44 protein-coding genes and 14 pseudogenes (2 of these 58 running past the window's edge) are annotated in these 57,671 nt (G+C 60.7%); 43 read left to right on the plus strand and 15 right to left on the minus strand.

Annotated features, from left to right (window positions below; translation table 11 throughout):
* The 3 genes from EI171_RS10610 to EI171_RS10620 form a co-directional block, all read left to right on the plus strand.
* Positions 1–984: the 3' portion of a pentapeptide repeat-containing protein gene (locus EI171_RS10610; protein WP_161533294.1), read on the plus strand. It extends 498 nt beyond the left edge of the window; 984 of the gene's 1,482 nt are visible here — the last part of the coding sequence; its start codon lies off the left edge, out of view; it ends in the stop codon at positions 982–984.
* 204 nt (positions 985–1,188) lie between these two features.
* Positions 1,189–2,070, plus strand: a complete 882-nt coding sequence (locus EI171_RS10615; RefSeq protein WP_097669630.1) for a pantoate--beta-alanine ligase — start codon at positions 1,189–1,191, stop codon at positions 2,068–2,070.
* Positions 2,071–2,393: 323 nt separating this feature from the next.
* Positions 2,394–3,635: a cytochrome P450 gene (locus EI171_RS10620; protein WP_161533295.1), complete on the plus strand. Its 1,242-nt coding sequence runs from the start codon at positions 2,394–2,396 to the stop codon at positions 3,633–3,635.
* Between the two features lie 63 nt (positions 3,636–3,698).
* Here the strand turns inward: EI171_RS10620 and EI171_RS10625 are convergent, their stop codons facing one another.
* Both EI171_RS10625 and EI171_RS10630 read right to left on the minus strand, forming a co-directional pair.
* Positions 3,699–5,045 (minus strand): IS5 family transposase, encoded by a 1,347-nt coding sequence (locus EI171_RS10625; RefSeq protein ID WP_161532315.1) that lies wholly within the window; start codon positions 5,043–5,045, stop codon positions 3,699–3,701.
* Between the two features lie 1,632 nt (positions 5,046–6,677).
* Complete coding sequence (locus EI171_RS10630) at positions 6,678–8,381, minus strand: outer membrane beta-barrel protein (protein WP_161533296.1); 1,704 nt, start codon at positions 8,379–8,381, stop codon at positions 6,678–6,680.
* A gap of 395 nt (positions 8,382–8,776) precedes the next feature.
* Here EI171_RS10630 and EI171_RS10635 point away from each other — a divergent pair, with 395 nt between their 5' ends.
* Complete coding sequence (locus EI171_RS10635; protein WP_097669633.1) at positions 8,777–8,983, plus strand: hypothetical protein; 207 nt, start codon at positions 8,777–8,779, stop codon at positions 8,981–8,983.
* Positions 8,984–8,992: 9 nt separating this feature from the next.
* On the opposite strand, the gene EI171_RS10640 is transcribed toward EI171_RS10635, so the two are convergent.
* Positions 8,993–9,226, minus strand: a complete 234-nt coding sequence (locus EI171_RS10640) for a transposase domain-containing protein (RefSeq protein WP_161533297.1) — start codon at positions 9,224–9,226, stop codon at positions 8,993–8,995.
* Between the two features lie 472 nt (positions 9,227–9,698).
* Here EI171_RS10640 and EI171_RS10645 point away from each other — a divergent pair, with 472 nt between their 5' ends.
* From EI171_RS10645 to EI171_RS10675, 7 genes and pseudogenes are all read left to right on the plus strand, one after another.
* Entirely contained in the window at positions 9,699–10,031 is a 333-nt protein-coding gene (locus tag EI171_RS10645) for a hypothetical protein (RefSeq protein ID WP_161533298.1), read from the plus strand.
* On the plus strand, positions 10,028–10,258 hold the full coding sequence (locus tag EI171_RS10650) for a hypothetical protein (RefSeq protein ID WP_161533299.1): 231 nt from the start codon (positions 10,028–10,030) through the stop codon (positions 10,256–10,258). Before EI171_RS10645 ends, EI171_RS10650 begins: the two co-directional genes overlap by 4 nt.
* A complete protein-coding gene (locus EI171_RS10655) occupies positions 10,255–12,501 on the plus strand; it encodes a hypothetical protein (RefSeq protein WP_161533300.1) in 2,247 nt (748 codons plus the stop codon). Before EI171_RS10650 ends, EI171_RS10655 begins: the two co-directional genes overlap by 4 nt.
* A gap of 372 nt (positions 12,502–12,873) precedes the next feature.
* Positions 12,874–14,157 carry an ISL3 family transposase gene (locus EI171_RS10660; RefSeq protein ID WP_246740622.1) on the plus strand — a complete coding sequence of 428 codons (1,284 nt, stop codon included), beginning with the start codon at positions 12,874–12,876 and terminating at the stop codon, positions 14,155–14,157.
* 22 nt (positions 14,158–14,179) lie between these two features.
* A complete protein-coding gene (locus EI171_RS10665) occupies positions 14,180–14,581 on the plus strand; it encodes a transposase (RefSeq protein WP_161533302.1) in 402 nt (133 codons plus the stop codon).
* Positions 14,578–14,925, plus strand: a complete 348-nt coding sequence (gene tnpB, locus EI171_RS10670; protein ID WP_038937265.1) for an IS66 family insertion sequence element accessory protein TnpB — start codon at positions 14,578–14,580, stop codon at positions 14,923–14,925. The genes EI171_RS10665 and tnpB overlap by 4 nt, the downstream gene beginning before the upstream one ends.
* 45 nt (positions 14,926–14,970) lie before the next feature.
* A pseudogene (locus tag EI171_RS10675) lies at positions 14,971–15,819 on the plus strand (IS66 family transposase); the annotation flags it as partial.
* A 229-nt stretch (positions 15,820–16,048) separates the two neighbouring features.
* On the opposite strand, the gene EI171_RS10680 reads toward EI171_RS10675, so the two are convergent.
* Positions 16,049–17,053 carry an IS110 family transposase gene (locus tag EI171_RS10680; protein ID WP_161533303.1) on the minus strand — a complete coding sequence of 335 codons (1,005 nt, stop codon included), beginning with the start codon at positions 17,051–17,053 and terminating at the stop codon, positions 16,049–16,051.
* A 60-nt stretch (positions 17,054–17,113) separates the two neighbouring features.
* On the opposite strand from EI171_RS10680, the pseudogene EI171_RS10685 reads away from it, so the two are divergent.
* The 3 genes and pseudogenes from EI171_RS10685 to EI171_RS10695 form a co-directional block, all read left to right on the plus strand.
* Positions 17,114–17,923, plus strand: a pseudogene (locus EI171_RS10685) (IS66 family transposase); the annotation flags it as partial.
* Between the two features lie 117 nt (positions 17,924–18,040).
* Positions 18,041–18,289, plus strand: coding sequence for an ISL3 family transposase (locus EI171_RS10690; RefSeq protein ID WP_057847969.1), 249 nt, complete (start codon positions 18,041–18,043; stop codon positions 18,287–18,289).
* 196 nt (positions 18,290–18,485) lie between these two features.
* Positions 18,486–19,310 (plus strand): annotated as a pseudogene (locus tag EI171_RS10695) (ISNCY family transposase); the annotation flags it as partial.
* Between the two features lie 461 nt (positions 19,311–19,771).
* On the opposite strand, the gene EI171_RS10700 reads toward EI171_RS10695, so the two are convergent.
* From EI171_RS10700 to EI171_RS10710, 3 genes are all read right to left on the minus strand, one after another.
* On the minus strand, positions 19,772–20,356 hold the full coding sequence (locus EI171_RS10700; protein ID WP_097669454.1) for an aminodeoxychorismate/anthranilate synthase component II: 585 nt from the start codon (positions 20,354–20,356) through the stop codon (positions 19,772–19,774).
* Positions 20,353–21,747 carry an aminodeoxychorismate synthase component I gene (pabB, locus tag EI171_RS10705; RefSeq protein WP_161533304.1) on the minus strand — a complete coding sequence of 465 codons (1,395 nt, stop codon included), beginning with the start codon at positions 21,745–21,747 and terminating at the stop codon, positions 20,353–20,355. Before pabB ends, EI171_RS10700 begins: the two co-directional genes overlap by 4 nt.
* A gap of 113 nt (positions 21,748–21,860) precedes the next feature.
* On the minus strand, positions 21,861–22,220 hold the full coding sequence (locus EI171_RS10710) for a Dabb family protein (RefSeq protein ID WP_161533305.1): 360 nt from the start codon (positions 22,218–22,220) through the stop codon (positions 21,861–21,863).
* 845 nt (positions 22,221–23,065) lie between these two features.
* On the opposite strand from EI171_RS10710, the gene EI171_RS10715 reads away from it, so the two are divergent.
* Positions 23,066–23,701 carry a dethiobiotin synthase gene (locus EI171_RS10715; protein ID WP_097669451.1) on the plus strand — a complete coding sequence of 212 codons (636 nt, stop codon included), beginning with the start codon at positions 23,066–23,068 and terminating at the stop codon, positions 23,699–23,701.
* A gap of 129 nt (positions 23,702–23,830) precedes the next feature.
* Here the strand turns inward: EI171_RS10715 and EI171_RS45490 are convergent.
* Positions 23,831–24,044, minus strand: a pseudogene (locus tag EI171_RS45490) (integrase core domain-containing protein); the annotation flags it as partial.
* A gap of 962 nt (positions 24,045–25,006) precedes the next feature.
* Here EI171_RS45490 and EI171_RS10725 point away from each other — a divergent pair.
* The 3 genes from EI171_RS10725 to EI171_RS10735 all read left to right on the plus strand — a co-directional run bounded on the left by EI171_RS10725 (position 25,007) and on the right by EI171_RS10735 (position 26,104).
* A complete protein-coding gene (locus EI171_RS10725) occupies positions 25,007–25,210 on the plus strand; it encodes a hypothetical protein (RefSeq protein WP_161533307.1) in 204 nt (67 codons plus the stop codon).
* A gap of 238 nt (positions 25,211–25,448) precedes the next feature.
* Positions 25,449–25,793, plus strand: a complete 345-nt coding sequence (locus tag EI171_RS10730) for a hypothetical protein (protein ID WP_161533308.1) — start codon at positions 25,449–25,451, stop codon at positions 25,791–25,793.
* Positions 25,794–25,906: 113 nt separating this feature from the next.
* Complete coding sequence (locus EI171_RS10735; RefSeq protein WP_161533309.1) at positions 25,907–26,104, plus strand: hypothetical protein; 198 nt, start codon at positions 25,907–25,909, stop codon at positions 26,102–26,104.
* On the opposite strand, the gene EI171_RS10740 is transcribed toward EI171_RS10735, so the two are convergent.
* On the minus strand, positions 26,093–27,058 hold the full coding sequence (locus tag EI171_RS10740; protein WP_161533310.1) for an IS481 family transposase: 966 nt from the start codon (positions 27,056–27,058) through the stop codon (positions 26,093–26,095). The genes EI171_RS10735 and EI171_RS10740 overlap by 12 nt on opposite strands.
* 795 nt (positions 27,059–27,853) lie before the next feature.
* On the opposite strand from EI171_RS10740, the pseudogene EI171_RS10745 reads away from it, so the two are divergent.
* The 6 genes and pseudogenes from EI171_RS10745 to EI171_RS10765 all read left to right on the plus strand — a co-directional run.
* A pseudogene (locus EI171_RS10745) lies at positions 27,854–28,364 on the plus strand (transposase); the annotation flags it as partial.
* Between the two features lie 525 nt (positions 28,365–28,889).
* Positions 28,890–29,042 (plus strand): annotated as a pseudogene (locus EI171_RS45495) (transposase); the annotation flags it as partial.
* Positions 29,009–30,079: an IS3 family transposase gene (locus EI171_RS10750; RefSeq protein ID WP_246740377.1), complete on the plus strand. Its 1,071-nt coding sequence runs from the start codon at positions 29,009–29,011 to the stop codon at positions 30,077–30,079. The pseudogene EI171_RS45495 and the gene EI171_RS10750, both read left to right, overlap by 34 nt.
* Positions 30,080–30,210: 131 nt before the next feature.
* Positions 30,211–30,372 (plus strand): annotated as a pseudogene (locus tag EI171_RS10755) (IS5/IS1182 family transposase); the annotation flags it as partial.
* 95 nt (positions 30,373–30,467) lie between these two features.
* Entirely contained in the window at positions 30,468–31,736 is a 1,269-nt protein-coding gene (locus EI171_RS10760) for an IS256 family transposase (protein WP_038952271.1), read from the plus strand.
* Positions 31,737–31,771: 35 nt separating this feature from the next.
* A pseudogene (locus tag EI171_RS10765) lies at positions 31,772–32,428 on the plus strand (transposase); the annotation flags it as partial.
* A 1-nt stretch (position 32,429) separates the two neighbouring features.
* Here EI171_RS10765 and istB read toward each other — a convergent pair.
* Together istB and istA are read right to left on the minus strand one after the other, a co-directional pair.
* Entirely contained in the window at positions 32,430–33,293 is an 864-nt protein-coding gene (gene istB, locus EI171_RS10770; RefSeq protein WP_039183785.1) for an IS21-like element helper ATPase IstB, read from the minus strand.
* Positions 33,294–33,301: 8 nt separating this feature from the next.
* A pseudogene (gene istA / locus EI171_RS10775) lies at positions 33,302–34,792 on the minus strand (IS21 family transposase); the annotation flags it as partial.
* Positions 34,793–34,904: 112 nt separating this feature from the next.
* Between istA and EI171_RS10780 the strand changes: the two are divergent.
* Positions 34,905–35,450 (plus strand): annotated as a pseudogene (locus tag EI171_RS10780) (transposase); the annotation flags it as partial.
* On the opposite strand, the gene EI171_RS46690 reads toward EI171_RS10780, so the two are convergent.
* Positions 35,447–35,563 (minus strand): phospholipase effector Tle1 domain-containing protein, encoded by a 117-nt coding sequence (locus tag EI171_RS46690; RefSeq protein ID WP_161536964.1) that lies wholly within the window; start codon positions 35,561–35,563, stop codon positions 35,447–35,449. The pseudogene EI171_RS10780 and the gene EI171_RS46690 sit on opposite strands and share 4 nt — an antisense overlap.
* Positions 35,564–36,082: 519 nt before the next feature.
* Here EI171_RS46690 and EI171_RS10790 point away from each other — a divergent pair.
* The 15 genes and pseudogenes from EI171_RS10790 (at position 36,083) to EI171_RS10860 (ending at position 51,515) form a co-directional block, all read left to right on the plus strand.
* Positions 36,083–37,285, plus strand: coding sequence for a cytochrome P450 (locus tag EI171_RS10790; RefSeq protein WP_161533312.1), 1,203 nt, complete (start codon positions 36,083–36,085; stop codon positions 37,283–37,285).
* Between the two features lie 94 nt (positions 37,286–37,379).
* The gene (locus EI171_RS10795) at positions 37,380–38,669 is read left to right on the plus strand and encodes a cytochrome P450 (RefSeq protein ID WP_161533313.1); all 1,290 of its coding nucleotides are present in this window, start codon (positions 37,380–37,382) and stop codon (positions 38,667–38,669) included.
* Between the two features lies 1 nt (position 38,670).
* Complete coding sequence (locus tag EI171_RS10800) at positions 38,671–38,979, plus strand: ferredoxin (protein ID WP_097669443.1); 309 nt, start codon at positions 38,671–38,673, stop codon at positions 38,977–38,979.
* Positions 38,966–39,811 carry an SDR family oxidoreductase gene (locus EI171_RS10805; protein ID WP_097669442.1) on the plus strand — a complete coding sequence of 282 codons (846 nt, stop codon included), beginning with the start codon at positions 38,966–38,968 and terminating at the stop codon, positions 39,809–39,811. The genes EI171_RS10800 and EI171_RS10805 overlap by 14 nt, the downstream gene beginning before the upstream one ends.
* Positions 39,811–41,154: a cytochrome P450 gene (locus EI171_RS10810; protein ID WP_161533314.1), complete on the plus strand. Its 1,344-nt coding sequence runs from the start codon at positions 39,811–39,813 to the stop codon at positions 41,152–41,154. The genes EI171_RS10805 and EI171_RS10810 overlap by 1 nt, the downstream gene beginning before the upstream one ends.
* Positions 41,155–41,299: 145 nt before the next feature.
* Positions 41,300–42,307: a polyprenyl synthetase family protein gene (locus tag EI171_RS10815; RefSeq protein ID WP_202633125.1), complete on the plus strand. Its 1,008-nt coding sequence runs from the start codon at positions 41,300–41,302 to the stop codon at positions 42,305–42,307.
* A 309-nt stretch (positions 42,308–42,616) separates the two neighbouring features.
* Positions 42,617–44,167, plus strand: a complete 1,551-nt coding sequence (locus tag EI171_RS10820; protein WP_161533315.1) for a hypothetical protein — start codon at positions 42,617–42,619, stop codon at positions 44,165–44,167.
* Entirely contained in the window at positions 44,164–45,066 is a 903-nt protein-coding gene (locus EI171_RS10825; RefSeq protein WP_161533316.1) for a hypothetical protein, read from the plus strand. Before EI171_RS10820 ends, EI171_RS10825 begins: the two co-directional genes overlap by 4 nt.
* Before the next feature lie 83 nt (positions 45,067–45,149).
* A pseudogene (locus EI171_RS10830) lies at positions 45,150–45,636 on the plus strand (type 2 isopentenyl-diphosphate Delta-isomerase); the annotation flags it as partial.
* Between the two features lie 695 nt (positions 45,637–46,331).
* Positions 46,332–46,733 (plus strand): hypothetical protein, encoded by a 402-nt coding sequence (locus EI171_RS10835; RefSeq protein WP_161533317.1) that lies wholly within the window; start codon positions 46,332–46,334, stop codon positions 46,731–46,733.
* Between the two features lie 272 nt (positions 46,734–47,005).
* Positions 47,006–47,989, plus strand: coding sequence for a biotin synthase BioB (bioB, locus tag EI171_RS10840; protein WP_161533318.1), 984 nt, complete (start codon positions 47,006–47,008; stop codon positions 47,987–47,989).
* Between the two features lie 66 nt (positions 47,990–48,055).
* The gene (locus EI171_RS10845) at positions 48,056–48,403 is read left to right on the plus strand and encodes an aspartate 1-decarboxylase (protein WP_371740502.1); all 348 of its coding nucleotides are present in this window, start codon (positions 48,056–48,058) and stop codon (positions 48,401–48,403) included.
* A gap of 62 nt (positions 48,404–48,465) precedes the next feature.
* Positions 48,466–49,620, plus strand: a complete 1,155-nt coding sequence (locus EI171_RS10850) for an 8-amino-7-oxononanoate synthase (RefSeq protein ID WP_161533319.1) — start codon at positions 48,466–48,468, stop codon at positions 49,618–49,620.
* Complete coding sequence (gene bioD / locus EI171_RS10855; RefSeq protein ID WP_161533320.1) at positions 49,617–50,252, plus strand: dethiobiotin synthase; 636 nt, start codon at positions 49,617–49,619, stop codon at positions 50,250–50,252. The genes EI171_RS10850 and bioD overlap by 4 nt, the downstream gene beginning before the upstream one ends.
* A pseudogene (locus tag EI171_RS10860) lies at positions 50,252–51,515 on the plus strand (adenosylmethionine--8-amino-7-oxononanoate transaminase). Before bioD ends, EI171_RS10860 begins: the two are co-directional and overlap by 1 nt.
* A 969-nt stretch (positions 51,516–52,484) precedes the next feature.
* On the opposite strand, the gene EI171_RS10865 reads toward EI171_RS10860, so the two are convergent.
* Positions 52,485–52,673: a hypothetical protein gene (locus EI171_RS10865; RefSeq protein WP_161533321.1), complete on the minus strand. Its 189-nt coding sequence runs from the start codon at positions 52,671–52,673 to the stop codon at positions 52,485–52,487.
* Positions 52,674–52,731: 58 nt separating this feature from the next.
* Entirely contained in the window at positions 52,732–52,866 is a 135-nt protein-coding gene (locus EI171_RS46400; RefSeq protein WP_256380417.1) for a hypothetical protein, read from the minus strand.
* Positions 52,867–53,487: 621 nt separating this feature from the next.
* On the opposite strand from EI171_RS46400, the gene panB reads away from it, so the two are divergent.
* The 3 genes and pseudogenes from panB to EI171_RS10880 form a co-directional block, all read left to right on the plus strand.
* Positions 53,488–54,360, plus strand: a complete 873-nt coding sequence (panB, locus tag EI171_RS10870) for a 3-methyl-2-oxobutanoate hydroxymethyltransferase (protein ID WP_161533322.1) — start codon at positions 53,488–53,490, stop codon at positions 54,358–54,360.
* 13 nt (positions 54,361–54,373) lie between these two features.
* Positions 54,374–55,192, plus strand: coding sequence for a pantoate--beta-alanine ligase (gene panC, locus EI171_RS10875; protein ID WP_161533323.1), 819 nt, complete (start codon positions 54,374–54,376; stop codon positions 55,190–55,192).
* 1,598 nt (positions 55,193–56,790) lie between these two features.
* Positions 56,791–57,048, plus strand: a pseudogene (locus tag EI171_RS10880) (transposase); the annotation flags it as partial.
* A gap of 2 nt (positions 57,049–57,050) precedes the next feature.
* Here EI171_RS10880 and EI171_RS10885 read toward each other — a convergent pair.
* Positions 57,051–57,671, minus strand: a pseudogene (locus EI171_RS10885) (IS110 family transposase) (it continues 761 nt past the right edge of the window).

The following is a 57,671-nucleotide window of genomic DNA, read 5'->3' on the forward strand; positions in this document are numbered from 1 at the left end:
ATGCTCAGCGGGCTCCTCGTTTACCAGTGCGACGCGAGCGATGCTGTATTTGATGGCGCGGAATTACAGGGTTCGACCATCAATGAATGCTTCCTTCCATCCGCCTCCTTTCGCTTTGCCAAGCTGAGCCAAGTCACGATCACGAAGGCGCATCTGGCGGCTTGCTCGTTCTTCCAGTCAAAGGGGGACTGTTTATCGATCGTGCGTCCCACCTCGGTCGACGGTCTTGTCCTGGAAGGCGCTCATCTTCCGTATCTGAGGCTCTCAAAGGTGAGCGGCCGCGTTACGGCGAGAGCCCTCTGCGCTCCATTCGCTGACCTTCACTTGTCAAATCTTTCAAGTGCGGAGCTGGAGCAGGCGGACTTGACGGAGGCGCGGCTTCTGTCCGTAAGCTTGTCCGACGCGAACCTCGTCGGTGCTGTGTTGAACGGTGCATCCATTCATTCCTGTCAGCTCGATGGAGCGGACCTATCTCGGGCGTCAGGCGAAAACATTTCGATAACAGAGAGCACAATGCGAGCCGCCAAATTCACGGGCTTTCGTGGTCGCTGTGCCTTTGTGCGCGACTGCGATCTTGAGCATGCAGACCTATCCCAGGCTTACCTTTACAGGTCAATGATTACCGGTGATCCGCCGCAATCGATGGCATTGGATCACGCAAATCTCGAAGGATCCAATCTCGTTCAGGCATATCTCGCCGCCGGAATAGCCGACAGCAACCTGGAGGCAGCGCGCGTCGCATACGTTCGCATGAACCAATCGTCCTTGCGCGACGCGAACCTGAGTGGGATATCGCCATTCCAGGCCAGCTTCGTAAAGGTCGACTTTTCGGGCGCTAAGATAACGACATTCGAGCCACCGCTTTTTGCAGACCGATGTCCGGGACTGCAGGCCGCTTTGAATAGTGATCAGCCGCGCGAGCCATCAAGCTATCTGGACGAATTCTCATCGTTGATCAGACGTGGTCGAGAAGGGTCAACCTGACGGCTTAGGAAACCGCAAAATTGAAGGGGCTACAGTGTCCGCGAGCTTAGAATAGGTTGGTGCGGTAGTCCGAGCTGTGAGCGGGCGTTAAAGCTCCTTGGCGGCTCGCTGACGTGCGCGGTCAATACGACACGCGGGGCGGACCTTCTGCGATTCGACCGATCAGAGCACTCTTTCGGCTTTCGAAGAAACTGGAGTAAGAAAATGCATCTGGCATGTCTTTCCGCAGGCAAAGCTTTCATCCGGGAGGTGGCGAGAACAGGTCAGACTATTGGGACGGTACACACTCTAGGCGCCCTGCATCTTGGGCACGCAGAACTGATCAGGAGAGCGGCATCGGAGAATGACGTCGCGATTGTCACGGTCTACCCGAACAAGAGCCAGCTCAAACCAGGTGGGAGCTACGATTTCAATTTGGACGATGATATTGGGCTTGCCCTACGTGCGGGAGCAACTGCCGTGATTTCCTCGAACGATACCGAAATGTTCCCGCCTGGCTATCTAACGTTTGTATCGCAAGGCGATTATCATTTGCGTTTAGATGGGCCTGAGGAGTACTTGAAGGAAGCCGTTACCGGGGCAATCCGCTGGATCTGTTATGCGCGACCAACTCGCAGCTACTTCGGCCTCAAGGATATCGGTCAGGCGATCCTGGTGAAGCGCGCCGTCGCAGACCTCCTTCTCGATTGCGAGATACGGTTTGTGCCGACCGTGAGATACAAGAACGGCGTGCCAGTTTCGTCGCGCTTGAGGCAATTTAGCCGCTCCGAGCTTGATGAGCTGTCGTGTCTCTTCACGGCACTCAACCATTCGAGGAAAGAGATCGCCCAAGGAGCGTCGAGCGTCAAGGATCTAGTAGCGTCGGCTACATCTCAAATTGAGTTCCGACAGTTTAAACTCGATTTTGTTCGAATTGTTGGTGCTGAAAGCTTCGAAGACCTGGAGCAGGTCAAGCTTCCTTTTATAATTGTTGGAGCGGCAATGGCGCATGGTCTAAGGGTCTTCGATAGTATCTACGTTCCAGATCAGGATACACTCCTGAATGGTCCTCCGGATGTCTGGATAGATCTGCCTGAACAGTCCTAGCCAGACGATTATGCATAGCGTGATTTCGACAGCAGTCGCCACTCCGGCCGTGCCTGAACTTATGACTGTGCATTTCGGCTCGACGCTGCCTCCAGCGTAGAACCATCGTCCAACTGCGGTGATAGCTCTCACCGATCCGCTGAGTAGATCGACTTGGAAAGTCAATTCGATCCTTACTGCCCGACATAGTAGGGAGGAGCTAGCTGCACTTTGAGATAGTCTGGTCGAGCGGCCGGTCGCAGCCCCACGCCACGGCAGCTCGAAACGGTGAATCGCGATCCTGGATCCGTAAGCTCTCAAGAGCAAAATCTACAGAGACGATCATGAAAAGGCGATTGGAAGATTATAGAGCTGACGACGACTGTATTATCCCGCTGAGCAATCTGGATGTAAGCGAGGCCAAGCGCTTTCAAGACGACAGCATATGGGGTTGCTTCGAGCGGTTGCGAAGGGAAGATCCCGTTCACTACTGTCAAGACAGCCCTCATGGTCCATATTGGTCCCTGACGAAATACCGGGATATAGTAGCGGTAGACACAAACCACAAAGCATTCTCGTCAGAGCAAGGTGTCACTATTGTCGACGTGCCTGACAAGCACTGGATCCAGAGTTTCATCAAGATGGGGCCTCCCCAGCACGCCGAACAGCGCAATACCGTGAGTCCGATAGTCGAGCCGGAAAGCCTGACGAAGCTCGAAAGCTTGATCCGCTCTCGGGTCAGGGCGATTCTAGCCGGCCTGCCGCGCAATGATGCCTTCAATTGGGTGGACATGGTCTCCATAGAGTTGACGACGCAAATGCTCGCCACGCTGTTCGACTTCCCATTTGAGGATCGGCGACTCCTGACCTATTGGTCAGACGTAGCTGTTGCAGTTCCGAAAGCAGGCCATGCGATCGATACCTGGGACAAGCGAAGCAAAATCTTGTCAGAGTGCCTCGACTATTTCACCAGACTTTGGAACGAGCGCATCAATGCCGAGCCGCGCCTCGACCTGATTTCCTTGATGGCGCACTCGCCCGCCACACGCCATATGGAGCCGAGTGAGTTTCTCGGGAATCTGATTCTGCTGATCGTTGGGGGGAATGACACCACGCGCAACTCGATTACCGGCGGCCTCCTGTTCATGAGTCAGTACCCCTCCGAACTGCGAAAACTAACCGTCAATCCAAAGCTGGTCTCGAGCGCCGTGTCCGAGATTATTCGATACCAGACGCCGATCGCACATATGCGCCGCACCGCCGCTACCGATAGCATCGTAGGCGGGAAACAGATCAGTAAGGGCGACAAGGTCGTTATGTGGTACATCTCCGGCAACCGGGACGAAGAGATCATTAAGAGCGCCAACAGCTTCATCATCGACCGCAAGAATGTGCGGCAGCATCTCGCGTTCGGATTCGGCATCCATCGCTGTCTTGGTCGACATCTTGCGGAACTTCAGTTGAGAGTCCTCTGGGAAGAGATGCTGGATGCGGGACTGGAGGTCAAGGTTGTCGGCGAACCCGAGCGAATTGCGTCCAACTTCGTGCACGGCTATTCCGCTCTCCCCGTACGGATTGCAGCCTAGGCCCTTATCGCTCCGGTCTGGCAGCGGACACGCGGTGGGGTTTGGCTCGTAGTGAGTCGATCGTTAATAAGCCGAATTGGGCTGAACTGGACAGTTGAGCGTTGGCCAGAGTGAGAGCAGGAAGAGGGACAAAAGGTCTCTGAGCCAAGCCAGGACACGGCGGAGGTTGTGGCCAACGGCCGAGAGGAGAACGTTAGCGGCATCTCCGGCGCGGCCTTTGAGATAGCAGCGGCCAAGGTGACCTTCGTTCTTCATGTGTCCGATGATGGGCTCGATGGCGGAACGGCGGCGTAGCTCGCGCTTGATGACGCCGAAGACGCCGCGCTTCTGGCCCGAGATGAAGACGCGGCGGGGATTTTGTGTGTCGTGGCCGCGATATCCCTTGTCGACATAGGCCCGTTCGATCGGGCAGCCGGTGAGGCTCTCGGTGCGCTCGATGACGTCGCGAAGGGTGTGACCGTCGTAGGGGTTGTCCGGCAGCGCGCAGGCGTGGAGCACGAACAAGCCGCCGGGAGCTCTTTGGTTGTTGGTGACGATGGATGCCTTCACGCCGAACTCATAGGGCGCGGCGGCCTTGCCCTTGCCGATGCACTCGACCTCCGGAGCATGGAAGGAATACAGCTTGAAGCCGCGCTGGCGCTGCTGCTGCGAGCGGATCTGGGTGGCTCGGCTCAGCGGCAGGGCGAATGCCTCCTCCAGTGCGGGCTGGCCCTCGGTCTTGCGGCGAATGTCGCGGATGATCCGGCCCAGCCGGCTGCGCAGAAGGCGCAGCTGTCGCTGATGCCGGTTGAATTGTTTGGCATGAGCGTAGCGGCCCGCCATCATTGCCGCGCTTTTGGCCACGCGAATATAGGATTGCCGGAGCCTGACCCCGTGCTTCCTCGCCAGGCGGTTCAACCCGCGGATCGCTGCATGCAGCAGCTTGGCGTCGGTCGGAAAGCTGATGGCCTTCGGTTGGACGGTCGTGTCGACCGTGACCCGCTTGAGGTCCTGGCTGCGCAACGCACCGCTCGCGTGCGCCACCCGAAGGCTCTCGGCCAACAACCGCTCCAGCTTGTCGCCGAGCCGCTTGCGCCAGTGGCTCAGGTCTGAGCGCTCATGCGGGAAAACGTGCTGGAAAAACTCTTCGCCTGTGAAGAACTGGAAGTACGGATCGTGGACCCAGCGCTCGCACACCCCCTCATCGGACAGGCCGTAGATGTGCTTGAGCAGCAGCAATCCGATCATGAATCGGGTCGCGATACCCGGCCTGCCGTTGTCGCTGTAGAGCGGCGCGATCTCGCCGTCGATCCAGTTCCAATCGACCCTGCCGGCGAGCAGAACCAGCTCGTGTCGCATGTTGATGATCTGGTCCAGCCGGGACCGGAACAGATCGTTCGAGCCTGTCGTCCTGTGCTTCTTTGGTCGCATCGGTGCCTCCGATGCAGCACAGAATCACGGTTCGCAGCGGCAGGGAAATCCAAAATCGAAATTGCAGGGTTTTGGGCTGTGAAGCCTCAATCCCCTGCAATCTCAAATGCCGTCGCAACCGGAAAACAGACTCCCAATCAAGTGCTTGGAGGCTTGTTCACGGACAACTAGTGAACCATCTCCGCTTCTGCAAGCAGCGAAGATGGTTTGATCGACGCGAAACAATTGCTGCATCTCAGGATCTAGTCATCAACAGGGCGGATGTTTGAAGTGTCCGTGAGGAGCGATAGTGTAGCGCGCGGACAACTTGCAGCGGCATCAACCAACTTGAAGAATGCAATGTCTACGAAATCCAAAGTCGTGAAGCCCAGTCATGACGCCTTTGTCGTCACCGGTGAGGTGAGAGCGCCTCCTGGACTAAGATCGGCGCGGTCTGGTGATGGCAGCAAGGGCGTCAAGGTGGCTCCGATCGCCCTGCTTGTCAGCGGAAGGCTCGTTACCCGCGAGCGAAAAGAAACCAACGACTCTGAGTCCGATGCGGTGTCACGTGTGCTTGCGGGGACACTCGTCCCTTCCAAGGCTTTTGATTGTTCGGGGGCTGCAGGTCCATCCGGACCGGAAAGCATTCTTTGGTAGACAATGCTCCAGGCAACGTGATTGCCATGAAGCTGCGCTTCACAGATGGGCTATGCCATGAGCAGTTCCGCCTTCCTCTGGGACTCCAAGGTCGTCGCCGGCAGTAACCTTCAGCTTTTGGGTGTGTCTGTCGTTACCGTCTGAAGTTTGATTGTCACATCGAGTTTCCAACATCCAAACACAGAGCCGCGCCCAGCACCCGCGTAGTATTTGACCCTACGTTCAGTGAGCAGGGATCGTGGTCGGCTGAGAAAAACTAGACCAGATTATCTGCGAAAATGTCATCCAGCAACAGGACAAGACCACAAGCTGCCCCAGCGCTGCGAGAAGTGGTGATCGCGCACCAAACCACGAATGATCAGAGATAGCCTTTTCACGTGCAAGGCGTTTTTGGTTGAGTTTGGCAGATGCCAATCACCCGTCGCATTTGCACCTCCTGCCTGACACATGTCGGGAACTGCGGGCGACACGGCAACTACGAATTCGCGCTCTCGGCGCAACCGGGCGAGTCGCAGAGGCGGCCAGCTACTAACTCGAGCTCCTGCAGCTCGATCTCGACGGCCCGGGCGAGCGGCTCACGGGCTCCGTTCCGCAGAATTTCTGGCAGTGGATCGTCAACCGCAGACGGCTGACTTCTCGTTCATGCGTATCGCTCTCCTTGAGAGGTTAGGGCAGGCTCGACACCTGCCTTGAACGCCGCCTATCTCAACCCGTCATCACCCACGTCCCCGCATAGCTCTCATAGCCTTCAGCTTTGGATGTTGGACCAAGATCTCGTCACCGTTAGGCTCCGCATGCTGGGTTTTATCTCCCATGATGAATTGAGGGAAGCAAACCGCCGACGTCCGAACCTACGCAGCCCTGTGGCGCGAAACATTGATCGATGCTGCGATCTTCGTTAAGCGACCTCCGATTGGACTCTTAAGGCAATCACTTTGTCTTCGGATTTGTTCGGTCACTGCATTGCCCGAGGTTGGAGCTTGGCTGTGAGGCCCCTCAATTGAAGTTGTAGGAGGCCTGAAAGAACGTACCCCAGCGCTCCATGCTATACTTCGCAAGTACGGTCGGATCACCGACGCAGCCATAGCTGCTGCACAAAGAGTTGCTCCGCTTGTTGGTCCACATCGCCCAGTAGCGGCCACCGACGCCGACGCTGAAGTTCCTGGTGATGAAGTAGGACAAGACGCCTTCAACCTGGACGCCTCGGCCCCCATTGCCCCGTTGTTCATCAAACACGGTCTCGTTGCGCAAGAGATGATAATCACGCCCCTTGAAATCGGTCCACGGCAGGTAAGCGACGTCCGTGCTCAAGCGCCAACGCTCGGTGAGCATGGTTTCGGCGCTTAGGCCGATACGAGGTGCATTCCATTGAGTATCCTGGCTGCCAACGTTCGTGTTGTCGCCTGGCGCCAGGCACGGTAGGTTGACGATCTTGACGCATCCTATCGAGTCCGAGCTCTCGCCGTAATAGCTCCAACCCGTGAATCCGCCGACCTTGTAGGTGGCGCCGCGCAGGAAATCATAACCTAGGTCCGCCGTGTAATAAGTGAACCTTCCGTTTGCTTGGCCCGAGATCGTGTTAGTATACGACATTGATGTGGTCCCAGTATCGAGACCCCAATCTTCATCGTTCGAGTGTCCTTTGTTGAAGCGCCCGATCCCAATATTGCCCTTGAGGAATACTCCCCAGGGGCTGTCAACACGGAGAAATGATTCCCCGGAAAGTCCGTCCAATCCGTAATAAGTGAGCCTCGAGATGAGACGGCTGGGGTCGTCGAGGTGGCCATAGGGCACTGCGCTGTGGTCCCATTGAAATTGTCCGCGGCTGAGCCAGAGCCGCGATCCGCCTTCAAACGCCCAACCGGGCGAGTAAGCGACCGGCGGCGCACCGGCGAGTGCTTTCGCGTACAGCGGCGCGTCGCCCCATTGCGCCGTCCAAGGGTCGGCGCCAAAATGGTAATTCAACCCGATCTTTCCGACGTGATAACTGCTGGAGGGCCTCGTTGTGTTCGCTGGCAGAATCGCAAACGGTGGAAACTGCACCGTCGGAGGTGTGTCGATCCTCGGCCCGCCGAAATGTAGATAGTCATACTCAGCTTTGACCGACCATGCAGGCGTAAGCGCTTGCTCGACGCCCAGCCCGATGGTGCCACCGAGGCGACCATAATCGAAATGGGTCTTCTCCGGTGAGAATCCAAACTCGTAATTATTGAGGACGTCGCCCTGATTGTTCTGCCAAGCGACGCCTCCCTTGAGATAGGCCAGCGTGTGGCCCAGCGCGCCAAACGCGTAACCGATGCGGCCGGTCCCGGTGGCAAGAACGTTGGGACCTGCCTTGCAGTTTGCGCTCACGACAAAGCCGGAGGCAGCGAGGCAGGTATTTGTGCCGTCGGAGACAGCGCGGCTGACATCGAGTTCGACACCAAAGACCCAGCCCTTGTTCTGCCAATTGTAACCGATCTGGCCACCTGCGAGGAACACTGGGGTATCGACGACATCGCCATAGATTGACGGACCGTAGGGATTGCTGAAGGAGGTTCGGCCGTACCCGCCGCCGACGTGCCCGCCAATATAGCCTCCGGTCCAGTTCCACACCGCCGGCGGCAGTTTCACTTCTGGCTCAAGGTCTGCCGAATTGGCGGCACTGCTTGCGACGAGCGCAATTGTTGTGGCTCCCCAAAAAAGAAGTCCAGATCGCATCAAATACTCCGCTGCGCTTCTCCATCCACAACCGAGCGCCTTCGCGCTGGCATCGGTGATGGCGCCGCGAATGAAGCAAGCAGCGTGCCGCTTAAATGAGGCTCTTCACGCGCCAGGTACGCGTCAAATTTGCGACATCGGGGCTCAAACCCGACAATCGCGCTGTTAGCGTTCGACAGTAAATGTTGCGCAACGCGAAGCCGCCATTCTCGCTGTAGCTGCGACATCAGCTGTCGAGTCTCATGTGAAGCGTTTGAGTCCAGTGGACATTACCAATACGAGCCCTGCCGGCCTGGACGCCGGATCCGTCGATCTGCAGAGGGATGATACTTGGTATGCTACGCTATCGAAATCCGCTTCCTTGGGAAAACATCTGACGAGCGATCATTCAGGCAATGCGGCACGCGCAGGAGACGCTCGTCGTCAGCCTCTTCGTGTCCCTGGTGATGCTCGCCTTCGCCATGATGGCCGCGATCCGACTTCGCGCTCACCGCCATCGCCCAAAAAACAAAACGTCGCCCCCCGGCAACAGCCCAAACACCACCACGCCGCCGCTGATCTGTTGGTCAATCCAGGAATCGGCCATTGCCATCAGACCGTAAGCGTCGTCCTCAGGCCACGGCTTTAAGATCGTGACGGCAGTAAGCCCAAAGACGCAACTGATCGATTTCGCTGTTTGGATAGCCGTTGACGATGCTGGTGAGCGCGTCGGCCAGGTAAGCAAGCGCATTCATATCGGCGACCGCGAAAGCGACATCTTCGAATTGTATTGCCTGACGCAAGAGCTTGGCGCTCACTTGCTTGTCCGCGCCTGCGTCGATCGGCTGGCGGGCGATGACGGCCATTCGATTGCGACCGAGATGGAAGAGACCAGCGGTCAAGGACCTGCATTACCTTGGCGTGCGGGACGACAAGGGCGAGATGACGAAAGCTGTGCTGGAGATCAAGTTCAAGCGGATTGCGGTCTTGCCTCCGATCGGAAAGCAAAACTCTATCCTGCCTCGACCTGACGGTAATCCGCGCAAGCGAGCGCGGTGCGCCAAAGGGCCGGAAACCTATTGAATCGAAGCTAATCACGGACCTACCCGTCCGTAGACGCTCCGAGGCAATCGAGAAGATTAACTGGTGCGCCATGCGGTGGAAAATCGAGATGTTCCACAAGATCTTGAAATCGGGCTGCAGGGCGGGCGGAAGACTCAAAACTGCGGACGCGAACCGCCTCGCTAATCTGATGGCGGTCTTCTGCATTCTCAGTTGGCGCGTCCTCTGGCTCACCATGCTCAATCGCGCGGCCCGGACGCGTCACCGAAGATGGCCTTGACGGACAACGAGATCGCATTGCTCGATGAACTCATCAGCGACGTCGGCAATCGACGATGTCGCCCTGGAACCCTCGCATTCTACTTGACCAAACTTGAACGATTGGGTCGCTACCTGGCCAGGGCCGCCGATCCGCCACCGGGAAATGTCGTCATCTGGCGCGGACTTTCCAGACTGACCGTTATCGAATTCGGCGCCGAAATCGGAGCGGCTGGAAATGTGGTTTTGAAAGCTGGTGAGGACCTCACCAGACGCCGTACCCGGCATAGGGGCAGGACCCTTACGGATCGCCTCGCGGACGGTACTGTCGATCCAGAGCGCAGATCTTGACCGGGGCACGTCAGGCCGCGGTCACGTCTCAGCGGATTATGCCGCAACTGACGCAGCTATCCCGCATCGCTGTCTTCAGCAACACAGGAGCTGCGATGGAAATGGGACCCAAGGCGATATCGGCTTTCTTGCGCATCCGGAAGAACTCTCTTGGTCAGCTACTGGTCAGCCAGGCGGTCTATCCAGATAGGCTGAGCATTCTCGACTTTATCGGAGATAAAATATGACGGGCATTGGCCGAGCTGGCACATCGCGCGTTGGGGCTGCACGAGCCGACAGCACCGGGGAATTGAGCAGTTCGAGCGCGGAGCCCGGCCTGTTGCCTGGGGAACGCAGTCAATCCTTCGACGCCCTCGTGGAGCGGATGCGCTCCGGGCCTCAAGATAGAACCGCGGCGCTCGCGAACCAGCCACCAGCTTTGGATGTGGCGGCGCCAACGCGGGACGAGATCAAGGCAGCAGAGGAAAACTTGGACAGCCTGCTCGAGCAGCTTAAAACTTGTCGTCAAGCGGCCAGGCGCGCCCGGAACTTGCCCGAGGCGCAAGAGCTGATCGATCAAGTGGTTAAAGCAGGCTCAGCAGTTCTGGAGTACTACGCGAATCTGCCCCCAGCTCTGGCGCGCCGCATTCTGCCGGACGATCAGGCTCGCCAGCTCCGCTATGACACGCTGGACGCTGGCGACCAATGTAACGAGGTGGCCACAAAGATTATCTACGAGCTGGAGAAGGACAGAAGGAAAGCAGCACACCTGCTCGACAACATGAAAGACAGCGCTTCGCCCGCTCAGCTGAGCCGCGTGTTTGCAGGCGTGGCGGGCCACTACGTGGCCTGCATGGAGTGGTGGGGAAAGAAGGCATTGCGTTTGGAGCGGATGCAGTCAGTCTGCGCGGCTACTGCCAACTTGCCAACCAGCACGCCCGAGATGCGGAAGGCCGAAGAGGCCGCACTAAGGCTGCATACCGGCTGGGCGCTCAATACGAAGTGCATGTATCTGCAATCGCGGATAGCTCTCGCGGAGCTCTTGATTAACTCGCAAGCGAGCACGTTCGGACCAGATCTGCGCGGCGCCCTCATGGATGAGAGCGGGCGAGTGCGTCTGCTCGGGACCTTCATCGAGGATGTTTTTCCGGCATTCGTCTCGACGCACGGCGCCGTTCTGAACAGCAATGGAGCGACGCTCGACGCTGAGCACCGTGCCGTTCTGGAAGGAGTCATGGAGCGCCTTTCGGAGTTTGCGTCAGGAGTGAGCGGCATCGTTGGCAGCCTGAGGGAGGCCGGAACGGGAGCGGACCTCCCGTTGCAGTTACTGGACGAGATCGTGGAAGGTGCTTGGGTTACGGCGAACGAAGTCATGCGGCTGCTGGCATTGCAGCCGAAGACGATAGCCACGATTGAGCCGCCGGCTTGGGCAGCGCTGCCGGAAAATACTGCGGTCGTGGGCGAAGATAGTCCAGCGCGCAGAAAGGGAAAAGGAAGGCGCGCAGCGGCCGCAGGCGAGGGGAGTTCGATGGGCCGCCCGGCGGAGCCGCAACTCGCCAGGCCCAATGCCGCCACGGACCGGACGCGCAAGGTTATCGTACTCTCGGATCTCGGCACCAAGAAACTCGCGACCGCGGACGAGGCACGCGCGTCATCCTCCGCGACCGAGCACCTCCAGATGTGGCAGGCTCCGCCCTCCAGGAAAGCGCTGGGGGGATTACTTGAGCGATTGGACGAGCTGCTGCAGTTCGATCTGTCGGCTCAGCAAAGCGCCGTCTCGCAAGCGCGCCAGATGAAGCCCGAGGACGCCGAACACGTCTTGGATCGCGTCATTAAGCGCTTGCAGACGCAGGCCTCCGAGATTGAGGCCTGTGCAGCCGCGCTGGAGGAGCCTCGACGACGTGGCCTGCTCACGCCTGCGCAACTGCCCGAAGTGCACGATAAAATTGTACGGCTCAAGGCGATGTGGTCCGAGGTGCAGGGGCAGGCAAACTCATTAAACGCGCGAAAGGCGGCAATCACGAGCGATTGCATGAAGACCTATGCGTTTCCATCGCAAAAATACCTTGAACAGTTGCGGGCGGCGGGGGAGCTGGCGTCAGTGGATCCACCACGTCCCTTGAAGGGAGAGCCAGGGACGCTGTTCGAGATCAGGCTGCAGCCCAAGGTGCTGCGCAGTGGTGCGACGCCAAGCCCGATGTGGGTGCACATCCATACCAAGCAGCCGGTACATGCCTGGCAATTAGCAACACTGGGCGATCGCGAATTCGCCGCTTGCCACGTGAAGTCTAACGAACAGCGCGGCTACAATCAGCACTGGCAGAGCGCTCGAGCCGCCGAGGGGCACGAGAAAGTCGTGATCCACCGCGGCAAGCTCACCCCTGCGTTCTGTAGGTCCTTGTTGAGCGCCGCCGCTGGCCGCCATCCGTGGCCTCCCCTTCCCGATCCGGAGCACGTGTCGGCGCAGATCGCTCGACTGGGGATCTCGTGAGCTGGTTGTCTTCCGGCATAGTGCCGTTCGGTGGCAGCTTTCCTGCCTCCGGATCGGCTCGGAGGATTGCCTGCCCAGCACCGAGCCCTCCAGGCTCCATCTCCCAAAAGGATGGAGCCTGGAGAAGAGAACGCGCACCACGGGAGGCTTGTCAGCCTGTCGCGCGGCGATCAGGATGGAAGAGCGCGTCAATCAAGGGTTCTTCCGCATATTTGGTGCAAGGTGCGGGATTCACGGACGGTGCGAATAAGGGCATAAGGTTGGAATCGCAGTCGACGCTCGTGATTCGCCTTGCTTCATGCCTTCCGCTCGCTGATTTCTCCCGAGCTTTCGATTGTCCAGATCCTTCCCCAGACGGACAGGGTGGTGCTCGTGGCTCGGCCGAAGTCAGCGGTCTCGCTCTGTCCCTGTTGCGGCTGCCAGACGGGTCGCGTCCACAGCCATTACGTGCGACGCTTGGCCGATCTGCCGTGGCAAGGTCGGGTGGTCGAAACCCGGCTTCACGCGCGACGGTTTCGATGCGCGAATCCGCAATGCCCGCGTCAGATATTCACCGAGCGGCTACCGGCAACGGTGCGGCCGAAAGCAAGACGCACAACCCGTCTCGGCGAGAGCCAACTGGCGATCGGCTTTGCGGTCGGCGGAGAGCCCGGCTCGCGCCTGTCGCGCAAACTGGCCATGCCGGTCAGCGGCGACACCTTGCTCCGAATGGTTCACTCGGCTCCCTTGCCGGATTTCGTTGCCCCGACCGTCGTCGGCATCGACGATTGGGCTTGGCGTCGTGGCCAGCGATATGGAACGATCATCTGCGATCTGGAGCGCAATTGCGTGCTTGACCTGCTTCCCGATCGTAATGCCGACAGTGTTGCGCGCTGGCTGAAGCGCTGGCCGGGCATCAAGGTCGTAGCCCGCGACCGTGCGGGACTTTATGCTGATGGCGCACGCTGCGGCGCGCCCGACGCGGTGCAGGTCGCGGACCGTTGGCACCTGCTCAACAGTTTAGGTGAGGCCCTGCGCCACGCTGTCGGGCGCCATCGTCACAACGTAGCCGCCGCCGTGCAAATCATGGCGTCCGTGCAACGACCGAAGACTGGCAGTTCCACGCTGCCGCCCGGCCTTGCACAATTGCGGGCGGATCGAAAGTCTGCACGACGCGAACGCTGGGATGAAATCTGTCGCCTACGCGAGCAAGGTTGCCCGACATCCGGGATCGCCCAACTGCTTGGTATCGACAGGCGCACTGTTCAGCGCTGGCTGGCCGCTGGCGGCGAACCGGAGCATTCGCGTCCTCACATACCTTCACATCTTCTCGCGCCCTTTGAGGCATGGCTGGAAGCGCGGTGGGCCTCCGGCTGCCAGGTGGGCCAGCAGCTTTGGCGCGAGCTTCAGCAACAGGGTTATACTGGAAGTCGAGTGACCGTCGCGCGATGGGCCGCTGACAGGCGTGCACATGCAGACTCGGGAGGAGCAGCACAACCGCACCCGACCTGGAAAGCTCCCACGCGTCGTCGCTGTGCTTGGTATTTGAGTCGGGATCTGGATCAGATCGATGCTGACGCCAGGCTGTTCCTCGGTCACTTGTTTGCGCGAGCTCCGGAACGTACGCCTCCGTTGACGGCCGCCTTGTTTGACGGAGGCGAGCGCTGCAGGTCCTAGGGGTAATCCTAGGAGAAGCGCTATGACGGTTTCGCGGGCAGAGGTGATCACATCGGTCGAGCGGCGGCGGCGGTGGTCGCGAAATGAGAAGGAACGGCTAGTTGCAGCATCGCTCGAGCCCGGAGCCACTGTTTCCGAGGTGGCTCGCATGGCCGGCCTTCATGTGAGCCAGCTGTTCAGGTGGCGCAAAGAGTTTTGCAAGCACGGTGAGACGAGTATAGCTCCGTTCGTGCCGGTCGAGATTGGACCGTCTGTGCCGCCGCGGGACCTGACCGAAGTGCCGTTGACGACGGCGCCGGCGCGTCGACGGAGGAGCCAGGGCATCATCGAGATTGATCTCGGTATCGGACACCGCATCCGGGTCGATGGCGAGGTTGATGGAGACGCGCTGCGTCGCGTTCTCGATGCTCTGGTGCGCCGATGATCCCGGTTCCGACCGGCGCGCGAGTGTGGCTCGCGACAGGCTACACCGATATGCGCAGAGGCTTCCCGTCGTTGGCACTCCAGGTGCAGGAGGTGCTGCACAAAGACCCGCTTAACGGACATCTGTTCGTCTTCCGTGGTCGCCGCAGCGATCTTGTGAAGATGATCTGGCACGATGGCCAGGGAGCATGCCTGTTTACCAAAAGACTCGAGAGAGGAAGGTTCATCTGGCCATCGGTTGCCGGTGAATCAGTAACGATCTCGCCGGCGCAGTTGAGCTATCTGTTGTCCGGGATCGATTGGCGCAACCCACAAGAAACCCAACGTCCAACGCGGGTCGGATAGCGTTTTATGGTTTGAATCTGCGGCTTGATCTGATTCACTGGCTTCATGATGTCGAAGCCGGACGATCTTCCATCGGACCTTGCGAGTGCCCTGGCGGCGCTGCAGGCCGAGCGTGAGGCGCGGCTACACGCTGAGGCGGTGGCTGCCAGTGTGCGGGCGGAGCTGTCGGACAACGAGGCGCTGATCGCGCATCTTGAGCTGCGGATCGAGAAGCTCAAACGCGAACTGTACGGGCCGCGCTCCGAGCGCACGGCACGGCTGCTCGAGCAGTTGGAGCTGGAGCTCGAGGAACTCGTTACCACAGCGAGCGAGGATGAGCTTGCCGCGCAGGCTGCAGCAGCAAAGACGCAGAACGTCCGTTCCTTCACGCGCAAGCGGCCGGTGCGCAAGCCATGGCCGGATGACATCGAACGCGAGCGCGTCGTCATGGAGGCTCCAACGAGCTGCGCCTGCTGCGGTGGATCGCAGCTGGCGAAGATCGGCGAGGATGTGACCAGAACGCTGGAGGAGATCCCACGCCGCTTCAAGTTGATCGAGACGGTACGGGAGAAGTTCACCTGCCGCGATTGCGAGAAGATCAGCCAGCCGCCCGCGCCGTTCCATGCCACGCCGCGCGGCTTCATTGGCCCACATTTGCTGGCGACGATCCTGTTCGACAAGTTCGGCATGCATATCCCGCTCAACCGCCAGAGTGCGCGCTTCAAGGCCGAGGGGATTGACCTGTCGTTGTCGACCCTGGCCGACCAGGTCGGCCACGGCACCTTTGCCGTCATGCCGCTCTTCCATTTGATCGAACGCCATGTGCTCGCGGCCGAGCGCCTTCATGGCGATGACACCACCATCCGTATCCTGGCGAAGGGCAAATGTACCACCGGACGGATCTGGACTTATCTATGGACGGTCCCCGCTTTGCAAGGCCATTTGCTTTGTTCCGGCTAACGATCGTTTGCAGCTATCTATCCGGCTTTATGGCAATGCCACGAGCCCTGATGAGATCCGCGGATCGGCGCCCAATTATGTTGGCGAGCTCTGAAGCTCGATAGGTCCAACGGGCTTAGCCGACCCCGGTCCGACCGGTTGCCATCACTCTGCTTTTGCCCTCGCAAACGGAACCACGCTCGATTTATGCTTGCGCGCGGTACTCTTCACCATTGGCCATGATCGCCCAAGCGATCCGGGCAGTTTTGTGAGCAAGCGCCGCCGTCACGACATTGAAGGGACGCCTACCGAGCAACTCTGTTATCCAGGTATTGGTGACCTGATGGATACGGACGCGATGAACGGCCGCTCGGGCGCCATGTATCAGCAATTTGCGAATGTAGCCGTCGCCGCGCTTACTGATACCACCCAAACGCTCCTTACCCCCGGTCGAATGCTGCTTCGGTACTAATCCAAGCCAAGCAGCGAAATGCCTTGCCGAAGCGAACTGTTGTGGATGGTCGACAGACGCCGCCAGGGCGGTGGCGGCAAATGGGCCGACGCCCGCCACCTTCATGAGACGCCGACACACTTCATTGTCTTTGGCAGTTGCAAGGATCATCTTCTCGTAGCTTTCAACGTGTAGCTCAAGGTCTTCGATCTGATCGACAAGGATTGAAAGGGCGCTACGCGCGCTCTGTGGAATACGCTCGTCAACGTCCACGAGTGCCATGAGCTCTCTCGCGTTTGCTTTTCCCTTCCCGGTCACGATCCCCAACTCGCCGAAATGACCACGCAGAGCATTTATCGCGCCGGTGCGCTGTCGGATGAGCAAATCGCGCGTGCGATGTAGCATTAGAATTCCCTGCTGTTCGACGGTCTTTACAGGGACAAAGCGCATGCCAGGCCGTTGGACGGCTTCCCAGCACGCCTCGGCATCAGCAGCATCATGCTTATTTGTCTTCACGTAGGCTCGTACGTAGCGGGCCGGCATAAGACGCGCTTTGTGTCCAAGCTTTATTAGTTCACGAGCCCAATGATGAGCGCCGCCGCAAGCCTCAAGACCAACGAGACAACTTGGAAGCCGTGAAAAGAAATCCAGAACCTTCCCGCGGGCGAGCTTCTTGCGGATAATTTCTCCATCCGCCGTAATCCAGTGGATTTGAAACCAGCTCTTCGAGATATCAAGCCCGATTGTGGTCATAGCCATAGCTTGTCCTCCTTGGGGTGCTCTTTCGCAGCTTATCAGGGCGGGGACCGTCCATCTCATTATGTGCGGGATGACCGGCCCTTCGCCGGGCCCGCGCCGCCGGCGGCGGTCTATTACGCCTCGAGCGACCGACGAGGCGAGCATCCCCAGAAGCATCTGGTCGCCTTCGGTGGTATCCTGCAAGCCGATTGCTACAGCGGGTTCGACCCGCTGTTCGATCCGCAGAAGAAGGCACGGCCGATTACGCCAGCATTTTGCTTTGCCCATGCACGACGGGGCTTCTTCGAGCTGGCCGACATCGAGAAAAATGCTTGGGAAGGTAAGAAGGGCAAACCGGTCTCTCCGATCGCGCTGGAGGCGGTCAGACGCCTGGATGCATTGTTCGAGATCGAGCGCGCCATCAACGGCTGCGGCGCCGAGGAGCGGCGTGCCGTGCGCCAGGAACAGAGCAGGCCGCTTCTCGAGGACATGCACGCCTGGTTGCTGCGTGAGCGCGAAACCCTCTCGCGCTCCTCCGAGGTCCTAAAGCCTATGAATTACATGCTCAGGCGCTGGGACGACTTCGCCCGCTTCCTCGACGATGGCAGGATCTGCTTGACCAACAATTGTGCCGAGCGCGCATTGAGAGGCGTCGCCTTGGGACGGCGGAACTGGACCTTCGCCGGCAGCCAGCGCGGCGCCGACCGTGCCGCCATCATGCTGACGATGATCACGACCTGTCGCCTCAACGACGTCGATCCCAAGGCCTGGCTCGCCGACATCCTCGCCCGTATCGCCGATCTTCCCACATCGCGTCTGCACGAGCTGCTGCCCTGGGAATGGAAGGTCCTGGGCCAAGCCCGCAAGCCCGCCGGTCAGCAGGTCGCCTGACCTTCACGCAACGCCATCATAGAGCTCGCCGGGCCCGCGCGCACGCGTCAATCGGGCGGTCTTCATCGTATGCCTACTCCGGAACTCGCCACGACGGCGGAGCTAGCGAAGCGGTTTGTGTCCCTTCTCAGTGGTAGCGACATCGCCGAGCTCGATGAATGGATCACACAAGCAGCCAACAGCGAGCTCAAGAGCTTTGCCAACGGCATCGCGCGCGACATCGATGCGGTCCGAGCGGCAATAACTACCTCCTGGACAACCAGTCCGGTCGAAGGCCAGATCAGCAGGATCAAAGCCATCAAACGACAAATGTATGGTCGGGCGAGCTACCCGCTATTGCGTCGACGCGTCCTTCTGGCTGCCTGAGAACGACCGCCCAACCTATCCAACCCCAGCTGCTCAAGCTGCACCAAATATGCGGAAGAACCCAATCAAGGTGAGAGAGTTTCGCCGGGCTCGTGACGTAGGGAGGGCGTAGCCCGACCGGAGTTACGATCCCGGCGTCGGCGCGATCCGCGAGGGACCGCGCCGACTTCTGATCGCGGCCGGCAGGTTATGCAAGTGGGAGGCGACAGGCCGGATCTGCGGGAAGCGGCTGAAGGCATTACTGCCTGCGCCGATTGAGGCGATGGAACGGCACGGCCACCTCGACCTTGCCCCCCAGATCGGCGCCAAACTTTTGGCGATGAGCGCTGCGACGATCGACCGCACATTAGTGCGGATCCAAGAAGAATCAGGTCGCAAGCGCCGGCGGCACGCGACGCACTCGTTGCGTCGCAGTGTTCCAATACGGACGACCTTGTAGCACATAGCGGTCCATCTGCCCGGCAGCTTCATCCTGACCCTCGTGCTCACCGACAGTGCTACCGGCTGGACAGAGTGCGCTGCTCTGATCGTGGCGCGAACAGGCGCTATTGAAAATGGTGCTGACGGAATTGCGCAAACCATTGCCTTTTGCGCTGCTCGGCCTCGATGCTGACAATGATACCGTGTTCATGATTGAGACGCTGAATGCCCACTGCGAGGCGGCCAACATCGTTTTCATGCGTTGCCGGCCCTACCGAAAGAATGACCAGCCGTTCGTCGAGCAGAAGAACGGCGCCGTCGCGCGCAGAATGGTCGGCTATCGTCGGTTCGAGAGCCTGGAAGTGCTGCTGGCTGAACACTATCGATCGCGGAGGCTGTTCGTGCACGTCTTCCAATCCTCGTTCAATTGATAGCCGGGCAGCGCGACGATGCGCGTGTGCGCAAGACATACCGTGCGCCGGCGACACCACACCAGCGCTTAGCCGCCGACACGCCCCGCTCGGTTCGTGCCCATCTCCAAGAAATACATGCCGTTCTCGACCCGGTCCCGTTGTTGCGCGATATCCGCGGCGCGCAGGAAACGGCGTCCCGCAAGTGCAGATTGATCTTATGAGTCCTGCTTCATGAGAACGTTTGACCTGCCACCGAGAAGAACCGCCGATCTATAGGACCGGCGGCCAAGTCAAGGGAGGAAACGCCCGTCAGGGCAGCGGTAGCGAGACTACCGCAAGGCACCACCAACTTCTTGGCGGATCTCAAATAAACATTTTGCGATGGGCTAGACGATGATCCGCCTACTCATCGAATGGAGGTAATGCGAGGAAAGCTACGCATTGCTGGCTTCCAGTAATTCAATTGAGCCTGAATTTAAAGAAAAAGTTGCGTACAAAGCGTACAAATCGAGCTTTTTCGCGCTCTCTCGTCACACCTTCAACAGGTCAGAGCTGTTTCGCACGGAGTGCCGAGTTAGATCCGTCAAGTTTGCAGCTTGATGCCCCTTCTATGGACTAGGCTGCCACGTTTGGGACGAAGTCGCCGATCTCACGCTCGGAAGCTCTCTGCCAATCGCAGGAAATTCATGAGCAGCACGTGACCTTGTTGAGTAAGTACTGACTCCGGGTGGAATTGCAGTCCATAGGTCGGTTGATGCCGATGTGCCAAAGCCATGATCTCACCTTCATTTGAGCGGGCTGTCACCACGAGATGCTGCGCGTCTGACTCCTCTAGTTCAACCGCCAGAGAATGATAGCGTCCAACAGAAAGTGGAGACGGGAGTTGCTTGAACAACCCTCGGCCATCATGAGTTATGTGTGAGGCTCGACCGTGCATCGGACAACGCGCGCGTACCACGCGACCGCCGAAAACGCTCCCAATACACTGGTGCCCAAGACAGATGCCAAGAATTGGAACGCGACCCGATAGTTCGCGGACAACGGCAGTGGATATGCCGGCCTCCATTGGCGTGCAAGGTCCGGGAGAGATCACGATTGCACGCGCCTGGAGCGCGAGGAGATCGGTGAAGCTCATCGCGTCATTCCGGACGACTTGCGTCTCTTCACCGAGCGCGCGGAAATATCGCGCGATATTGAACACGAATGAGTCGTAATTGTCGATGATCAGAATCAAAATGCACCAGATAGATCGGCACCAAAGGCGGCGAAGAGTCGCTGTGCCTTGGCAAGCGTCTCCTCGTACTCGGCTTCAGGATCCGACATCGCCGTTATCCCAGCCCCTGCATGAAAGACAGCCAGGTCGTCGTCGATCATCACAGTGCGGATCGCAATGTTCGTGTCCATCTGTCCATTGAATCCAATGAAACCGATCGCGCCGCAATAGACCTCTCGCGCCACTCCCTCGATGTCCGCAATAATCTCCATTGCTCGCACCTTCGGAACGCCGGTAACGGAGCCGCCCGGAAAGCAGGCGCGAAGCAAACTGACGGCGTCCTTGTCTTCAGCAAGTGCGCCCCTGACAATCGAAACGAGATGGTGCACCGATGCATAGGATTCTAGGTTGCACAGTGCGGTAACATCGACCGAATTGTCGGTACAAACGCGTGACAGATCGTTGCGCAGCAGGTCGACAATCATAATGTTCTCGGCACGATCCTTCTCGGACGCAAGAAGGAGTTCGGCACGCCGCCCATCTTCCGCGGAATCGGCGGAACGCGCGAATGTGCCCTTGATCGGGCGCGTTTCGACTTGCCGTTCGTCAAGTTTTAGAAATCTCTCAGGAGAGCTTGATGCGATCGTCAGCTTATCGTAGCGCAAGAGAGCTGCAAACGGTGCCGGGTTCAGAGTCCGGAGCTGGCAATAAAAGGTGAGCGGATCGAACAGGGGCGAAACCCTGGCACTGAAGCGTTGCGCGATGTTGGCCTGGAATACATCTCCTGCCAGGATCAAGCCGACGACGCGCTGGACCGCTGCGATAAAGCGTTCACGGCTATAGTTAGAATGCCAAGCGCCCGCCGTGCTGGGGATTATGTTCCGCGGCGACTTTGGCCTGGCGAGCAGTGCTGCAAACTCGTCGGCGCGACGACGCGCGCGATCGGCTCGTCGGGTTGGGTCCTGTTCGGGCCATCCGGTCGAGACGATCCAGCACCTGTGGTGCCGGTGATCGAAGCTGACGACCACATCGTAAAAATGCAGGATTGATTGAGGCAACCGGAGGCCGTGAATTGACGGCGGCGGCAGCTGCTCCAGTGTTCGGTTCAGATCGTAAGCAAGGAAGCCGGCTGCGCCGCCCTGGAATGGGGGGAGATCGGGGCGATGCGCTTCTTTGTATCTCGCAAGAAGACCGCGGAGGACCTCCCATGGATCGCCTGTAAGAGCTACTCCATTCCAACTTGCCTGTCCATCTGCGACCAAATAGGTGCCGAACGGCTCGCAGGCCAGATATGAGTAACGCCCAAGCAGCTCATGCCCTGCCGCGCTATCGAGAAAGGTAAGCTGCGGCCACGGCGCAAGGCACCGCAGCGCCTTGACAGGTTCAATCCACTGCAACTCGCGGACGTGCATAGGCTATCTGTTACCGACGACCGGCAGGTTGTGAGGCCTGCGCCGCCGTGATGCCGCTCCGAAGGAGGGTTGTTTCCGCCCGAGCGTACAAGACCCTGCGGCTGATCATCAAGCTACTCACCGCCAGCTGATCCGCTACGCCGAGCGACTTGCGTTAGCCCTGCCGTTCCCGCGAAATGCACATCTGTTGACAGCTCATAGTCAGCGGCAAAGCGCAACTCCCGAAGTGGCCGTATGCATCTGATCGCTTCTCGATACAAATTGTGCGTTTTGTACGCTGCGAGATCCGTCTCGCTAGCAAACTCCCCGTACACTACGACGTCAATGTCATTGCCGAGCTGATCGCTCTTGCGGTTGCGCGCAATCTCGAGCCGGCGTGCATATGGGATTGAGGTGAGAACCGATAGACCTTTGACGATTTGGTCGATACAGGCCTCATCCCTGGCTGTGAAGAAGACGATGTGACGGATCATGGTGGCCGCAAAGGTGACGCCTCAACTTGGCCGCGTCCTTACCTCGGGGAGCGGCGCAACGCAATGCAATGCTGGAACGTCGTTGATGGCAAGGGGGCGCTCGTGTGACGCTCGGCCTTGCAGCAGAGGCTCGCAACAGCAGAGACTCGCAGAATTTCCAATTGAGCAAGACGTGTGAGTTGCTCGGTGTCCAAAATGATCTGAATGTGGCATATTCTGGCTCGGCGGCTCGATGAATCCGCGTGCAAAGCTCGAGAACCCGCAATACTTCGTTGCGGGTGATACCGTCGATCAGTGTTTCCCGACAAGACGATTCAGCACTATCTCAACAGCCCATATCGATTGAACTCAGGCACCTCTCGTAGAGCTGGGGTCCGAAACGTACGGTTCTGCATCTATTAGGATACATCGTGCCGCAGGTGAATGCCCTCGTCCGATCCGGACAGTATTTGTGCGCCGAAAACAATCTCAACCTGTCACAACGCATGAAACGCAACTTAGGGAAGCGCGATGGTCCGCGCGCGAAACTCTATAATTCAATCTATCAGTTGGCCAGGCGGAACAGGCCCTTTCAGGCCAGGGGCATCGGCAACGAAGGCCATCCGTGAGTCGCATAGATTGAGCGACCGCTACTTTGCTTTGAGAGAGTAAAAAATGGCCGTAATGGAGCTGAGCAGAGTTTTGCTCGACGCGCCTGGAAGGCCAGGTCGTACGCGGAACGTTGATTGCCGATCTTCCCAGGCGCGAGATGGGTACTCCCGACTGGCGTATATTTGTGAATTGATACTGAAATCGTGGAGGGTGAATTGCGTACAACTGCAGGAGGAGACAAGAGGCCAAACTCAATGAGCCAGAAGCAGATTGTGGTGACCGCTACTGGCGCCGGCATCGGAAAGACGGTGTTCTGCGCAGGACTCGTCAATCTCCTCGGTGCGAAGTTTTGGAAACCGATTCAGGCCGGCCTCGAAGGAGAAACCGATACCGAGCGGGTCGCTCGGCTTGGCAGTCTTCCGCCGGATCGCATCGTGCCTGAGCGTTACCGACTGCAAACGGCCGCTTGGCACCACAGTTCCTCGGGGATTGACGAGGTTCGCATCAAACCGGATTCGCTGGACGTACCGGACACCGGAGGGCAGCCGCTCGTGATCGAGGGTACCGGCGGACTAATGGAGCCGCTGAATTGCGGCTCGCTTTACATTGACCTCTTGGAGCGGTGGAGACTACCTGTCGTGCTCTGCGCGAGCACAACTCTGAGTACGATCAATTGTTCACTGCTGTCCATAGATGCGCTCCGAAGGCGCCAGATCGTCATTCTTGGGATCGCTTTCGTTGGCGAAAAGAATTCGGACGCTGTGGCAGCAATTTGCGAGATTGGACGGGTGCGGTGGTTAGGACGACTGCCCTGGATTGCGCCTTTGTCGGCAGACACGCTGCAAGCTGCGTTCAAGGCCTCCTTCTGTCACGATGATTTCAATTCATGATGCTAAAGATGAAGTCGTTGATTGGCATCCGCATGCAACACGCGCTTCAAGCGGAATGACAACCGCCGGGCGATGGTGCTTATCTTTAGCGTGGAATCTCAGGAGGTCGTCCATCGGTACGCCGTGGCCGCTGATGGGTGGTTTGGCTTGCAGACTACCGTGCGGGCGATGCCAGTTGTAGTGATGAAGCCAGATTGGCAGGTTTTGGGCGCGCTGATCCGAGGTGTCGTAGGCACGAGCGTAGCCCACTCGGGCAGCACTGTCTGAATGAAGCGTTCGGCCTTGCCGTTTGTTTGCGGTCGTCGGGCCTGGTGAAGACGTGCTGGAGGCCGAGCTTGCTGCATTTGCGGACCCCGGAGCTTCGACTATGCCAACGTATAGCTTTCGAAGGAACTTCTCCTCTGCCATCCTGAGGCGCCGACGCGATGATTGGGATAGGCGAGGCGCCGTTACGGCAGGCCCAACTTGGTCATGCTCGAACCTGCCAAATGCGCTTCGCCGTCCTGTTCGGGACTGTGCTTCGCATTCCCGAACAGGAACGCGGAGATCGCAGTCAAAGCATGGCAAGGCGCAGTTTGCCCATTTCTCCAGCGCCGCATGAAATCGAAGCTAAGAGGTTGGATTAAAGTTGACTCTCGCCCCTCCTCGCTGGACGAAACGAGAAGACGAACTGCTGCGCGAGCTTGTTGATGCAGGCACGCCTGTGAAATCCATTTGCGAAACGCTCAATAGGTCAGAGCCAGAGCTTCGCAGGCGCAGCTACTACATTGGCCTACCAAAAAAATGGTTTAAGCGAACAGTCGCCATCTCAGGCTGAGGCGGCGCTCGGCAATAGGCGGTTCCTTTGGCCTCTCAGTATTGTTGGCGGCAGGAAGACAAAAGCGCCTCGAACAAGACGTTTCGTGCCAACGTGCTCACTTCAATAATCAAGACTTCCGACAGCAATCTCCATGAATTTGCCCACACGCTGGAGGGGTGACGAAATCGCTTGGTGTTCCTGATAAAAAAGAGGACGCACTTCTTTTCCCTCGGCGATCATACCTGACCTCGTCGATCAGTTTCTCGGAACAAAGTATGCTAGTTGGGCATATGACCGAGAACGACGCATTGTGGTCGAACTGGCGAAGGCTGAGCGTGAAACAGCGAAATTGCCGACCATACGCCGAGTTAGCGCATGGATTGAGCGGGCTTTCAAAACGGCTCGCGTCAACAACCTCGACAGACTTGGCCGCTCAATATTTTGCCGCGAGGGATATCTCATTATAGTACATCCTGATCAATTCTCGCGATTAGAGAGCGAAGCTAATGAAACGCGCCAGAAAAGGGAACGTACCGAACTGTTATCGCGACCACATGGTGAGGGTCGCATATGACGAGTTCTATCTCGTCGAAGAACCGACCGAACCGGGCGAACCGGTTTGTGAAATACCCTATAGCCTGTCAGAGGTGTTCGATTGGTACGACATTGAACCGTGGCAGATCGAACGCCCGGTGATTAGCGGCATCTAAGACGCTGGGGGCCGCGTTGCGGCGTAAGGCGGCACGCGGTCATCTATCTTCGTTTCGACTAGCGGGCCCGTTGGCGACGTGGGTGAGCCGAGGACGCACCCGCCAATTGGCCAGCAGTCCTCATCCCCCTGACATATTCGCAAGAGTGCGTCTGAGGGCTGGCGAGCGTGATGTAAAGCGCTGATGCGGCGGTTCGGTTGCGAAGACACCCCATCACCTTCATCCGCCGATCGAATCGATGAGCTTAACCGCGATCGTACTGCAGCACATTTCCGCTGAGACCGTCGAAGATTCCAACATCGAACTCAAATCGATGACAGGCCATACCGTTCCCGAAATCGAGCGCATCGAAGTTGACTTAGATAGAATCGCGCAATTCAACACCGAGTCTGACTTTACCGGACTGGCAGTTTCGCTGATGGTCGAGACCGCCAGCTATTGCTGCATCGCTGCGGGTACGCTGGGGAGGACACAGGCGTGGGGTCGTAAGATGGCCGCAGTCGCTGGAAATATGGTCCGTCAATACAAGTTGCTCGACTCGTACCTCGATAAATTTGTAAACACTGGAAAGAAACCGGCATGATCCTCGCGAGGCTTGTATTGAGGCGACCGTCAATATCCGATTTCTGATAAAAAAACTTCTCGAAACCTCTGATCGACTCTTATGTCGCTCACTCGTTGAGACATGGGCAGCAGTTGCGCGATAAGATTCGCGCCAATATCGAAGCGCGGGGCGGGATAATCCTTCCAATCGAAGACCGGATGCTTCGGTCTATCGAACGCGCCGCAAAAAGCGCCGAAGTGGATCTCGACACAATCGACCCCAAAGACAAGCGTCCGTGGGGTGGGAAAAACGTCTTTCAAAAAACTAAGGAGGTGGGGCTAGGTGTTTAGTCCCGGCATTTGCTGGAGCGGATTAAGTTTGAATCGTTCTGGCTGGGAAGTCGAGCATTTGCAGATGTATTCGTAGGGCGTGAGGCCCTTCAGGGTCTTCAGCCGTCGAGCGTAGTTGTAGGCGTTAATGAAGTCGGCAAGGTGTGCTTCGAGCTGATCGTGTCGATCGTAATGGTAGCGTTGGACGGTCGCTTCCTTGATCGTGCGGTTCATGCGCTCGACCTGGCCATTGGTCCAGGGATGCTTGATCTTGGTCAGCCGATGTTCGATGCCGTTCTCTTGGCAGCGGATATCGAACATATGTGTCGTATATCTTGCCGTCGGGCCGTCCGCGTAGCGCGGCGGGAAAGTGAACTGGATCCCATTGTCGGTGAGAACCGTGTGGATCTTGTAGGGGACAGCCGCGATCAGGGCTTCGAGGAAGGCCGAGGCGGAGGTCCTTCCCGTCTTCCTGACCAGTTGCACGAAGGCGAACTTGCTGGTGCGATCGATGGCGACGTAGAGGTAGAGCTTGCCTTCAGCGGTCTGCAGCTCGGCGATGTCGATGTGGAAGTAGCCGATCGGGTAGGCCTTGAACTTTTTCTTCGCAGGCTTGCTGCCTTCGACCTCTGGCAATCGGCTGATGCCGTGGCGCTGGAGACAGCGATGCAGGGATGATCGCGTCAGATGCGGGATGGTCGGTTGGAGCGCATAGAGGCAATCGTCGAGCGGCAATAGCGTATGCCGCCGGAAAGCGACGATGATCGCCTCCTCCTCGATGGAAAGCACTGTCGACTTGGCGTCCCTGGGGCCTGTCGGGATATCGGCGACAGTCTCGCGCTCCTTCCACTTCGCGACAGTCTTCTGGTTGATCCCGTAGCGCTTGGCGAGCGCCCTCAGGCTCTCTTGACTATTTTGTATTGCTCGACGGACTGCCTCCGTCGTGGTGGCGCAGCCGTGTAAAACTTGTCCCATAGCGCATCCTTCGAATCGTGCGATAAGAATGCACCATCAAAGCCTGGGACTAAACAGGGTCGGTTATTCCTTGACGTTTGCCAGTGGTGGCATCGGCCGACTTGAAACCCTTTGGAAGCGGTGGACTGAACCAGAGGTTGAGGGGCAACGGTTGCCTCCCTGAAGGCGAGCCACCTCTCCTGGTAGGCGCCCACGAGCGCTCTTGGCGATACATTCCCACCCGTGTAGCTTGACGACACTCTCGGGAAGGCGAGGTGGTTAGCGGTGTTAGAGCAAGGTAGGCTGGCCACCGAAGTTAGTGGCGCGTGTTAGGGACAGCGCTTTCGGGACCGACGAAGCGCCGAGTCACGTGGCTGCTAACTTCCGGGCAGCGCGGGCGCGGCAGGGACAGCGTTAATTCTCTTGAGTGAAGGCTCCGAGTCGCGCTCGCGTTGCCACGGACATCAAAGGGGATAGCTCCGGTAGCTGGCTATGAAGTGGAGTTACGAAACATGCTATGGGCTAGCGGAGATCATTATTGTGCCGGGAGGATGCGCTCTCCTGTTTGATGGCCAGGTTTTAGGCCAATACACCTCGCCAGTCATAGCAGCAGAAGAATTAGCGAACGGGAGATGCCGTTGGCCTTGGGCTGGAGATCCGGCGAAGATGGGGATCCCGAGAAACTTGTCCCAGTGGCAAAGCGTCCCCTTGGCGCGTCGGCTATGAGCACAGTAGTGAACCGCCATGAAGCCTTTCACTCAGATTAGCTCGCCACGCGGTCCCACGCGATGCGTTCGGATGAAGGAGCGATATGCCGTGTCAAAAGCTAACATCCTCAAGCTGATTGCAAACGTCGCCGATCAACTCATAGAAGTGTTGCGTAGCGGGGCACGTGCTCGTCTCGCCCAGGCGGTCGAGGCCGAGGCTGAGGCTGAGGCTGAGGACTTTCTCGGCAAGCATGCCGATTTGAAGACCGCGGACGGTCATCAGCGCGTCGTCCGCCACGGTCTCCTGCCGAAACGCGAGGTGATGACCGGTATCGGTCCGGTCGCTGTCCGTCGCCACGTGTGCTCGATCGCGGGGCGGACGCCACGGATCGCGACTGCCTCCGGTTCTCTCCGTAGATCCTGCCACCCTACATGCGCCGTTCGAAGTCGATCGAGACGCTGCTGCCGAACCTTTAGGGTATCTCGACTGGCGACTTCTCGGAGACGCTAGCTGCGCTGCCCGGCAAGGATGTTGCCGGGCGGCATCCGCCATCGGCCGGCTGAAGGATGGCTGGCTCGACGAGCACACCGTGTGGCAGAAGCGCGATCTGTCATCGAAGCTAATGTCGACGCGGCACTCGTTTCTGTCCGTCGCGGACGATTGAGACGTTATTGATTGGTTGCTCGCGGACGCGGATTTTTGCCATTGGCCCCGACCCGGACGGTCGTATTCCAGAGCGAGGTGCGTTCGCGTGTGCAGTGATACGTGATCAGCTTTCAATTGCTCGCTCGAGCCCATACGAGCGGCTGAAGGCGAGGATAGCGGAACTATAGGCACTCCGCTTTTAGTAATGCTGCCCGCCCCGCTTCGCGGCGAAGCGCTGAGCACCGCCGGATGAAGGACTAGCTCTGCACTTGACGTAACCCTTCGGCCCACTTGCCTCCGCTTGCTGTCGGGAAAGTTCTCGGCCCATGCGCCATCCAACCTAGAGCGAAATGTCGGGGAGGCGGCCTTCGTTTTCGTTGTCCGTGAACAAGCCTCCAAGCACTTGATTGGGAGTCTGTTTTCCGGTTGCGACGGTGACCTTGCCCCTCGGGCTTAATCCAGTTTGAAGTTCGTTCTGGCCCAAGACGAGGACCAGAGCATGAAGCGCAAGCGGTTTACGGAAGAACAGATCATCGGGATTTTGAAGGAGCACGAAGCCGGGGTTCCGGTCGCCGATCTCTGCCGCAAGCATGGTGTCAGCGACGCCAGCATCTACAAATGGAAGGCCAGGTTCGGCGGGATGGACGTCTCGGAGGCCAAGCGACTGCGGTCGCTGGAGGACGAGAACACGAAGCTGAAGCGGCTTCTGGCAGACGCCATGTTGGACAATGCGGCGCTGAAGGATCTCCTGGGAAAGAAGTGGTGACGCCCGCGGGGAAGCGGAAAGCTGTCGCTCATCTGGTGGATGCCCATGGGATGAGTGAACGGCGGGCGTGTAAAGCCATCGGCTGCTGCCGCATGACCATGAGATACCGGACGACCCAGGCTGACGATGCCAGCCTTCGCCAGCGCATGAGGGCGATCGCCCAGGAGCGCCGCCGCTTCGGCTATCGGCGGCTGCATGTTCTGCTCAGGCGGGAGGGCTATCTGATCAACCACAAAAAGCTCTTCCGGCTCTATCGGGAAGAGAAGCTGACGGTGCGTCGCCGTGGTGGCCGCAAGCGGGCGATCGGGACCAGGGCGCCAATGCTGGTTCCGATGACGCCGAACGACCGGTGGTCGCTCGACTTTGTGTCGGATCAGCTGACCGACGGCCGCCGCTTCCGCATCCTGACTGTCGTCGATGATTGTACCCGTGAGTGCCTGGCGCTGGTGGCCGACACCTCGCTCTCCGGCGTCCGCGTGGCGCGGGAACTGGACCGGCTGATGATCGAGCGCGGCAAGCCCAGGACGGTGGTCAGCGACAACGGCAGCGAACTCACCAGCAACGCCATCCTGGTGTGGGCCGACCAAAGCCGTGTCGAATGGCACTACATCGCGCCGGGCAAACCCATGCAGAACGCCTTCATCGAGAGCTTCAACGGCCGGCTGCGGGATGAGCTGTTGAACGAGACGTTGTTCACGTCACTGGCACAAGCCCGCGTCACACTTGGATGTTGGCGGGCCGATTACAACGACACACGACCACACTCGCAGCTCGGATGGAGAACCCCGTCCGAGTTCGCGATGACATGCCACCCGCGCCGGGATCTGGCGCTGCGCTATGCCGAAGGCTCCGCGCCAGCCCCCGTCGCTGCCACCGCCCAACCGGGCAAATCCAACGGCACGGGCGAACTCAGGACTGGATAAAACTTGGGGGCAAGGTCAACGGCATTTGAGATTGCAGGGGATTGAGGCTTCACAGCCCAAAACCCTGCAATTTCGATTTTGGATTTCCCTGCCGCTGCGAACCGTGATTCTGTGCTGCATCGGAGGCACCGATGCGACCAAAGAAGCACAGGACGACAGGCTCGAACGATCTGTTCCGGTCCCGGCTGGACCAGATCATCAACATGCGACACGAGCTGGTTCTGCTCGCCGGCAGGGTCGATTGGAACTGGATCGACGGCGAGATCGCGCCGCTCTACAGCGACAACGGCAGAGCTATGGCGGAATCTGGGTGATGACGGTGTGAGGAAGGCGGCGTATCGAGGCGGGTGACGAGCCTGCCAGAACCTCTCGAGGAGAGCGATACGCCATGACCGAGACTACCAATGTTCTTGCTTTCCGTCAGCCGTCCGCGGTTGATGATCCACTGACCGATATCGTTCGTGCCGGCGCGCGGGACCTGCTTGCCAGGGCGATCGAGATCGAGGTTGGCGCGTTTCTGGCCAGCACGGCCAATCTGACGCTGCCCGACGGTCGAGCGCGCCTGGTCCGACATGGGCACGGTCCGGTGCGCGAGATTGCGACCGGCATCGGTCCGGTGGAGGTCGCTCGTCCCAAGGTCCGCGACCGCGGAGCGAGCGGGCCAGGCGACCGCCTCCGCTTCAGTTCGGCAATCCTGCCGCTATGGGCGCGGCGGACGAAGAGCCTGGATGCCTTGATCCCGGTCCTCTATTTGCGCGGCATCTCGACCGGCGACTTCCAGGAGGCGCTCTCGGCGCTGCTCGGCAAGGATGCGCCGAACCTGTCGCCTTCGGTGATCGCCGGCCTGAAGGCCGATTGGCAGGTCGAGTACGAACGCTGGCAGAGACGCGATCTGTCGGCGCGTCGCTATGTCTACATCTGGGCCGATGGCGTGTACCTGCAGGCCCGCATGGAAGATCACAGCGAATGCATGCTGGTGCTGATTGGCACCACGCCGGAAGGCAAGAAGGAGCTGATCGGCTTCCAGGTCGGCGTGCGCGAGAGCGCGCAGAGCTGGCGCGAACTCCTGATCGACCTGCGGCAACGCGGGTTACGGATTGCCCCGCAACTCGCCATCGGCGACGGCGCCCTCGGCTTCTGGAAGGCACTGGACGAGGCCTTTCCCGGCACGCGGCACCAACGATGCTGGTGCCATAAAGTGAGCAACGTACTCGACAAGGTCGCCAAATCCGTGCAGGGCCCCATGAAGAACGACCTGCGGAACATCTATCTGGCCCCACACCGGGCCGAAGCTGAAACCGCGATCGACGTCTTCGTCGAGAAATACCACGTCAAATACGGACGTGCGGTGGAGTGCCTGATCAAGGATCGCCATGCGCTGCTCGCCTTCTTCGACTTCCCTGCTGAGCACTGGATCCACCTACGCAGCTCGAACCCGATCGAGAGCGTCTTCGCCACGGTGCGCCACCGAACGGTGCGGACCAAGGGATCGCTGTCGCAACAAACTGCGAAGCTGATGGTGTTCAAGCTCATCGACGCCGCATCGAAGACCTGGCGGCGATTGAAGAGCACGAACCAGTTGCCGAAAGTCATCGCCGGTGTAAAGTTCATCGACGGAATCGAAGTCATTCCGAACACTGAAAGCCACGCCGCCTGATCAGGCCGCGTCACCCAAAATCAGCCATAGCTCACAACGGCAGGCCGGGTATCGCGACCCGATTCATGATCGGATTGCTGCTGCTCAAGCACATCTACGGCCTGTCCGATGAGGGGGTGTGCGAGCGCTGGGTCCACGATCCGTACTTCCAGTTCTTCACAGGCGAAGAGTTTTTCCAGCACGTTTTCCCGCATGAGCGCTCAGACCTGAGCCACTGGCGCAAGCGGCTCGGCGACAAGCTGGAGCGGTTGTTGGCCGAGAGCCTTCGGGTGGCGCACGCGAGCGGTGCGTTGCGCAGCCAGGACCTCAAGCGGGTCACGGTCGACACGACCGTCCAACCGAAGGCCATCAGCTTTCCGACCGACGCCAAGCTGCTGCATGCAGCGATCCGCGGGTTGAACCGCCTGGCGAGGAAGCACGGGGTCAGGCTCCGGCAATCCTATATTCGCGTGGCCAAAAGCGCGGCAATGATGGCGGGCCGCTACGCTCATGCCAAACAATTCAACCGGCATCAGCGACAGCTGCGCCTTCTGCGCAGCCGGCTGGGCCGGATCATCCGCGACATTCGCCGCAAGACCGAGGGCCAGCCCGCACTGGAGGAGGCATTCGCCCTGCCGCTGAGCCGAGCCACCCAGATCCGCTCGCAGCAGCAGCGCCAGCGCGGCTTCAAGCTGTATTCCTTCCATGCTCCTGTCAATCGGCCTGTAAATTTGACCCCTCATCGGCGTCCAATTTTGACCCCTTCGTGCGCCGCGGTTTGACGGTAGCGCTCGGCTCGTTGGAGCTGGCCGGGATAGCGGAGACGAGACGAGCGCGGGTGGCGTGATCGTCGTCGCGGCTTTTGAAGCGCCAGCTGTCATTGCCGGTCTCGACGATGTCACAGTGATGGGTCAACCGATCGAGCAGCGCGGTGGTCATTTTGGCGTCGCCGAACACGCTCGGCCATTCGCCGAAGGCGAGATTGGTGGTCACGATGACGGAGGCGCGCTCATAGAGCCGGCTGACGAGGTGGAAGAGAAGCTGGCCACCGGACTGGGCGAAGGGCAAATAGCCGAGTTCATCCAGCACAATGAAGTCCATCCGGGTCAGATGCTCGGCGAGCCGTCCTTGCCGTCCGTTGCGGGTCTCGGTCTCGAGGCGATTGACGAGGTCGACTACGTTGAAGAAGCGGCCGCGGGCACCGGATCGGATGCAGCTTCTGGCGATGGCAATGGCCAGGTGGGTTTTGCCTGTGCCGGTGCCGCCAACCAGCACGACGTTGCGTTGTTGGGCGATGAAGCCGCCGCCAGCAAGATCATTGACGAGTGTCTGATTGATCGGCGTGCCGTCGAACTGGAAGTCGGCGATGTCCTTGGCAAGCGGAAGCTTGGCAATGGTGAGCTGGTATTTGATCGACCTGGCTTGCTTCTCGTTGATCTCGGCGTTGAGCAGGTCGCCGACAATGCGCTGAGGTTCGTGCTGGCGCTTGACGGCAGTTGCCATGATCTCGTCGAAGGCAGCCTTCATGCCGTAGAGCTTGAGTTCGCCCATGAGGTCGAAGATTTGGGTTCGTTCCATCAGATGGTCCTCCGGAGGTTGTCGTAGCGGGCACAATCGGCGATCGGTGCATGACGGAGCGTCAGTGCGGCCGGCGTCATGATGTTGGCCGGTGGGGCGGGTTCACGTTGACGGGCCAGGATATTGAGAACGACATCGGCCGAATGGACGCTGTGACTGAGCGCTTCGGCACAGGCCGCTTCCACCGCGGGCAGACCGTCAGTCAGCACCGCGTTGAGGATGTCGACCATCTGTCGATTGCCGTCGTCGGTGCTGGCAAGCTTGCGCCGGATCCGCTCGATCGCGGCTGGCAGCACCCAGTCTTTGAAGGGAGCACCGTTGCGCAAGGCGCCGGGTTTGCGGGCGAGCACCGGCACATAATGCCAGGGGTCGTAGACGGTATCGCCGCGGCCAAAGGATCGCGGGTGCTCGGCAACGATGCGTCCATCCTGACGGATCACGATGCGATCGGCATAGGCTTGAACCTCGACCGGTCGCCCGACTGCGCTGGCTGCGACCGAGTACTTGTTGTTGTCGAAGCGCACCAGGCAGGTCTTCGAGACCGATGCCGTCACCGCATGGAAGCCGTCGAAGCGGCCGGCATAGGGAACGAGTTTGGGGCGTTCGGCTTCGAACACTTCCCAGATCGTCTGATCGACCAGCTCCGGATGGCGATGAACCTTGGCGTAGGCGATGCATTTGTCGAGCAGCCAGGCGTTTAACTCGTCGAGGTTTTTGAACCGCAGCCGCGGCGTGAAGAAGCGTTCCCTGACCAGCCCGACCTGGTTCTCGACCTGCCCCTTCTCCCAGCCCGACGCTGGCGTGCAGGCGACCGGATCGACCAGATAGTGGCTGCACATCTGCAGGAAGCGGCGATTGTAGAGACGCCCTTTACCGACGAAGATCGTCTCTACGGCGGTCTTCATGTTGTCGTAGATGCCGCGGGTGCAGGTGCCTTTGAACAGGGCGAACGCCCGGTCGTGGGCGTCGAACACCATCTCCTGCGTCTCCCGCGGATAGGCCCGCACGAACAGCATGCGGCTGTGACAGAGCCGGACATGGGCGGCCTTCACCATCACCGTGGTGCCGCTCAGCAAGACCACCTCGTGGCTCCAGTCGAACTGGTAGGCTTCGCCTGGGGCAAAGCTTAGCGGGACATAAGCAGCCGCGGTCGATTGCCCGCGTTCCTTGCTCCACCGCCTGGCGTAACGCCGCACCGCATCGTAGCCGCCGTCATAGCCACGGCTGCGCAGCTCTTCGAAGATCCGGATTAACGTCAGCTGTTCACGAGCCGGTTTGGCCGCGTTCGCCGCCAGCAGTCCGTCGAGCTCTACTGCCCATCGTCCCAGCTTTGGCCGCGGCTGCACTTGCCGCTCGTACTCGAAGGAGGTCTCTCCTGACCTCAGCACCTTCCGGACCGTGTTCCGCGACACCTTCAGGTCACGGGCAATCTCCTTGATCGTCTTGCCCTTGATGAAGTGCTCGCGCCGAATCCGCGCAATCGTCTCCACGATCAGCATCCTCGACCACCTGCTTCATTCCAAAGCAGGCAGCGCAACAGACCAACCTATAGGGGGTCAATTTTGGACGCCGATCCCCCGGCTTAGGGGGTCAATATTGCAGGCCGAATGACATGCTCCGGAGGTCGAGTGCATCGGCAAGGGCAAGGCCGCCGCGCCCTATGAGTTCGGCGTGAAGGCATCCATCGTCACCAACAACCAAAGAGCTCCCGGCGGCTTGTTCGTGCTCCACGCCTGCGCGCTGCCGGACAACCCCTACGACGGTCACACCCTTCGCGACGTCATCGAGCGCACCGAGAGCCTCACCGGCTGCCCGATCGAACGGGCCTATGTCGACAAGGGATATCGCGGCCACGACACACAAAATCCCCGCCGCGTCTTCATCTCGGGCCAGAAGCGCGGCGTCTTCGGCGTCATCAAGCGCGAGCTACGCCGCCGTTCAGCCATCGAGCCCATCATCGGACACATGAAGAACGAAGGTCACCTTGGCCGCTGCTATCTCAAAGGCCGCGCCGGAGATGCCGCTAACGTTCTCCTCTCGGCCGTTGGCCACAACCTCCGCCGTGTCCTGGCTTGGCTCAGAGACCTTTTGTCCCTCTTCCTGCTCTCACTCTGGCCAACGCTCAACTGTCCAGTTCAGCCCAATTCGGCTTATTAACGATCGACGTTTTCCAGATAGCTACCGCCGACATCGGAGTGGTTTCCGGCGAACCACACCTGCTGCAGCCAATCCGGATGCTTCAAATATCGCGCAAGGGCTGCCCCGCCCATTCTGCGCGAGAGTAGGCCTTTGTCGGGCACCTGCTGCGCCGGATGTCGGCATTGAGACTTAATGCCAGAAACCTGCCACTACGCGCCGCTACGAAGTGCCTGCTGAGCCTGTGAATCCACTTCGGCACACGATTTGCTCTGTTCACCGCATCATCACCAATCGCAGTGCGACGGTTTTCGGGACGGGCACTATATTAGCGGACACTTCAGTGGCGGGTACGGTCGAACTTCTTTCACCCATCCCTGCGGTCAGTCGATCTATGGCGATGCCGACAGGTTCGATGTCACCCGGCGGCATAACCCGCACCTGTCGTTCGGCCAGGGGCCGCATGTCTGCCTGGGCGGTTCACCGGCGCGCCTGGATTGCGATGCGCCTTCCCCGCTGTTCGTGCGGCTGGAGATCTGGCGCTGACCATCGCCGCGGAGGACGTCGTCTACATGAGTCTTACGTCATTCGCTGCCCGCAGCGGCTGCCGATCACCTTTCGCCCTTCCATCGCCTAGAGAGTGAAGTGTCACCATGTCCGAACAACCCTTGCCGACGCTGCCGAAGTGGCGCGTCGATCACATCGAGCCCTCGCCCGAGATGTTGGCGCTACGCGCCAACGGTCCGATCCACCGCGTGCGTTTCCCGTCCGGGCACGACGGCTGGTGGGTGACGGGCTACGACGAGGCCAAGGCGGTGCTGTCCGACGCGGCGTTCCGGCCCGCGGGAATGCCGCCGGCGGCCTTCACCCCGGATTCGGTGATTCTGGGTTCGCCGGGTTGGCTGGTCTCGCATGAGGGGGGCGAGCATGCTCGGTTACGCGCGATCGTGGCGCCGGCCTTCAGCGATCACAGGGTGAGGCTGCTCGCGCAGCAGGTCGAGGCGATCGCCGCGCACTTGTTCGAGGCGCTGGCGGCCCAGCCCCAGCCTGCCGACCTGCGGCGCCATCTCTCTTTTCCACTTCCGGCCATGGTCATCAGCGCGCTGATGGGCGTGCACTACGAGGATCACGCCTTTTTCGCAGGGCTGTCCGACGAGGTGATGACGCACCAGCATGAAAGCGGCCCGCGTCGCGCGTCGCGCCTGGCCTGGCAAGAACTGCGTGTCTACATTCGCGGCAAGATGCGGGACAAGCGCCAGGATCCGGGCGACAACGTGCTTACGGATCTGCTCGCGGCGGTCGACCAGGGCAAGGCGAGCGAGGAAGAGGCTATCGGCCTGGCGGCGGGCATGCTGGTGGCTGGGCACGAGAGCACCGTCGCGCAGATCGAATTTGGCCTGCTGGCCATGTTCCGCCATCCGCAACAGCGCGAACGCCTGGTCGGCGATCCATCCCTGGTGGACAAGGCGGTGGAGGAAATCCTGCGCATGTACCCGCCAGGTGCGGGCTGGGACGGCATCATGCGCTATCCGAGGACCGACGTGACCATCGCGGGCGTGCATATTCCCGCGGAGAGCAAGGTGCTGGTCGGCCTGCCGGCGACGTCGTTCGATCCGCGCCATTTCGACGACCCGGAAATCTTCGACATCGGACGTGACGGTAAGCCGCACCTGGCGTTCTCCTACGGGCCGCACCACTGCATCGGCGTGGCGCTCGCCAGGCTGGAACTCAAGGTGGTGTTCGGTTCGATCTTCCAGCGCTTTCCCGCGCTGCGCCTGGCCGTGGCGCCGGAAGAACTGAAGTTGCGCAAGGAGATCATCACTGGCGGGTTCGAGGAGTTCCCGGTGCTCTGGTGATGCGCAGACGCCGCCAGGGATCGCGATCTTCTCCGCAATTTGCCGGCGCGCCTGGCGCGCGCCGGGCAGATCAGTCAGCCAACAGGTAACCTAGATGGACGTGCAAGAAACCACGGCAGCATGCCGGGACGCCTTCGCCGAACTGGCGTCGCCAGCGTGCCTCCACGACCCGTATCCGTTCATGCGGTGGTTGCGCGAGCACGATCCGGTGCATCGCGCGGCATCGGGCCTCTTTCTGTTGAGCCGCCACGCCGACATCTACTGGGCGCTCAAGGCCACGGGCGATGCGCTTCGGGCACCGGCGCCGGGCGAACTGGCGCGCTATTTCCCGCGTGCGGCGACCAGCCTGTCGCTCAATCTGCTGGCGTCCACGCTAGCGATGAAGGATCCACCGACGCATACGCGTCTGCGCCGGCTGATCTCGCGCGATTTCACCATAGGCCAGATCGACAACCTGCGGCTGAGCATCGCGCGCATCGTCGCAGCGCGCCTGGACGGCATGGCGCCCGCGCTGGAGCGCGGGGAGGTGGTGGACCTGCATCGGGAATTCGCGCTGGCCTTGCCCATGTTGGTCTCCGCCGAATTGTTCGGCATGCCCCCGGACGACATGTTCGGGCTCGCCGCCGGCATCGGCGCCATTCTGGAAGGCCTGCGCCCGCACGCCAGCGATCCCCAGCTCGCCGCGGCGGACGCGGCCAGCGCCAGGGTGCTAGCCTACTTCGGCGACCTCATACCGCGCAAGCGCTCCGATCCCCGCCACGACATCGTGTCGATGCTGGTCGGCGCGCATGACGACGATGCCGACAGGCTGTCGGATGCGGAGTTGATCGGCATGCTGTGGGGCATGCTGCTGGGCGGCTTCACCACCACTGCTGCGGCCATCGACCATGCGGTCCTGGCGATGCTGGCGTATCCCGAACAGCGGCACTGGCTGCAGGGAGACGGCGTGGGGGTAAAGGCATTCGTAGAAGAAGTCCTGCGCTGCGACGCGCCCGTTATGTTCAGCTCCATTCCACGTATCGCCCAGCGCGACATCGAACTGGGCGGCGCGGTGATCCCGAAGAACGCGGACGTGCGCGTGCTGGTCGCGGCCGGCAATCGCGACCCGGACGCCTTCGCCGATCCCGACCGCTTCGATCCCGCGCGGTTCTGCGGCACCAGTCCTGGCATGTCGACCGACGGGAAGATCATGCTGAGCTTCGGTCACGGCATTCACTTCTGCCTCGGTGCGCAACTGGCCCGGGTGCAGTTGGCCGAGAGCCTGCCGCGGATCCAGGCTCGCTTCCCCACGCTGGCGTTGGCCGAGCAGCCGACCCGGGAGCCGTCCGCGTTCCTTAGGACGTTCCGCGCGCTATCGGTGCGGCTGCATGCGCAGGGGGGCTGAGATGCGCGTCGTGGTCGACCAGGATCTGTGCGGAACCACCGGGCAATGCGTGCTGACGCTGCCGGGCACCTTTCGGCAGCGCGAACCGGACAGCGTGGCCGAAGTGTGCGTCGCGAAGGTCCCGCAGGCGCTTCACGCGGCCGTGCGGCTCGCGGCCAGCCAGTGCCCGGTCGCCGCCATTCGGGTCATCGAAAGCGACGCTGGCGATGACGAGCGCGCCAGCGCCGACCCTGCGCCTTCTCCGGCGGAGGCCGAGCGGCATGCCGCGAAAGACCAACGCAATCCAGGAGGACACGATGGGACGGTTTGAAGGCAAGGTGGCCGTGGTGACCGGCGCCGGCGCCGGCATCGGCAAGGCATGCGCCCGCGCCATTGCGCGCGAGGGCGGCAGAGTGGTGGTGGCCGACATTGATGGCTCGGCGGCCAGGGCCTGCGCCGCGCAGATCGCGGCCGAAGCGGGCGACGCGCTGGCCCTGCCCATCGACATCGCCAATGCGCAGGCGGTGGCAGCGCTGTTCGAGACGGCGGAGCGGCAATTCGGTGGGGTCGACCTGCTGGTGAACAACGCGAGCGCCATGCATCTGACCCCGCGCGACCGCGCGATCCTCGACCTGGACCTGACGGTCTGGGATCAGACCATGGCGACCAATCTGCGTGGCACGCTGCTCTGCTGCCGGCAGGCCATCTCAAGGATGATCGCCCGCGGCGGTGGCGCGATCGTCAACATGTCGTCGTGCCAGGGGCTTAGCGGTGACACCGCGCACACGTCCTACGCCGCGTCGAAGGCGGCGATGAATATGCTGTCGGTCTCGCTCGCCACCCAGTACGGTCATGCGCAGATCCGCTGCAACGCGGTTGCGCCGGGTCTCATCATGACCGAGCGTCTCGTCGCCAAGCTGGACGAGTGCATGCAACGGCATCTGCGCCGGCACCAGCTCCTGCCGCGCGTCGGCCGCCCCGAGGACGTGGCCGCGCTGGTGGCGTTCCTGCTCTCCGACGATGCTGCGTTCATCACCGGCCAGGTCGTGTGCATCGACGGCGGCATGCTGGCGCATGTGCCGACGTACGCCGACGGTGGCAACAGCCGCGCCGCGCGGCCTGCCGGCGACACCGCCGAAGCGGCCGCGGCGCCGCGCGGCTGATGGACATGCTGCTCAACCCACTGGACCGCCGGCACCGGCTTCGGTGCGATATCCCGGTCGTGCCCGGCGCTTTCCCCCTTGTCGGGCATCTTCCCGCCATCGTCTGCGACCTGCCGCGCCTGCTGCGGCGCGCGGAACGGACGCTGGGCAGCTACTTCTGGCTGGATTTCGGCCCTGTCGGACACCAGATGACGTGCATGGATCCGGATGCGTTCGCATTGCTCCGGCACAAGGACGTGTCCTCGGCGCTGATCGAAGAGATCGCGCCCGAGTTGCTTGGTGGAACGTTGGTCGCCCAGGACGGCCGCGCGCACCGGCAGGCGCGCGATGCGATCAAGGCGGCGTTCCTCCCCAAGGGGCTGACCGAGGCCGGCATCGGCGATCTGTTCGCGCCTGTCATCCGGGCCCGGGTGCAGGCGTGGCGCGACCGCGGCGACGTAACCATCCTGCGCGAAACCGGCGACCTGACGCTCAAGCTCATCTTCAGCCTCATGGGAATCCCCGCGCAAGACCTGCCGGGATGGCATCGCAAGTACCGGCAACTGCTGCAGTTGATCGTCGCGCCCCGGATCGACCTGCCCGGACTGCCCTTGCGGCGCGGCCGCGCCGCCCGCGACTGGATCGACGCGCAGTTGCGCCAATTCGTCCGCGAAGCGCGCGCGCAGGCCGCGCGCACCGGGTTGATCAACGACATGGTGAGCGCCTTCGATCGCAGCGACGATACGCTCTCCGATAACGTCCTAGTCGCCAATATCCGCTTGCTGCTGCTTGGCGGTCACGAAACCACCGCCTCGACGATGGCCTGGATGGTGATCGAGCTTGCGCGGCAGCCTGGGCTATGGGACGCCCTGGTCGAGGAGGCGCAACGCGTGGGCACGGTGCCGGCACGCCCCGCGGACCTGGCGCAGTGTCCGGTCGCCGAGGCGCTGTTCCGCGAGACGCTGCGCGTGCACCCGCCGACCACGCTCCTGCTGCGGCGCGCGCTGCACGAATTGCAACTCGGCCAACGGCGCATTCCCGCGGGCACCCATCTGTGCATCCCGCTGCTGCATTTCTCGACCTCGGCGCTGCTGCACGAGGCGCCTGATCAGTTCCGCCTGGCGCGGTGGCTGCAACGCGCGGAGCCGATCCGGCCGGTGGACATGCTGCAGTTCGGTACCGGCCCACACGTCTGTATCGGCTACCACCTGGCATGGCTGGAACTGGTGCAGTTCGGGATCGCCTTGGCGCTGACCATGCACAAGGCCGGGGTGCGGCCGCGGTTGCTGAGCAGCGTCGAAAAAGGCCGGCGCTATTACCCGACCGCACATCCGTCCATGACAACCCGCATCAGATTCTCATGAGCTGGCATCGCATGCTCCGTGTGGCGAGGCAGCCGCGTCGGCGACGCGCGGCGTTTCTGCACTCGGCGCGCGCGCTCGGTGCGACGCCGGCAACACCGCGGCGGCTCGCCGCTCGCCGTGGCCGTCTCCTGTCAGATACAAGGACATGAACAACATGCAGCCCGGTTGCACGCTACACGACCGAACTGGCGTTTCCGCGCTCGGCGTTTTGGGCGCGCAGGCGCCCGGCGCATCCGGCCCGCTGCTGCCGGAGATCTGGATGCAGGACGGCGCAAAGCGGGTCGAACAGGCGCTGGCGCGCCTTCTCTGCGCCGAGGACGACGGTGAGACCGAGCTGATGGCGGCGATGCGCTACGCCACCTTGCATGGCGGGAAGCGTACCCGCGCCTTGCTCTGTCTGGCTGCCGGCGCATTGGCCGACACGCCGGCGCACATGCTCGATGACGTCGGCGCCGCCATCGAGATGATGCACGCCTGTACCCTGGTCCACGACGACCTGCCCGCGATGGACGACGACGTGCTTCGCCGCGGCCTTCCGACCGTGCACGTCAAGTTCGGCGAAGCCACAGCGATCCTGGTCGGCGATGCGCTGCAGGCGCACGCCTTCCTGACCCTGGCGAGCCTGGATGCGCCGGGCGATACCCGTATCGCGCTCGTGCGCGAACTGGCGCAGGCGGTGTCCGCCGAGGGTGGTGCCGCAAGCGGGCAGGCCATGGATTTGTCGCTGGTTGGAAAGCACGTCGAGCTGGACAGGATCGTAGCGATGCACCGGATGAAGAGCGGAGCGCTAGTGCGCGCATCCGTTCGCATGGGCGCGCTATGCGCCATCGCGGAGGATGCCGCGCACGCTGCGCTGTACTCTGCGCTCGATCGCTACAGCGCCTGTTTCGGCCTGGCGTTGCAGGTGGTCGACGACATTCTCGACGCGACGGCGGATACCGCGACCCTGGGCAAGACCCCCGGCAAGGACGCGGCGGCGCAGAAGCCGACCTGCGTGTCGATCATGGGGCTGCAGGCAGCGCACCAGTTCGTGTTGGATCTGTTGCGCGACGCCGGGGAGGCCATCGCCCCGCTGGGGTCGCGTGCGGAACGGTTGGCGCAGATCCTGCAGCGGGCCAACGCATATCTGTTCAAGCACGCGCCATGCGCATGAGTGCGCCCATCCGCATGCGGCTCGCCCCTGTGCCGCTGCGATCGGCCGGCGGCAGCGGTGCATGATGCATTGTGTCCGAGTCCGCGGCACCGATCGCAGCGGTTGCCCAGCACGGCCGCGGCGCACGCGGCGCGCTGCGCGCAAGCCTATGCGGCGGACCGGCGCTAGCATCGGGGCGCGTCGCCGCGCCGGAGCAGGGCGGCCGTCCGGCCTTTCCCATGCGCCGGGCCGCGACGGGGCCTGCGGCGACGTGCGCGGCGTCTGCCCGATCCTGGTTCGCGTCAACCGTCTGCAGAAGGAACATCCCGCGTGAACGCGCTGTCCGAACAGATCCTTTCCGAATTGCGCCACCTGCTGAGCCAGATGAGCGATGGCGGCAGCGTCGGTCCGTCCGTCTACGACACGGCGCGGGCTCTTCAATTCCACGGCAACGTCACCGGTCGACAGGACGCATATGCGTGGCTCATCGCGCAGCAACAGGCCGATGGCGGATGGGGAAGCGCGGACTTCCCGCTGTTCCGTCATGCGCCCACGTGGGCGGCGTTGCTGGCATTGCAGCGTGCCGATCCTCTTCCCGGCGCTGCCGACGCAGTCCAGGCTGCAACCCGATTCCTCCAGCGCCAGTCCGATCCCTACGCGCATGCGGTGCCGGAAGACGCGCCGATCGGCGCGGAGCTGATCCTGCCGAAGTTTTGCGGCGAGGCCGCATCCTTGGTGGGCGGCGTGGCGTTTCCGCGCCACCCGGCGCTGTTGCCGTTGTGGCAAGCGTGCCTGGTCAAGCTGGGGGCGGTGCCGACGTTGCCGAGCGGCCATCCGTTGCTGCACTCCTGGGAAGCCTGGGGGACGTCCTCGACCACCGCATGCCCGGATAACCACGGCAGCATCGGCATCAGTCCGGCGGCCACCGCCGCGTGGCGTGCGCACGCCGTGACACAGGGGAGCACGCCGCAGGTCGCGCGCGCCGATGCGTATCTGCAGGCGGCATCGCGGGCGACGCGCAGCGGCATCGAAGGTGTCGTTCCCAACGTCTGGCCGATCAATGTGTTCGAGCCATGTTGGTCGCTGTACACGTTGCATCTGGCCGGGCTGTTCGCGCATCCCGCGCTCGCCGAGGCGGTGCGCGTGATCGTCGCGCAGCTCGACGCCCGCCTGGGAGCGCGCGGTCTGGGCCCGGCCTTGCACTTTGCGGCCGATGCGGACGACACCGCCGTTGCGTTGTGCGTCCTGCACCTTGCAGGCCGCGACCCGGCGGTCGATGCGTTGCGCCATTTCGAAATCGGCGAGCTGTTCGTCACCTTCCCCGGCGAGCGCAATGCCTCGGTGTCGACCAACATCCATGCCCTGCATGCATTGCGACTGTTGGGAAAGCCCGCCGCCGGCACCAGCGCCTACGTCGAGGGCAATCGCAACCCGCACGGTCTATGGGACAACGAAAAATGGCACGTTTCGTGGCTGTATCCCACCGCGCATGCGGTCGCTGCGCTGGCGCAAGGCAAGCCCCAGTGGCGCGACGAGCGCGCGCTGGCGGCGCTGCTGCAGGCGCAGCGCGACGACGGCGGCTGGGGCGCCGGTCGCGCGTCCACATTCGAGGAAACCGCCTATGCGCTGTTCGCGTTGCACGTGATGGACGGGAGCGAAGAGCCGACAGGGCGCCGGCGCATCGCGCAGGCGGTGGCGCGTGCGCTGGAGTGGATGCTCGCCCGCCATGCGGCGCATGCATTGCCGCAGACGCCGCTGTGGATCGGCAAGGAACTGTATTGCCCCACCCGGGTCGTGCGCGTGGCCGAACTCGCCGGGTTGTGGCTAGCGCTTCGTTGGGGGCGGCGCGTCCTGGCCGAGGGAGCAGGAGCGGCGCCATGATCCAGACCGAACGCGCGCTGCAGCAGGTGCTGGAGTGGGGGCGTTCCCTGACCGGGTTCGCCGACGAGCATGCCGTGGAAGCGGTCAGAGGCGGCCAGTACATCCTGCAGCGCATCCACCCGAGCCTGCGCGACACCAGCGCCCGCACCGGCCGCGATCCGCAGGACGAAACGCTGATCGTGGCGTTCTATCGCGAACTGGCGCTGCTGTTCTGGCTCGACGATTGCAACGACCTTGGCCTGATCGCGCCGGAGCAGCTCGCCGCGGTGGAGCAGGCGCTGGGGCAGGGCGTGCCGTGCGCGCTCCCCGGATTCGAGGGCTGCGCTGTGCTGCGCGCTTCGCTGGCCGCGCTCGCCTACGATCGTCGCGACTATGCTCAGCTTCTCGACGATACCCGGTGCTACTGCGCGGCGCTGCGCGCCGGACACGCGCAGGCGGCAGGGGCGGAACGCTGGTCCTACGCCGAGTACCTGCACAACGGCATCGATTCGATCGCCTACACGAACGTATTCTGTTGCCTGTCGTTGCTGTGGGGGCTGGACATGGCGACCTTGCGCGCGCGTCCGGCGTTTCGCCAGGTCCTGCGGCTCATCTCCGCGATAGGGCGCCTGCAGAACGATCTGCATGGACGCGACAAGGACAGGTCGGCCGGTGAGGCCGACAACGCGGCGATCCTGCTGCTGCAGCGCTATCCGGCTATGCCTGTGGTGGAGTTCCTCAACGACGAGCTGGCCGGCCATACGCGCATGCTGCACCGGGTGATGGCGGAAGAACGTTTTCCCGCGCCGTGGGGACCATTGATCGAGGCCATGGCGGCAATCCGCGCGCAGTACTACCAGACCTCGACCAGCCGCTACCGCAGCGACGCTGCGGGAGGAGGCCAGCGTGCGCCGGCCTGAACGCGCGGGAGGTGGCGGCGTGCGCGCTGCCGTCGGTCCGATCCGACGCAACGCCGTCGCCCGATGCGACGGATGGAGCGAGCATGAGCGACACCGCCCTGAGCCGACGCAAGGACGACCATCGGGACCTCGTGCTGGATCGGCGCACGGCGCCGGCCACGGTCGCCGCCGACTGGGAGTACCTCCGGTTCGAACACTGCGCATTGCCCGAGTTGGACCTGACGCATATTGGCCTGCGCGCCTCGCTGCTGGGCAAAACCATGCGCGCCGCTGCCGATCAGCTCCATGACCGGCGGCATGCCACCCGCCGAGGCCATCAACCGGCATCTGAGCGAGGCAGCGCAAGCCTTGGGGATCGCCATGTGCGTCGGTTCGCAGCGCGTGAGCCTGCAATCCCGTAACTCCCAGGGGCTGACGCGCGCGCTGCGCCGCCTGGCCCCAGACATTCCCTTGCTGGCCAATATCGGCGCCGCGCAACTGCGCGAGGCCGACGGCCTGGACCTGGCGCGCCGGGCGCTGGATGCGCTGGAGGCCGACGGACTCATCGTCCATCTCAATCCGCTGCAGGAAGTGGAGTGTTTGCGGGCGCAGCCAGCGTGGCTTAAGCTCAATACTTGGGAACCGGCTCGAACCCAAATAATCACGCGGTGTCAGGCTACACGCGGAGCAATGGACTTACGTGCAGCCCTATACGGTGACTAATCCCAATGGCACCCAGCGAGACAACTACGGCACTAGCGGGAATTACAATCCCAACAACGGGCATTTCGGCACCGCACGCCGCGCCACTGAAGGGGCGACGCATGGCCAATCCACTCGCAAGAGCGGCAAGTCTTGGACCCCAAAGGATGTCCAACAGCTGAGACAAATGGCGAAGGGCAACACGCCCACCCGAGTCATTGGATTCAAGCTCGGTCGTACGGATGCGCCCATCTATGGCAAAGCCTCGGCTGAGGGCATATCGCTCAGTCCGACGAATCACCGTACAACCGTCGCAAGTAAACTTTGATGCGCCGATAAGTCGAGCGATAGAGGGGCGAGCGATGGGGACCTGCTCCGTCTGCGGCAAGCCTGCGGGCTCTTTGCGGCGATTCATCCGGAGTGTGAGTTTGCAGAAACGATCGTCGGAGCCGGGCCGCACGTAGCAAAGACTGCGTCGATCTACGGTAATATCAGGGAGAGAATGGGGCGCCCATACGAGCTAGAGTCGGCCCGCATAACAGAAGTGGTGGAAAGAGTTCAAGCGCTCAAACGGGAGGGGCGGCTTGCCGCGATTCCAGACGCTGATGCTGGAGGCGTCGGCCGGATTCCACTTCACGATCACACGCGCGCGCCTGACCGAAGGTGCGCGGATCCTGCGACCGCTTCGCTTCAAGGCGGACGAGATCGTTCAGGAGAGCCGAAGTAACGGTCTCGTCGTGCCAGCGCATGTTCTTGAACTTGATACCGTTGCCGGAAATGGTCGCCGTCTCGACGCGACCGAGGACGTGGTCGAGCGCGGCGACGTCCTTGATCCAGTTGCGGCGCTGGATCGCGAGGCCTTCCTTCCAGGCGCGTGCGGGGATGGCGTTGATGCCATCGTGCGGACGGTAGTGATAGACGTCGATGAACTCGTGGATCAGTCGTTGAGGTCTTCTAGCGTGACAAGCGCGTCAGCGGTGCAATGACGCAAGGAGGTCGCATGCCTAGCTTGGGATCGAGCCTGCTGCAACGGTTGTCGCGTTCGACCTCGGCGGTTTACGCGAGCCGCGCCGAAGTTGTATGAGTGTCCAAATATTGCAGGATTTCTTCAGTCAGGCGCCAGTTTTCGCGGATTTTGGATGTCGAAGGAGCCATACATTTTTTGGTGAGCGCCAGCTGAGCGGTGGCGGACACCACAAGCCACTCGGGGCCCTCGTTGGACGATAGTTGTCAATCGGCTCGTGGGCGTGGAAGTCTTATGGCTGCTGGTGTAGAGGTGGGCGGGAGCAGGGCGTCAGCTCGTAGCGACTGGAATCGTGTGGGCGCCGAGGCGCTTTATCGCTTGCCATTTGCCGACCTGACGTTTCAGGCGCAGAGCATTCATCGCGACAACTTCGATCCAAACCGCGTCGAAACCGCAAGCCTGCTCAGCATCAAAACCGGTTGGTGCCCGGAAGACTGCGGCTACTGCTCGCAAAGCGCGCATTACGACACTGGCCTCAAGGCCACTCGTCTGATGAATCAAGCCGATGTGGTCGCCACCGCACAGAGCGCCAAGTATGCCGGCGCGGCTCGCTTCTGCATGGCTGCCGCCTGGCGCAGCCCGAAAGACCGGGATCTTGATCAGATATGCAGCATGATCACGGCAGTTAAGGGGATTGGCATGGAGACGTGCGTCACGCTCGGCATGCTCACGCCGAAGCTGGCCGCGCAGCTCGCTGATGCCGGGCTCGATTTCTACAATCACAACATCGACTCCTCGCCCGAATTCTACGGAAAAATCATCACAACGCGGACCTTGCAGGATCGCATCGAGACGCTTGCGCATGTGCGCGAGGCCGGCATCAAGGTCTGTTGCGGTGGAATTGTTGGTATGGGCGAGCGCGTCGAGGATCGCCTCGGCATGCTCGTGCTTCTCGCCAATCTCCCCCGACATCCGGAAAGTGTGCCGATCAATCTCTGGAACGAGGTCCAAGGCGTGCCGGTCAATGAAACCGCCGAGCGCCCGGACCCGATCGCGCTGGTGCGCCTGGTCGCGACGGCCCGGATCATGATGCCGAAGAGCGTGGTGCGGTTGTCGGCCGGACGGCAGTATATGACGGACGAACTGCAAGCACTTTGCTTTCTGGCCGGCGCAAATTCGATCTTCATCGGCGATGTGCTGTTGACGACCAAAAACCCGGTGCGAGACCGCGACAAGAATTTGCTGGAGCGGCTCGGCATCACATCCGGGCTTGCCTGAGTGGAGCGGAGCTGCGAGCGCGCTCTCCGCAGAACCCGGCTTAGGTGGGGAATGCAAGTTACGGTGATGAACGGCAAAATTCATCGCGCGTCGGTGATGGAGACTGATGTGCTCGGTGAAGCCTCGATTTGGATTGGTCGTGCGCTGCTCGATGCGACAGGGTTTCTAATCAATGAGCGCGTCGAGATCTACGATATGAAAACTGGAGCGCGCTTCGCCACCTCTTTTGTTGAAGCCCCTCCTGGATCTGGCACAATAAACTTGAACGGTGCGGCCGCGCGGCTCGCAACGCCCGAAGACAAAAGCTTATGCTGCTTCGACCAGGTGGAAGCTAAACTCTCAAAACACGCGTTGTCCTGGTCGACCGGGAAGATCGCATCTTGCGAAGTTAACAGCCAAAAAGACCGTTGCTGAAGCCCCAGACCATCGCGCCGCAAGAACCTCTTGCGAGATGGATCGCTACTTGAGAATGACGAATGGATTCAAAGCACGCGACCAGATTTCGCAACTATGTCGCAGCCTTGCATGCACTGAAGGATGACCACCGGCTGCGCGGCCTCAAGCCGCGCGTGGGAATAGATTTCACTTCAAACGATTATCTGGCGCTCGCGAGCGCGCCGCGCATGAAGAAGGCTATCGTGGCCGCCCTGCATGACGGCACGCCGATCGGAGCTGGCGGTTCGAGGCTTCTGCGCGGCAATTGCGAGGAGCACGAACGTCTCGAGGCACAAGCGGCACAATTCTTCAGCGCCGATGCAGCGCTTTTTTTCAGCAGCGGTTACGTCGCAAATTTTGCCGTCCTGACAACGCTGCCACAGCGGGGCGACCTGCTTGTTCTCGATTCTCTCGTGCACGCAAGCATTCATGAAGGCGCGCGAGCCGGCCGGGCCGACGTTCGGATAAGCGAGCACAATGATCCCCAGTCGGTCGAAAGCACGATCCGTGACTGGCGAACCAGCGGCGGAGTGGGCCGCGTCTGGATCGTGGTCGAAAGTGTCTACAGCATGGATGGCGATTTTGCTCCCCTCGGAGAGCTGGTCGCGCTTGCGGACAGATACGATGCGTTCCTGATGGTCGACGAGGCTCACGCAACAGGCGTCTACGGCGAGCAGGGACGCGGGCTCACCGCGGCCTATGAGCGACGCGGAAATCTGTTGGCCGTTCATACTTGCGGCAAGGCGCTTGGGGCCGTCGGCGCGATTGTTACGGCTGCCAGTGCGCTGCGCGATTTCATGGTCAATCGCTGCCGTCCGTTCATCTTCGCCACCGCACCGTCACCATTGATGGCTGTAGCTGTGCGGGAGGCGCTTTCAATCCTGCAGGAAGAGCCCGAGCGTCAGCAGCGGTTGGCTAGCCTGGTCGCGTTTACCCATCGGGAGATCGGTTTGCGCGGTCTTCGGAGTCCTTCGGACACCCAGATCGTGCCGTATATTGTTGGCGACAATGCGCGCGCGATGCAGCTCGCCTCGGCATTGCAGGCTCGCGGCTTCGATATCCGCGGGATTCGGCCGCCAACCGTACCGGTGGGCACGGCCCGTTTACGAATTTCAGTGACACTCAACGTCGGGGAGGATGACGTGCGTGCAATGCTAGATGCGCTCACTGAGGAGACGAAGGGCTGGCTTCGATGAGCCGGCGGATCGTGGTGACCGGTACCGATACCGGGATTGGAAAAACGGTCTTTTCCGCAGGCCTCGCTCATCTGCTCGGGGCAAACTACTGGAAACCGATCCAGGCTGGCCTCGAAGGTGAGACCGACACCCAGCTCGTCGTACGGCTGGGAGGTCTATCAAGCGATCGGGTGATCCCGGAGCTTTACCGTCTGCGAACGCCCTCTTCGCCACATCATTCCGCGGAACTCGACGAAAAGCGTATTGATGTGGATTCGCTTCATCTGCCGGACACCGGCGAGCGGCCGCTCGTGATCGAGGGGGTCGGCGGGCTGATGGTGCCCCTGACGCGAGGCGTACTTCTCATTGAGGTCTTCGAGCGATGGCAGCTTCCTGTGGTGCTATGCGCGAGGACGGCACTGGGTACCATTAATCATTCGCTGCTATCGGTAGAGGCCCTGCGGAAGCGCCACATCAGTATTCTTGGGGTTGCATTCATCGGTGAACGAAATCCTGAGACTGAAAGCGCAATCTGTGACATCGGGCGAGTGCGCTGGTTGGGGCGATTGCCCTGGCTCTCTCCTCTCACGCCAGAAACGCTCCACGCCGTCTTCAAAGATGCGTTTGTCCGCAATAATTTCCTGAACCTGTGATGCCAAAGAAGAGATCGGCGATCTGGCATCCGTTCACGCAACATGCGCTTCAAGACGAGATGATCGAGGTCGTACGTGGTAGTGGTGCTTATCTCCATACCTCGGACGGTCGCCGTATCCTGGATGCAATCTCGTCCTGGTGGGTCGTGACCCACGGGCATTGCCATCCCCGGATTGTCAGCGCGCTATCCAGGACAGGCAGGCAAGGTAAGGTAAATCAGGTCATCTTCGCTTGGCTACACCCACGATTCGGCCGAAAAGGTTGCGGGGCAGCTCCTGAAACTTGCGCCCCGTGGACTTGACCATGTCTTCTTCTCTGACAGTGGCTCGACCAGCGTGGAAGTCGCTCTGAAGATGGCGCTCGGCTACTGGCGCAATATCGGCGAGCAGCGAACGCGCATCGTCATGATGCAACATTCCTACCACGGTGATACGATAGGGGCGATGTCGGTTGGCGCCCGTGGCGTCTTCAACGCGGCGTATGGGCCGCTGCTGTTCGAAGTTATCTCAATCCCGTTTCCCGCGAGAGACCGTGAGCAGGCAACGCTCGATGAGCTCGAGCGTGCATGTCGAAACGAAAGGCCCGCCGCCTTCATTGTGGAGCCTCTGATATTGGGCGCGGGCGGGATGCTGATGTACCCGGCCTGGATGCTCAAGAAGATGAAGCAAATCTGCGAGGCCTCAGACGTCCTGTTCATTGCCGACGAGGTCATGACAGGCTGGGGCCGCACCGGAACACTGTTTGCCTGCGAGCAGGCCGAGGTCACGCCCGATATCGCCCGCTATTCGAAAGGCCTCACGGGAGGGGCGCTTCCGCTCGCGGTGACGCTCTGCCGTGCGGAGATTTTCGACGCATACTATTCGAAAGATCGTACGCGGACCTTCTTTCATTCGAGTTCATATACGGCCAATCCGGTGGCCTGCGCCGCGGCAAAGGCCAATCTCGATCTCTGGCAGGATCAGGAAACTTATCAGCGCCTGGCCTCGGTCGCCACCATGCAAGAACAGGCAATCCAGCCATTCCGCGCCGATCCGCGTTTTGCAAACGTCCGCCGGACCGGAACCATCACAGCGCTCGATCTCAAAACAAACGATTATCTCGCGGCCATCGGTCCGAAGCTTCAGGCATTTTTCAGGGACCGAAATCTGTTACTGCGCCCGCTCGGCAATACGATCTATGTGATGACGCCCTAATGCGTTACGGCAGCCGATCTTGATGAAATCTATGCCGCGATTGGTGATGCGGCCGATGCGCTCGCTTGAGGAGGCGATTTGGGTGGCGCGCACCGGCAGCTCCCCGAAAGATCTGAGACAATACCTGACATACCGCGCAACCGCACGCGCCCTAATCGCGCTTCCATACCTGTTGGCCAGCACGACCTAAAGGTGCTCCCCTTACAAGGCCGGATCGGCTGAGACGTTCCTTCCTCGCGATGACGAGATCGCTGGACGTTTCCGCGCGTAGCGTGGTGACAATGCGGCTGCACGAGACCGGGCGGGACCGCTAACGATCGCCGTCGCCTAGCCAGTTGAAGATCGTCAAAGATAGGCAAAAAGACGCAGGATTTAATCGTTTAGGTGCTGCTGATTGCATCAATCAAGATCAAATTCTCTCTTACAGTAAGAAATTCTCTGCGGGGGCGCGCTCGAATAGAGTGCGGCGCTTCGCGAAGAGGGCGTACATCAGAGTCACAGTCTGGCGCCTGGCAGTCCGTACATGCCGCGAGAATCGGAATTGGCGACGCCGCACTTTGACGTGTGCGAGCGCGGTGCTGCGGAATCGACAATGCATGAAGATATCCACATAACGCCGACAGGAGGCGACAATGCGCAACGACTATCATGCTTCCCAGCACGGTTCAGCTAGGTGCTGCGCTGTATGTGGCGGAAGGTTTGGGCTTATCCGCTACTACTGCTGGCAAACGGCGCTTTGCTCCAGGAAATGCGTCGACCGCTTCAAGGCGCGGCGGGAGACCGACCACAAGTGGCTTCGCTGGTTGCGAACAGCTTGATGCGTGGTATCCGACTGGCTGCAGCCGACCGTGCTCTCGGCAGATAGGTGTCGGGAGAATAGTTCTGCAACAATCATCGAACCAAGCGGGGCAGTTTCAAGAGTGGCAGGAACGAATCAAATGGGAGAAAGCTCGGTAACAATCATCGATTTCAATGCTTACAGGATGAAGAATCGCGCTGCGGCAAAGCTATCATCCGACGCGGTCAGTCGATCGCGCCCTATGAAAGGGTCGCATCCTTTTTCTTCTGGTCCTTGCTAGCCTTGATACCTTTTGCGACGCCGGATCTGCCCGCGTCGAAACGGGAGCCTTCGTGAGCAATCCTCATCGCCATCGCGGTGGGTGCTGCGCCGAGACGACGACATCCTGCTCCTTTGTCTGTATTTGTACCGGCCGGCCGGTTGCGCATCTGCCACGCTCCAGTAACCCAATCGTCCGCCGACATTGACAGACGTACGTCGCGGCCGTCAACTGCTTGCACCGCAGAGCGAGCGCGGGCGGACCTCCGGACCGCCATCCGGCAGGGCTGGGTCGTCGATCGGTGGCCTGCCTTGTTTCAGGATCATATGGATGACATTGCCGACGTCCTTATCGGTACGCATGCCGCCATCGGAATCGGCTTGACCGTCAGGAGCATTGGCTGCGCGATGAATGCGCGAATGCCAACAGGAGGAGGTTTTATGGCTTGAGGGGCTGATGGCATGTTTGATCGAATTCCGGTCTACGAGGTTGATTTGAAGCGGCGATGACGACGATGGTCATGGTCGATCTGCTGGACCGAAGGCTCATTGGTCAACATCGGATTCAGGGCTCCACCCGATCCGATGCGCGTTATAAGGCCAACAGGCGCTTCTTCTTCTTTTGCTCGTGAGCGCGCCGTATCATTCGGGACGTTCGCTTAACTCGAGCAAATGAAGCGATATTCGCGCGCTTCGCGGAAGACGTTTTCTCATCAAGTTGCTTCGCGGCCGCCGAACGTCTCCGCAGCTCTTTCGAGCGGTTTGGCAAAGCGGTGCGCTGATGTATACGTCAACCCGGACCAAAAGTTCCGTTGCCGAGCCGGCGACAATTCTGACCGATGATTGCGCGACCATTAGAGAGTTTTGTGCGCCCTCCCCGCGATTGTGGAGAGGTGTATTCTTCTCTTATCCGCCATTGACAGCTTTCTCTCGACCTACCTACGAAGTGCTCATTGCGGAATGAGGGCTGCAAGGAAACTGAGGATGAGCCACAATTCGGACGCGCCTGTTGAACCCATTACGATTCCAGTCCTGCAGCGATGGAAGGAGGAGGGGCGTCGCATCACCATGACCACAGCTTACGACGCGGTTACGGCACGTATCGCTGATCCGGTCGTCGATATCATTCTCGTCGGGGATAGCGTTGGCAATGTCTGCCTTGGCTTCGATGACACGCTGCCGGTCAGCATGGCGATGATGAACCATCATTTGGAGGCGGTTGCGCGCACAAAGCCTCGCGCCTTGCTCGTGGCCGACATGCCCTTTCTCAGCTTTCACCTCAGTCCCGAGGAGACGATACGGAACGCTGGAGGTCTTTTGCAGCGTGGCGCCGATGCCGTGAAACTCGAGGGCGGTAGCAGACGTGCCGGGATGGTGCGTGCGCTGGTCGATTGCGAAATTCCTGTAATGGGCCATATCGGTCTCACCCCCCAGAGCGTCAATGTCATGGGCGGATTCAAGGTTCAGGGAAGAACTACCGATGACGCCTTGCGCTTGCTCGATGACGCTCACCATCTGCAGGACGCCGGCTGCTTCGCGCTGGTCCTGGAAGGCGTGCCGGCCGAACTCGCCGCGCGCGCGACGGAAACTTTGACAATACCGACCATCGGGATTGGAGCGGGCCCCGATTGCTCGGGCCAAGTGCTCGTATTCCATGACGTTCTGGGCCTGACTCAAGGTCATCGGCCCAAGTTCGTTCGCGCCTATGCAAATGGTTTTGCGCTTCTGCAGCAGGCGCTGTCACACTGGGCGGCCGATGTCCGTCAGGCCGCATTCCCGACCCACCAGCAGTCCTATCGGCTTCCTGATGGCCTTCGCGACACGATCGCAAACTGGACACCGTCCAGCTCAACCTGATGCAAGGCACAAAATGCAAACAATAACGGCGGTCGCAGGGCTTCGTTGTGTCCTGGCAGAGGCTCGCAAAGCTGGTAGGCGTGTCGGATTTGTTCCAACGATGGGTTACCTTCACGACGGCCACCTTAGGCTCGTCGAGGCGAGCCGGGCACTGTGCGACGTCACCGTTCTCAGCATCTTCGTCAATCCAACTCAGTTCGGTCCGACTGAGGATCTTGGCACCTATCAGCGCGATTTCGCGCGCGATGAGAAACTGTGCCGCGACACCGGTGTCGCAATCCTCTTTGCTCCGGATGCAAAGGAAGTCTATCCGCCGCCATTTGAGACCTTCGTGGAGCCTGGCGAGCTCGCGAAGCCATTGTGCGGAGCTTTCAGACCTGGGCATTTTCGGGGCGTCGCAACCGTCGTCTGCAAGCTGTTCAATATGGTGCAGCCGGATATTGCGCTATTCGGACAAAAGGATCTTCAACAGTGCTCAGTCATACGCCGGATGGTCGCTGATCTCAATCTTCCCATCGAGATCATCACCGTACCGACTGTGCGGGAGCCGGACGGCCTCGCGATGAGTAGTCGCAATCGGTTTCTTTGCGCAAAAGAGCGTCGGCGAGCTCTCGCCATCAGCCGTGGGCTGTTCGCGGCAGCCGATGAGTTTCGCTCAGGCGAGCGAGAGGCGGATCGCCTCATCGCGATCGCAAAGAGACATTTGGCGATGGTTGATACGCTCAAACCGGCCGAAAGCCCTCTGCGGCGCGCTTCGGCACTCTGTGCTGCTGCCTTCATCGGCTCAACCCGACTCATCGACAACGTGATACTTCAGCAGGTGGCCATTTAGTGCAATCACAGTGACGGCGCCTATGTTTCTTGGAGTCGGGCAAGGCGTCCTGGGGATCTCAATCGAGCAAGGATGCTTGGGCCAAAGCAGACGCTCCAAGCGTTGCGGCCCCGACAGATGCGAAGGCTTGTGCCGGCCATGGGATCAGAAGCCTCAGAAGGTCATTTCACTCACGTTTTTGGACGAACCGATTGCTTGGCCGAACTGAGTGAGCATATCGTCGTTGTCAGCTCGAGGGGTATGTTCTGGTCCCAGCAATCGCGGCGCCGTGCAAAGTTAAAAATAGTCGGGCTGAACGGCCAGCGACCATTCGTGCCAGCAACATCAAGTCGAGTGCTCGAGAGATTCAGCCGACGGTCGGGCCTGTTGAAATTATAGAATGCCTCGATTGTGGCGCCGCTGCGGAGGGCCTCCTGCTGAAAGGCGTCGATCTCTCAACTGCAAGCGCTCCGTGAGCCGCAGGAGGCCCCCGGACTCAGCGTCTCGCTCCTTGTCGCCTCGCATGCGGCTCTCGCGCTGGGACGAAGCGCTGACCAGCAACATCTGCCAAGTGTGACTCCGCAAGTACAACGGGCCCCAACCGCTGAAATCAAACGATAAAGAGTGCTCACAAGCAGAATTAAAGCGCGGATGCCGAACTCATTGCACGAATAAATACCAGCATCTCAATACTGTGTAGGATCACAGCACGTGCTCAATTACTGGAAGGTATGCCGCAAAGCGACATGGGAGTAGGATATGGGCTACCATTTCTACCGACTCCGAATGTGCCAATATGCAGAAGCGTTGGTGCGACACAGCAAGCGCGACGCGCTGCAAAGAATCCGATTGCAATACAATCTCATCCGGCTTGGGAACGAGCTACTGTCTTCAGACCGACCCTATTGCGCGGCCCGACAGCCAGCCGGGCCTGGAGTCGAACGGCCCCAAAACCCGATCGAGCGCTTCGCACTCAATGTTATGTGCGACCCAAGAACCACTCGGGGTATTCCAGCGCGTGCGCACCACCTCGTTGCGAGCGAGTTCACAGACAAGCCGGGCAGCCCATCAATCTCACTCAGCTGTAGATGATCATTTTAATGCTCGCCAGCTTTCCAAGCCTGTGCTGGATCGACCTTTCGTGTGGTCGGCAGTGTCAGCGAGCGCGTGAGGCCCTCCAATCGAGCGCCCTCCAGTATACTCCGATGCCGTGCTCGGGTCGAACAATTCGGCGAGATCGGTCGATCGAACAGAGAAGCTCTCATTCTTGCGAGTGCGCTCTTCGTTAAGACGTGTCCCTGGTGAGAGAGCCTGGACTTTGGAGATCCAATAACAGTATCGCAAAGGAACGAGATAAGTCGGGTCCCCTATATTTCGCGTGGATTTCGAGTCAGCTCCTAGCAATTCCTCTCCATGCGGACGAACCGGCCATCTCTCGCCCGAGCGAATCGCGAAGTGCGTTTCATGGAGCCAATCCGAGAAATGGGAGAATTCGGGTGCCGTACTACTCTTTTGATCTCGTGATTGGTGAGGAGAGAGCCGGCTCCACAAATTTGGACAGGACGATAAGTGGAATTTCTGCCTGACAGCGGCGATAATCGCCGTGAACAGGAGAAACCATGAGCAGACGACCGCGCCGGAACCACTCACCGGCCTTCAAGGCGAAGGTGGCGCTGGCCGCCGTCAAGGGCGATCGCACGATAGCCCAGTTGGCGGAGCATTTCGACGTTCATCCCAATCAGATTACGGCCTGGAAATCCCAGCTTGAGGGCGGCGCCTCCGATATTTTCGGACCGGGAGGCGGGACACCGGCCACGCCCGCGGTCGATGTGAAGTCGCTGCACGCCAAGATCGGAGAGCTGACGCTGGAGAACGATTCCTAAGAAACAGCATCGCCGACGTTCGGCTCCAAGGGCTGGAGAACGAAGCCGAATGCCTTGGCACGCCGATGCAAATTGTTGACCACTCGCGTCCGGTAGCGCGTCTCGTAGGACGAGGCCCCGGGATCGACATAGTCCATTCCGTATCGCACAGCATTGTAGAACAGAACTGCGATCTTGCGGGCCGTGGCGGTCACTGCCTTGGCCTTACCGATGCGCGATGAAAGTCGCCTGTAAAAGGCGCCGAGCGCAGTATTGGTGCGTCCGACGGTGACGGCAGCAAGGCGCAGAAGCGCCGCCGCCCGGCCGCCGGATCGGCGCGTTCGGGACGAGAGCCTTTTGCCGCCGGAGACCTTGTTGCTCGGCGCCAGTCCTAGCCAGGAGGTAAAATGCTTTGCACTTGGCCACGAGGAGAGGTCGTCACCGCATTCAGCGATCAGCTTCAGCGAGAGGTAAGGACCGAGGCCGTCGATCGTGGTGATGTCTTTTCCCAGCAACGCGAATAGCGCCTCGCGGACGTCGAAAGCTAGAGCGTTCGCCTGATCGGTTCGATTCCGACGCAGCGAGGCCGGCGGTGCTGGTCCATGACCACGACCGCGATGGTTGCTCAGTTCCTTCAA

The organism is Bradyrhizobium sp. LCT2 (assembly GCF_009931255.1).
Taxonomy (GTDB): domain Bacteria; phylum Pseudomonadota; class Alphaproteobacteria; order Rhizobiales; family Xanthobacteraceae; genus Bradyrhizobium; species Bradyrhizobium diazoefficiens.

Excerpts from the sequence above, each read along its gene's own strand:
- EI171_RS10665 (WP_161533302.1), top strand. The coding sequence starts at position 14,180 with ATGACGGTTTCGCGGGCAGAGGTGATCACATCGGTCGAGCGGCGGCGG.
- EI171_RS10805 (WP_097669442.1), top strand. The coding sequence starts at position 38,966 with ATGGGACGGTTTGAAGGCAAGGTGGCCGTGGTGACCGGCGCCGGCGCC.
- EI171_RS10680 (WP_161533303.1), bottom strand. The coding sequence starts at position 17,053 with ATGGCTATGACCACAATCGGGCTTGATATCTCGAAGAGCTGGTTTCAA.
- istB (WP_039183785.1), bottom strand. The coding sequence starts at position 33,293 with ATGGAACGAACCCAAATCTTCGACCTCATGGGCGAACTCAAGCTCTAC.
- EI171_RS10795 (WP_161533313.1), top strand. The coding sequence starts at position 37,380 with ATGGACGTGCAAGAAACCACGGCAGCATGCCGGGACGCCTTCGCCGAA.
- EI171_RS10620 (WP_161533295.1), top strand. The coding sequence starts at position 2,394 with ATGAAAAGGCGATTGGAAGATTATAGAGCTGACGACGACTGTATTATC.
- tnpB (WP_038937265.1), top strand. The coding sequence starts at position 14,578 with ATGATCCCGGTTCCGACCGGCGCGCGAGTGTGGCTCGCGACAGGCTAC.
- EI171_RS10725 (WP_161533307.1), top strand. The coding sequence starts at position 25,007 with ATGAAACGCGCCAGAAAAGGGAACGTACCGAACTGTTATCGCGACCAC.
- pabB (WP_161533304.1), bottom strand. The coding sequence starts at position 21,747 with ATGCACGTCCGCGAGTTGCAGTGGATTGAACCTGTCAAGGCGCTGCGG.
- EI171_RS10740 (WP_161533310.1), bottom strand. The coding sequence starts at position 27,058 with ATGGGACAAGTTTTACACGGCTGCGCCACCACGACGGAGGCAGTCCGT.
- EI171_RS10760 (WP_038952271.1), top strand. The coding sequence starts at position 30,468 with ATGACCGAGACTACCAATGTTCTTGCTTTCCGTCAGCCGTCCGCGGTT.
- EI171_RS10730 (WP_161533308.1), top strand. The coding sequence starts at position 25,449 with ATGAGCTTAACCGCGATCGTACTGCAGCACATTTCCGCTGAGACCGTC.
- EI171_RS10750 (WP_246740377.1), top strand. The coding sequence starts at position 29,009 with ATGGAAGGCCAGGTTCGGCGGGATGGACGTCTCGGAGGCCAAGCGACT.
- EI171_RS10800 (WP_097669443.1), top strand. The coding sequence starts at position 38,671 with ATGCGCGTCGTGGTCGACCAGGATCTGTGCGGAACCACCGGGCAATGC.
- EI171_RS10635 (WP_097669633.1), top strand. The coding sequence starts at position 8,777 with ATGCGGCACGCGCAGGAGACGCTCGTCGTCAGCCTCTTCGTGTCCCTG.
- EI171_RS46400 (WP_256380417.1), bottom strand. The coding sequence starts at position 52,866 with ATGCGTACCGATAAGGACGTCGGCAATGTCATCCATATGATCCTGAAA.
- EI171_RS10630 (WP_161533296.1), bottom strand. The coding sequence starts at position 8,381 with ATGCGATCTGGACTTCTTTTTTGGGGAGCCACAACAATTGCGCTCGTC.
- EI171_RS10865 (WP_161533321.1), bottom strand. The coding sequence starts at position 52,673 with ATGCGCAACCGGCCGGCCGGTACAAATACAGACAAAGGAGCAGGATGT.
- EI171_RS10850 (WP_161533319.1), top strand. The coding sequence starts at position 48,466 with ATGGATTCAAAGCACGCGACCAGATTTCGCAACTATGTCGCAGCCTTG.
- EI171_RS10625 (WP_161532315.1), bottom strand. The coding sequence starts at position 5,045 with ATGCGACCAAAGAAGCACAGGACGACAGGCTCGAACGATCTGTTCCGG.
- panB (WP_161533322.1), top strand. The coding sequence starts at position 53,488 with ATGAGCCACAATTCGGACGCGCCTGTTGAACCCATTACGATTCCAGTC.
- EI171_RS10640 (WP_161533297.1), bottom strand. The coding sequence starts at position 9,226 with ATGGCCGTCATCGCCCGCCAGCCGATCGACGCAGGCGCGGACAAGCAA.
- EI171_RS10715 (WP_097669451.1), top strand. The coding sequence starts at position 23,066 with ATGAGCCAGAAGCAGATTGTGGTGACCGCTACTGGCGCCGGCATCGGA.
- bioB (WP_161533318.1), top strand. The coding sequence starts at position 47,006 with ATGGCTGCTGGTGTAGAGGTGGGCGGGAGCAGGGCGTCAGCTCGTAGC.
- EI171_RS10790 (WP_161533312.1), top strand. The coding sequence starts at position 36,083 with ATGTCCGAACAACCCTTGCCGACGCTGCCGAAGTGGCGCGTCGATCAC.
- EI171_RS10655 (WP_161533300.1), top strand. The coding sequence starts at position 10,255 with ATGACGGGCATTGGCCGAGCTGGCACATCGCGCGTTGGGGCTGCACGA.
- bioD (WP_161533320.1), top strand. The coding sequence starts at position 49,617 with ATGAGCCGGCGGATCGTGGTGACCGGTACCGATACCGGGATTGGAAAA.
- EI171_RS10815 (WP_202633125.1), top strand. The coding sequence starts at position 41,300 with ATGAACAACATGCAGCCCGGTTGCACGCTACACGACCGAACTGGCGTT.
- EI171_RS10845 (WP_371740502.1), top strand. The coding sequence starts at position 48,056 with ATGAACGGCAAAATTCATCGCGCGTCGGTGATGGAGACTGATGTGCTC.
- EI171_RS10810 (WP_161533314.1), top strand. The coding sequence starts at position 39,811 with ATGGACATGCTGCTCAACCCACTGGACCGCCGGCACCGGCTTCGGTGC.
- EI171_RS10710 (WP_161533305.1), bottom strand. The coding sequence starts at position 22,220 with ATGATCCGTCACATCGTCTTCTTCACAGCCAGGGATGAGGCCTGTATC.
- EI171_RS10615 (WP_097669630.1), top strand. The coding sequence starts at position 1,189 with ATGCATCTGGCATGTCTTTCCGCAGGCAAAGCTTTCATCCGGGAGGTG.
- EI171_RS10825 (WP_161533316.1), top strand. The coding sequence starts at position 44,164 with ATGATCCAGACCGAACGCGCGCTGCAGCAGGTGCTGGAGTGGGGGCGT.
- panC (WP_161533323.1), top strand. The coding sequence starts at position 54,374 with ATGCAAACAATAACGGCGGTCGCAGGGCTTCGTTGTGTCCTGGCAGAG.
- EI171_RS46690 (WP_161536964.1), bottom strand. The coding sequence starts at position 35,563 with ATGGGCGGGGCAGCCCTTGCGCGATATTTGAAGCATCCGGATTGGCTG.